Consider the following 54623-nt stretch of genomic DNA (forward strand, 5'->3'; position numbering starts at 1 on the left):
GCCTCGCGTACGGCGGCCAGCTCGTCCTCGGTCGGCGCCACGAACGCCTCGTTCGCGCCGGGGGTGACCAGGATGGCGTTCTCCCCGCCGCCGCCGACCATGACCAGCGCGACGCCGGACGGGCCGTATGCCACCCGGAGGTGGCGGGTGTCGACGCCGGCCGCGGTGATCCGGGCCCGGAGGGTGACGCCGAACCCGTCCGACCCGATCGCGCCGAGGAAGACGCAGGACGCGCCGGCGCGTACCGCGGCGACGGCCTGGTTGGCGCCCTTGCCGCCGGGGAGCATGACGAAGTCGGTGCCGAGCACCGTCTCACCCGGCCGGGGCAGCGCGGGGGCGGTCCCGACCAGGTCCATGTTGGCGCTGCCGACGACGGCGACGCGGGTCTGCGGCACGGTGGGCGTCCCGTCGGCTCAGGCGGCGCGCGCGGTCCACCGGTCGCCGGCGCGCGAGACGAGCAGCGGCAGGCCGAAGGTCTTGGACAGGTTGTCGGCGGTGAGCACGTCGGCGAGCAGGCCCTGCGCCACCACCTGACCCTCGCGCAGCAGCAGGGCGTGGGTGAAGCCGGGCGGGATCTCCTCCACGTGGTGGGTGACCAGCACCATTGCCGGCGCGTCCGGGTCGTACGCCAGCTCGGCGAGCCGGGCGACCAGGTCCTCCCGACCGCCCAGGTCGAGCCCGGCGGCGGGCTCGTCGAGCAGCAGCAGCTCCGGGTCGGTCATCAGGGCACGGGCGATCTGCACCCGTTTGCGTTCGCCCTCGGAGAGCGTGCCGTAGGCGCGGTCGGCGAGGTGGCCGACGCCGAGCTGGCCGAGCAGCGCGGCGGCGCGTGCCTCGTCGGCGCGGTCGTAGCTCTCCCGCCAGCGGCCGACCACCGACCAGGCGGCGGTCACCACCACGTCGGTGACGCGCTCCTCGGCGGGGATCCGCTCGGCGAGGGTGGCGGTGGAGAGGCCGATCCGGGTCCGCAGCTCGTTGACGTCGGTGCGGCCGATGCGCTCGCCGAGCACGTGCGCGACGCCGTGGGTCGGGTGCAGCCGGCCGGCGGCGAGGTTGAGCAGGGTGGTCTTGCCGGCGCCGTTCGGGCCGAGCAGCACCCACCGTTCGTCCAGCTCGACCCGCCAGTCGACGTCGCGCACCAGCGCGGTGCCGGAGCGCTTGACGGCGACCCCGTCGAGGCTGACCACCAGATCCGCGTCCACGGTCGAGGGGGTGAGGGCGCCGGCGGCGCAGGGGGTCAGGTCACCAGTCACCGCCCCATCCAACCACGCACCGGCCGGTCGCCCCCCACGGGCGGCGTCGCAGCCATAGGGTGGGGCGCCGTGTCGTTGGTCACCGCTTCGGAAGGACGACCCCATGCCCGACCGCTGCCGTAAGGCGGGCGGATGAGCGCGGTCATCGAGATCGCCGGTCTCCGCAAGACGTTCCACACCCTGCGTCAGGGGCGCCGCGTCGCCGTCGACGGTTTCGACATGCTGGTCGAGGCGGGTCAGGTGCACGGCTTCCTGGGGCCGAACGGCTCCGGGAAGACGACCACGCTGCGGGCCCTGCTCGGGTTGGTGCGCCCGGACGCCGGCCGGATGAGCGTGCTGGGCGCCAGTTCCCCGGACGGGTTGCCGGCGGTGGCCGGGCGGGTCGGCGCGATCGTGGAGAGCCCGCAGTTCTTCGGCAACTTCACCGCGCACCGGACGCTGCGCCTGCTGGCCCTGGCCGGCGGCGTGCCCACCGGCCGGGTGGACGAGGTGTTGGAGCAGGTCGGTCTGCGCGACCGGGGCGACGAGCGGGTCAAGGGCTACTCGCTGGGCATGAAGCAGCGGCTCGCCGTCGCCTCGGCCCTGCTCAAGCGCCCGGAATTGCTGATCCTCGACGAGCCGGCGAACGGGCTGGACCCGGCCGGCATCCGGGAGATGCGCGACCTCACCAGGTCGCTCGCCGCGGCCGGGGTGACGGTGCTGCTGTCCAGTCACATCCTCGCCGAGATCCAGCTGATCTGCGACCACGTGACGATCGTCAGCCGGGGTCGGCGGGTCGCGTACGGGCCGGTGGGCGAGGTGCTGGCCGGCTTCGACAAGCACCAGTGGCAGGTCCGGGTGGCCGAGCCGGAGCGGGCCGCGCAGTTGCTGGGTCGGGCCGGCCTGTCGGTGACCGGGCACGCCGACCACCTGGTGGTGACCGGTGTGGAGGATTCCGAGGTGATCAGCCGCACGCTGGGCGAGCAGGGGCTGTGGGTGCGTGAGCTGGTCCCGCTGCGACCCGACCTGGAGAGCGTCTTCCTGGAGCTGACCGGCGGTGACGAGCCGGTGACGGTGCCGCGCCAGGTGGACGGCGCGCCGGTGCACGACGGAGTGATCGATCTGGACGTCCGGGACGGTCGGGAGGTGGACGCGTGAACCTGGTCCGTGCCGAGTTGGAGCGGCTGGCCGCCCGGCGTTTCGTGCAGCTCATGGTGGTGTTGCTGGTGGTGGCCTTCGCGGTGACGGTGGTGACCACGCTGGGCGGTTCGCACCGGCCGACCGAGGCCGAGCTGATCCGGGCCCAGTCGCAGGCGGCGCAGGAGGTCCAGCGGTTGGAGCTGGCGCACAACCGCTGCGTGCAGATCAAGGCGGGGACGGTCACCCCGGTCGAGAACGACTACCTGCCACGGGACTGCGCCCAGATCGACCCGGCCCGCTCGGAGCAGTTGCCGACCGCGTCCGACTATCTCAGCGGGGTCTTCGTCTTCGCCAAGGAGGCGGGGCCGCTGCTCTACTTCCTGATCGCGTTCCTGGCGCTGTTCGGTTTCCTGGTGGGCGCCTCCTACATCGGGGCGGACCTGAACTCGGGCGGGGTGGTCAACCTGTTGCTGTGGCGCCCGCGCCGGCCGACCGTGTTCGTCGCGAAGCTCGGCACGCTGCTGGGGGGCGTGCTCGCGCTCTCCGCGCTGGCGTCGGTGGCCTATCTCGGCGCGTTCTGGCTGATCGGTCAGGCGTCCGGGTTGACCGGCCGGTTGAGCGGCGAGTTCTGGGCGTCGCTGGGCGCGGTCTGGGCGCGCGGGCTGGTGCTCGTGCTGTTCGCCGCGGCGCTCGGGTTCGCCGTGGCCACGCTGGGGCGGCACACCTCGGCGGCGCTGGGCACGGTCGCCGCATACCTCGTGGTGTGGGAGCTGGGCGCGCGGCTGGTGTTCCAGATCCTCCAGGTCGCCCGGCCGGACCGGTTCATGCTCTCCAGCTATCTGGGGGCCTGGCTCACCGGTGAGGTGCGGTTCTGGGACGGCACCGCGTGCGGCTCCGGGATCTCCGGTTTCTGCGACGGCTCCTACACGCTCGGCTGGGCGGCAGGCCTGGTGGTGCTGGTCGTGCTGACCGGGGCGCTGGTGGCGGCCGCGTTCGCGGTGTTCCGCCGGCGTGACCTGATCTGACGGCGGCCACGATCCGGCAACTCCTTGCGAACCCTGGCGCAATGATGAAGGATTCCTTCACATGGCGCCAGGGTGCACGCGCTCAGCCGACCGTCGAGCCGAACACCTCGTCACGGACCGCGTCGAGCGCGGTGCGCAGCGCTCCGCGCAGGATCGGCTCCTCGGTCAGCCCGGTGCTCACCACCCGCGGCCGGACCAGCGTGATCGCCGCGACCTCGCGCTGCACCCGCTCGGCCAGGGCGGCCCCGCCCGCCCGGCCGACCGCGCCGGCGAGCACCACCAGCGGCGGGTCGAGCACCACGCAGGTGCTCGCCACGCCGAGCGCCAGCCGGCGGGCCAGCTCGTCCAGCACCGGGGCGCCCGCGTCGCCCGCGGCGATGGCCGCGCCGACCGCCTCGGCCGCCCGGGCCGCCGCGACGCCCTGCTCGGCCGCGTCCGGGGTGGCGAAGCCGTGCTCGGCGGCCACCGCGCGGACCGCGTCGGCGCCGGCGAGCTGCTGGAACGCCGGCTTCGCGCGCCGGGACACGTCGCGCGGGATGGGCACCCCGGGCACCGGCAGGTAGCCGATCTCGCCGGCCGCGCCGCTGCTGCCGTGGTGCAGCCGGCCGCCCAGCACGATCGCCAGGCCGACGCCCGCATCCACCCAGACCAGCACGAAGTCGGCGGTGTCCCGGGCCGCGCCCGACTGCGCCTCGGCCACCGCGGCCAGGTTCACGTCGTTCTCGAAGACGACCGGGGTGTCCAGGTCCTCGCGGAGCGCGGCGAGCAGACCGCTGTGCCAGCGCGGCAGGTTGAACGCGAAGGTGATGTCGCCGGTCTGCGGATCGACCAGGCCGGGCGTGCCCAGCACGACGCGCCGGACCGCGGACAGCTTCGCCCCGGCCCGGCTGGCCGCCTGGACCACGGCGTTGTGCACCACGCCCACCGGGTCGTCGGTGTCGCGGGTGGACTGCTCGACCCGGCCGGCGACGGTCCCGGTGATGTCGGCGCAGGCGGCCACCACCCGCTCCGCGCCGACGTCCACGCCGACCACGTACGCGCTGCCGGGGCGCACCGCGTAGAGCTGGGCGTTCGGGCCCCGCCCGCCGGCCTGCTCGCCGACCCGCGCGACCAGGCCGCGTTCCTCCAACCGCTCGACGAGCTGGGAGGCGGTCACCTTCGACAGCCCGGTCAGCTCGCCGATCCGGGCCCGGGTCAGCGGCCCGCGCTCGAGCAGCAGCTCCAGCGCCGCACGGTCGTTGAGCGCCCGCAGGAGTCGGGGGGTGCCGGGCAGCCGGGTCGCACTCATGCCAAGGTTCCTCGATTTTTCAGTAAGGTTTCTAACCATAAAACGCCTGCCGAAGGGTGCCGTCAGCGTATCGGCCACGCCGATCCGCGTGAGGTCGGACGATCCGGCAGGGAAAGGAGCACAAGTGGGGCTGGATCCAGGACTCCGTCGACTCGCGTTGGGCACGTTGCTGGCCGCGTACGCCGGCCCGGTCCCGCCGGACTGGGCGGTCGACCTGCTCGCCGACGGGCTCGCCGGGCACACCCTGTTCGGCACCAACGTGCACGACCCGGCGCAGCTCGCGGCGTCCACGGCGGCGCTGCGGGCCGGTCGCCCGGACGTGATCCTGGCGATCGACGAGGAGGGCGGGGACGTCACCCGGCTGGCCCACGCCACCGGCAGCCCGTACCCGGGCAACGCCGCGCTGGGCGCGGTGGACGACCCGGACCTCACCCGCCGGGTCTACGCGGCGATCGGCGGCGAGCTGGCCGCGCTCGGCCTCACCCTCGACCTGGCGCCCACCGTCGACGTGAACACCGCCGACGAGAACCCGGTGATCGGGACCCGCTCGTTCGGCGCGGACCCGAAGCGGGTCGCGGTCCACTCGGCCGCCGCGGTCGCCGGCCTCCAGGCGGCCGGCGTGGCCGCCTGCGCCAAGCACTTCCCCGGGCACGGCGCCACGGTCGCCGACTCGCACCACGAACTGCCCACTGTCGACGTGCCACCGGCCGTGCTGCGGGAGCGGGACCTGCCGCCGTTCGCCGCGGTGATCGACGCCGGGGTACGCGCGGTGATGACCGCGCACATCCGGGTGCCGGCGCTGACCGCCGACGATCCGGCCACGTTCAGTCGCGCGGTGCTGCACGACCTGCTGCGCGCCGAGTACGGCTTCACCGGCACGGTGGTCACCGACGCGCTGGAGATGAAGGGCGCCGCGCTGGCCGCCGGCGGGGTGGGTCCGGCCGCGGTCCGGGCACTGGCCGCCGGCGCCGACCTGCTCTGCATCGGCGCCCAGGTCGACGCCGAGCTGGTGGAGCGGGTCGCCGCCGAGATCGTCGCCGCGCTCGGCGACGGCCGGCTGGCGCGCGCCCGGGTGGAGGAGGCCGTCGGCCGGACCGCCGCGCTCGCCGGCTGGGCCGGCCCGGCCGACGCCCCGGCCCCGGCCGACGACGACCTGGGGTACGCCGCCGCGCTGCGGGCGGTGCACGTCGAGGGCGAGCTACCCGGGCCGGCGCCCGCGCTGGTGGTGCAGGTGCACGCCCCCGCCACCGTCGCCGAGGGCCGGGTGCCGTGGGGGCTGGGCCCGCACCTGGCGGCCGGGGTCGACCAGGCCCGCGCGGTGGCCGGGGAGACCGGGCCGGCCGAGCTGCGCCGGCTCGCCGGGGACCGGCCGGTGGTGCTGGTCGGGCGGCACCTGCACCGGCTGCCCGGGGCGCGGGAGCTGATCGAGGCACTGGCCGCCACGCACCCGGTGACCGTTGTCGAGATGGGCTGGCCGGGTGGCTGGCGGCCGAGCGGGGCGCGCGCGTTCGTCGCCACCTACGGGGCCAGCCACGCCAACGGTCGCGCGGCGGCGCGGGTGCTCGGGCTGACCGGCTGACCCGGCCGGCGCGGTCCGCTGACCCGTCCGGGCGCCGGGATACGGTGACCACGATGACCGAGCAGAGCGCGCCGACGACCGCCGCGGGCGGGGCGGGCACCGGGGCGACCGCCCGGGGCGAGCAGACCCGCCGGCTGATCCTGGACACCGCCATGCGCCTGTTCCGCGAGCGGGGTTACGCGCGCACCACGATGCGGGCGGTCGCCGGTGAGGCCGGCGTGTCGGTGGGCAACGCCTACTACTACTTCGCGTCCAAGGAACACCTGATCCAGGAGTTCTACGCGGACGTCCAGCGCGAGCACCGGGCCGCCGCCGCGCCGGTGCTCGCCCGGGAGCGGGGCTTCGCGGCCCGGCTGTCCGGGGTGCTGCACTCGGGCGTGGACGTGCTGAGCCCCTACCACTCGTTCGCCGGGACGTTCTTCCGGACGGCGGCGGAACCGACCTCGCCGTTGAGCCCGTTCTCCGCCGAGTCGTCCGCGGCCCGCGCCGCGTCGGTGTCGCTGTTCCGCGAGGTGCTCACCGGCTCGACCGCCCGATGCGACGACGAGGTGCGGGAGGCGCTGCCGGAGCTGCTCTGGCTCGGCTACCTGGGCGTGGTGCTCTATTGGGTGCACGACCGCTCGCCCGGGCAGGCCCGGACCCGGCAGCTCGTGGACGGCGTGGTGCCGCTCGTCGACCGGCTCGTGGAGCTGTCCCGGCTGCGGGTGCTGCGCCCGGTCACCCGGCAGGCGCTCGCCCTGATCCACACGTTGCGTCACTGACCCACCGTCCGGCCGGGTCGGCGATTGGGCAGGTCAAGTCCATAACCGGACACGGTGGACCGCTTGCCCGCCCAACGTAACTTCACCTAGCGTTATCGGCACCGGGGCCTGGGAGGAGAGGCTGCGGACCGTGGATCCGGCCCGGGGCCCACGGTCCGCGCCCACACCGCCGGTCAGGGCGGGAAGACGCCGAACGAGGTCCAGCCCCGATCCGGGAACCCGGCCGCCTCGGCCACCCGGGCGGAGGCCTGGTTGCCCGGGGCGTGCACGTAGGTGGGGATCGCCCCCTCGGCCAGCACTCGCCGGGCCGCCTGCGCGACCAGCCGCCGGGCCAGGCCGCGGCCCCGGGCCGCCGGGGACGTGCCCACCGCCAGCTCGTGCCCGTACGCGTCGTGCCGCTTGATGCCCACCCCGGCCAGGTATCGGCCGTCGGCGTCCCGGACCACCAGCACGTCGCGGTCGAACAGGCCCAGCCACGGCGGGGCCCCCGGCATCGCCGGCGGCAGCCACTCCCCCACATCGGGCAGCGGCGCCGGGTCGGTGCACCAGCGGAAGACCCCGCGGTTCGTGGTCAGCTCGGGCGCGCCGACCGCCGCCGGCAGCGCGGGCAGCCACTCGTCGAGCGGCCGGCGGAGGACCAGGGCCCGCACCGCCTCGACCCGCCGCGGTGGCACCGAGAGGACCGTGCTGCCGCCCGCCGAGACCGCGACGGCTGGGCGCGGCCGTCCGTCCCAGGCCGGGCGGTCGCGACGCCAGGACCGGACCACGTGCAGCCCGGGACCCGCCGGCCACTGCCCCAACCAGGTCGCCAGGTGCAGGAAGAGCCGCCGGTCGAGCACATGATCATGGTACGCCTCGCGGGCCCGTTCCCGCCGTAAGAACCTGGCAATGGATCACCGGTCCGCCCGTGGCTACGCTGACCTCTCGGTACGCGGGAGGTGCGGGGTGGCGCAACGGGTGCTGGTGGTCGACGACGACCGGACGGTCGCCGACGTGGTCTGCCGCTACCTGGAGCACGCCGGCTACGAGGTCGAGCACGTCGGCGACGGGGCGGCCGCGCTGGACAGCGTGTCCCGGCGACCGCCGCACCTGGTGGTGCTGGACCTGATGCTGCCCGTGCTGGACGGGTTGGAGGTGTGCCGGCGGCTGCGGGAGCGGCCGGACGGCGTACCCGTCGTCATGCTCACCGCGCGCGGCGACGAGGCCGACCGGATCCTCGGCCTGCAACTGGGCGCGGACGACTACTTGAGCAAGCCGTTCTCCCCGCGTGAGCTGGTGCTGCGGGTCCGCTCGGTGCTGCGCCGCGCCGGTGGCGAGCCGCCCGGCGCGCCGCCGGTGCGACTCGCCGACGACGGGCTGGAGGTGGAGACCGGCCCCCGGGTGGCCCGCCTGCACGGCCGGGAGCTGACCCTGACGCTGCGGGAGTTCGACCTGTTGGCGCACCTGATGCGGCACCCGGCGCGGGCGTTGAGCCGGGCCGAGCTGCTGGAGCGGGTGTGGGGCTGGAGCTTCGGCGACCAGTCCACCGTGACCGTGCACGTGCGGCGGCTGCGGGAGAAGGTCGAAGCCGACCCGGCCCGGCCCCGCCGCATCGTCACCGTGTGGGGCGTCGGCTACCGCTACGAGCCGGCCGATGCGTGACCTCGCGCTGATCTTCGGCGTGGCGCTGGCCGCCGCGCTCGCGGTTGGGCTGGCCGGCGCGGTCGTGCTGCGGCTGCTGCGCGGCCGGTCGATCACCGTGCACATCTCGGTGCTGCTGGCGATGACGGTCGCGGCCGTGGCCGCCGGGGTGGCGGGGGTCGCCCAGGCCATGTTCCTCTCCCCGCACGACCTGCAGGTGGTGCTGATCACGGTCTCCGCCGCCGCCGTGGTGAGCCTGGCGGTGGGCTGGCTGTTCGGCCGCCGGCTGGCCGCCGCCGCGGTCTGGGCCGACCAGGCACGGGCCCGGGAGCGGCGGATCGAGAAGGGCCGCCGGGACCTGGTCGCCTGGGTCTCGCACGACCTGCGTACGCCGCTGGCCGGGCTGCGGGCGATGGCCGAGGCGCTGGAGGACGGGGTGGTCGGCGACCCGGTCACGGTGGGTGAGTACCACCGCCGGATCCGGGTGGAGACCGACCGGATGACGCGGCTGGTCGACGACCTGTTCGAGCTGTCCCGGATCAACGCGGGCGCGCTGCGGCTGTCGATGTCCCGGGTGGCGCTCGGCGACGTGGTCTCCGACGCGCTGGCGGGCGCCGCGCCGCTGGCCGCCGCCCGGCGGATCCGGCTGGTCGCGGCCGAGGCGGGCTGGCCGACGGTGACCGCGAGCGAGCGGGAGCTGGCCCGGGTGGTGGGCAACCTGCTGCTGAACGCGATCCGCTACACGCCGGCCGACGGCACGGTGTGGGTGGACGCCGGGCAGGACGTCGACTCCGCCTGGCTGGCCGTCGCGGACACCTGCGGCGGCATCGCGGAGGACGACCTGCCCCGGGTCTTCGACGTGGCGTTCCGCGGCGAACCGGCCCGCACCCCGGCGGCGGTCGAGCCGGGCGGCTCCGGCGGGCTCGGGCTGGCCATCGTGCGCGGGCTGATTGAGGCGCACGGCGGGCGGGTAGAGGTCCAGAACGTCAGCGACGGGTGCCGATTCGTGGTCCGCCTGCCGGCCGCCGGAATCTGACGCGTCCAGGGAACCCGACGCATCGATCCCGCGTCATATTCATTTCCATACATGGACAAGTTTCTCTGGGACGGTAGTGGTCATGCCTCACAACCCGAACGACCGATTCCAGCAGGACCCCGCGCGGAGCTGGCGGGCCGTCGGCCCCACCGCGCGCTTCCCTGCCCAACCGGACTACCGCGAGGCCCGCCGCCGGCGGGTTTCCTGGGCCGAGTTGAACGCGCAACCCGCCGGCACCTCCGCCTGGCGTGGCCTCACCACCAGCTGACGCGGGCGGCGACACACCGGCCGGCGGGCACCGCCACCTTCGTACGCCTGTGCGGTAGCGTCTTGTGGTCCGATTTCCGGCCAACGACAGGAGAAGCTCCGCGCATGGGCAAGAAGACGATCCACGTCTCCGACTTCACCGGCCAGGTGCTGTCCCCCGACGACGAGGTGGTCAGGGTCGTCGTGCTGGAGCACCCGGACCTGGTCGCCGGGCCCGTGCAGTTGGACGCCACCCCGGTCGATGTGGAGGGCATCGACGACGCGGCGCTGGACGTGGCCGTGGTGGAGATCCACGACCGGCACGGCGGCGGCGAGCCGCGCCGGGTGGTGCTGACCGCGAGCGAGTTCGACGCGATGGCCACCGACGTGCCGATGGCGCAGTTGCTGCGCACCGCCGAGCGGGTGAAGCCGCCGAAGGCGCGACGCGCCGCCGAGAAGATCGACTACGGCACCGTCGAGCACGCCGGCCGGCCGCACCGCGGCCGGGTCACCGAGGAGGAGGCCCGGCTGGTGCGGGAGCGCCTGGACGAGGTGAACAAGCGCCTCGCCGACGCCGGCATCCGGCAGATCGATCCCGCCGACCCGGAGCACGCCGCCCGCTACGGTTTCCCGACTGCCGACTGACCATCCCGACGTCGGGCACGCGCCCCCGTGGCGCGTGCCCGACGCGGGTCACGCCCGCTTGCGGGTGAGTTCGGCGAGCGCGCCCTGCACCGCGGCCTCCAGCGACTCCTTGGTGAGGCCGAGTCCGCCGAGCACGCCGTCGCCGCCCTCCTCCTCCAGCAGGGCGAGCAGGATGTGTTCCGTACCGATGTAGTTGTGGCCCATTCGCAGCGCCTCCCGGAACGTCAGCTCCAGCACCTTCTTGGCCCGCGCGTCGTAGGGGATCAGGTCCGGGACCTGGTCGGCCTTCGCCGGCAGCGTCGCGCCGACCGCCTCCCGGAACATCTCCAGGGGTACGCCCCGGGCGATGACCAGCCTGGCCGCCAGCCCGTCCGGCTCGGCGAGCAGCCCGAGCGCGACGTGCCCAGGGGTGATCTCGGCGTGGCCGGCGGCCCGCGCCTCCTCCTGCGAGGCCAGCACCACGTTGCGGGCGCGCGGCGTGAACCGGCCGAACCCCGCGTTCGGGTCGAGCGCGGCGGCGGTTTCCGCCTTGGCGGCGGACCGCTTCTGGGCGGCCTGCTTGCTGACCCCCATGCTGCGGCCGATCTCCGTCCACGAGGCGCCGGAGCGGCGCGCCTGGTCGACGAAGTGGCCGATCAGGTGGTCGGCGACGTCGCCGAGGTGATCGGCGAGGAGGACCGCGTCGGCGAGTTGGTCGAGTGCGTCGGGGCGCGCCTTCTTGATGCCCGCGATCAGATCGTCGAGGCGCACCGGTTGGCTCATCTTGAGCGGCTCTGGCTCGGTCATCCGTCAACCATAGGTTGACGCACCTCCTCCGTCAACCTCAAGTTGACGCTATCTCCGCCCCGGCCTCGTCGATCATGAGGTTGACGGCGATGTCGATCTCTGATCGTGCCGCCAACCTCATGATCGATCGATCGAACGGACGGACGGGTCAGCCACGCACCCACTGCTGGTTGCTGCCTCCGTTGCAGGTCCAGATCTGCACCGCGGTGCCGTTGGCGGTGCCCTGGCCGTTGACGTCGAGGCAGAGCCCCGACCCGACCCCGACGATGGTGCCGTCGGCGTTGATCCGCCACTGCTGGTTGCTGCCGCCGTTGCAGGTCATGATCCGCGCGCGGCTGCCGGACGCGGTGCCCGGCACGTCGAGGCACTTGTTGCCGTAGACGGTGAGCTGGTTGTTCGCGCCGGCCGTCCACTGCTGGTTGATGCCGCCGTTGCAGTCCCAGATCTGCACGATCGCGCCGTCGGCCTGACTGACGCCGTTGACGTCCAGGCAGCGGTTCGAGCCCGCGCCGCGCAACTCTCCGGTCGGGCTGCCGGACCCGTCGCCCGGCGTGATGGAGAGGTTGTCGAACTGGGCGGTGACGCCCTGGCCGGTGCCGTAGCCGATCTGGCCGGCGACCCAGGCGCCGTCCGACGCCGTGCCGACCACGGCGCCGTCGATGGCCGCGGTGAGCGTGCCGCCGTTGAGCTGCAACGAGAGGTTGTGCCAGCGTCCGGTGCCTAACGCCGCGGTGTTGCCGCTGGCCAGGGTGCGCCAGTTGCCGCTGGTGTTGTTGCTGCGGATGGACCAGGCGCCGCCGTCGGTGACCCGGAAGTAGTAGCCGTTCAGGTTCTGCGGACCCTGGTGGTTGTAGGTGTTCCCCCGCCCGATGAGCTGGACGTAGCCGGGCTTCTCCAGCAGCACGTCGGAGGAGACGGTGTAGTTGCGCCAGGTCAGGTCACCGAGCAGGGCGTACGGCTCGGCGTGGCCGGACGTCCAGTAGATCGGCGCCTGCTCGGACATCTGCCGGACGCACTGCCCGGCCCGGCCCGCGCCGCAGCCGGTGACCTCGAACGAGCCCTGCTGGTCCATCAGGTACCGGGCCTGGCGGCCGGTGGCGTAGCCGTCGAAGTTGTCGGCGTACGGCAGCTTCAGGTTGCCCTGCGCGGGGCTGGCCGCCGCACCCTTGCCCTGCCCGCTGGTGGTGGTGATGCTGTAGACGTAACCGGGCTGGACGGTGAGCGAGAAGCGCCCGCCGTTCGGCGTGACGTCGGCGTTGCGCACGAAGTGGTCGGCGGGGTTGTTCGACCTGACGTTCGTCGACCAGACCCGCACGGCGCCGGTGGACAGCCCGCCGGTGACGGTGAAGTCGAGCTGCTGGGCCGAACCGGCGTCCATGGTCTCGATGACGGCGCTGTAGTCGCTGTTGTTGGTGGACTTGAGCGAGACGTAGCTGCCGTTGTTGCGGTTGCCGCCGAGGTAGCCGGTGGAGGCGTCGAGGTAGCGCCAGCCCGGGGCGGCGAACTGGGTGGTGTGCGCCATCACCCAGGTGCTCTTGCCGATCGAGTACGCCCCGGACCACGGCTGCTGGGCCACCGCGACGCCGGTGGTCGCCCACGGGATGTTCGGGGTGATGGCCGCGATCACCGGCCAGTTGATGTAGCCGGTCATCCGACCGTCGATGTAACCGCGGTTGATGCCCCGGGCCAGTGCCGGCGCGCCGGCGTTGTAGTCGTCGGAGCCGTTCTCGCTGGCCCACAGCGGCTTGCCGGTCGAGATCGCATTGGCCGAGCTGGGACAACTGCTCTGGGGTCCGCGGTAGCCGCAGATGTAGTGGCTGCCGAAGACCTGCACGGCGTTGGCGAAGGCCGGGTCGCGCAGCGAGTCGTCGGCGGCGCCCCACCCCCAGTCGTCCGAGGCCACGATCTTCACGTCGCCGTAGCCGCGGGCGTTGAGCGTGGACCGCAGGTTCTTGTACCAGGTGGTGTTCCAGCCCTTCTCGTTCCAGCCGCCCAGGTAGTTGATGGCCAGGCCGTGCGTGCCCGCGCAGTCCAGCCAGGCCACCAGGTAGTCGATCGAGTCGGTGGACCAGAAGTTGCCGTTGCCGATCCAGCCCGGCGTGCCCCACACCAGGCCGATCAGCGCGATGTTGGGGTTGCGCGCCCGGGCCTGCTCCATCAGCCACCACTCGTAGCCGCGGTTGCAGTTGACGCCGCCCCGGGTGTGCTCGTGGCTGGGTTCCGCGCCGGAGGTGGAGTTGGTGTCACCGCCGATCTCGACCTTCAGCAGTTGCATCGCGGCGCCGTAGCCCGGCTTGAACAGGTAGTCGAGGATGTCGCCGCGCTGCGGTTCCGGGTAGTCGATCAGCAGCCTGCTGTTTCCGCCGCCACCGCTGACCGCGCCGACGCCGTCGAGCGCCCGCCCGCCGGATCCGCCGTTGATGGTAATGGCGGTGGCGGCCTGCGCCGGGGAGGCGGATGCGGTCAGTACGGCTGCCGCCGCCAGGACCGATGCCGCCGCGGCGGACCACACCGCCCGCCACGACCGTCGTGGACGACTCACTGTGCTGAACATCCGATCCGCCTCCCGGAGCAGGTTAAATCGACATGCGTCTATGCTAGGACATCACATGTTAACGTTCACACAACGCGGCCGTCAACGACTCCATCGCTGGCCGGCCGCGCCGGTGCAGTCCTGGATCTGGACGCGCGTGCCGTTGCCCGTGCCGCCGCCGAGCACGCCCAGGCAACGACCGGAGCCGACGCCGGTGATCGTGCCGTCGGCGTTGAGCAGCCACCGCTGGTTGGACTGGCCGTGGCAGTCCCAGATGATCACCGAGCTGCCGTTGGCCGTCGCCGCGCCCTCGACGTCGAGGCACTTGCCACCGAAGACGCGCAACTCCTGCGCGGCGGTCGCGGTCCAGGACTGGTTGCTCCGACCGTGGCAGTCCCAGACGATCGCCGTCGCGCCGTTGGCCTGCGAGGCGCCGTTGACGTCCAGGCAGCGGCCGGAGGCGACGTTGCGGATGGCCGACGCGCCACCGGGCGGTGGCGTGGTCGAGCTGGCCGTCGGCGTGGGCGTCGGGCCGGCGCCGTCGAACTGGGTGAAGAACCGCCACACCTCGGTCTTCGTCCAGGTGCGCACGCCGCTGTCCCCGCCGCCGTCCACCGGCCCGGGGGTGTGGCCGCCGTCGAACGCCGCCCAGACCACCGGGTAGCCGGGTCGGCAGCCGGTGTAGGCGGTGGTGATGTGCGTCAGGCTGCCCGCCCTCGGCTCGGCCGGGCTCTGCGGCGCACATCCGTTGTTGCGCACGAAGGTGTCCCGCAGCGACCGTCCGGCGGAGATGCCGAGCACCGGGTCGCCGATGCCGTGGATGCCCAGGTAGGCGATCGGCTGGGTGCCGCCGGCGCAACCGCTGAGCTGGCCGCCGGAATACACCGCGACGGCCCGGAACACGCTCGCGCGGGCACAGGCCAGGGCGTAGCTCATACCGCCGCCGTAGCTGAAGCCGAGCGCGAACCGCTGCGTCGTGTCGACGCACAGGTCCGCCTCGATCAGCCGGATCATGTCGTCGACGAAGGTGACGTCCTGGCCGCCCGGGTTGGCCCAGCCGTTCCCGTTGCCCTGCGGCGCGACGAAGATGGCGCTGTTGTTCGCCTGCTGCCGCAGCCCGTAGTAGGACCACGCCTCCCGGTCCGCTCCGCCGGAGTCGACGTCGCCCGCGGTGCCGCCGTTCCAGTGGAACCCGAAGATCAACCGGTAGCCGTGGTTCCGGTCGTAGTTGTCGGGGATCCGCAGGATGAAGCTGCGGTTCTGGCCGCCACTCTGGATGGTCCGCGCGCCGCTGGTCAGCGTGGGCGCCTTGCCGCACCCCGCGGTCGCCGCGGCGGCCGGCGCGGCGCCACCCGCGGCGCCGACCACTGTGGCCCCGGCCGCCGCCACCACCAGGATCGCGGCGGTCACGAGGGGCCGGAAAAGCTTTCGGTGTCTTGCCATGATGCGCTCCTTCGCCATGTCGGTGTGCACCGATTCGGGATGAGGGGCTGCACCATGCCACCGACCGGCGGTGGGCGACGGGCACGACGGGCGCGCGGCATGGTCGACTCGGCTGCCCGGACTCGAACCGTCCGATGCCGCCCACCGGAACGCCGCGGCGGGGGGATGTCGGATCGATTCCGGCCGACCCTAGGACGAGGCAGTGAAAGATGTCAATGCCGTGCGTCGCCGAGCAGGGCGTCATGCATCCGTCGGGCCAACCATGCCTGGAAGGACTCCTCGCTCCAGCCGCAGCGCAGGACCAGCGCGTGGTAGTGGGCCGGATCGTTGTAGAACCACAGCTCGTCGACCGCCTGCTCGGCGTCGCGGCCCGACGGTGGTGGCCGGTCCAGGGCGTCGAGCCGCTCGACCACCATCCGGGCTCCGGCCCGCCGGTTGCGCAGCAGCGTCTCCCAGATCTCCGCGAGTTCCGCCGTGTCGTCGGCGGCGCGCCGCACGACCTCGAAGATGCGGGCGGCCCGCCGGCCGATCAGGGTGCAGACGGCCGCGTAGGCGGTGAGGACGCCCGCCGCGTCCGGCGCCTGCCACACCGGCCGGAACCAGGGGCGTTGGGCGACCGGCACCGGCTCGTCGTCGCCGGCCAGCGCCTCGTCCAGCACCTGGCGCAGGAGGGCCCCCTTGGAGCCGAACGCGGCGAAGACGGTGGGGCGGGCGACACCGGCCGCCGTGGCCACGTCGGCGAGCGAGGTCGCGCCGTAGCCGCGCGCGACGAACAGGTCGGTCGCGGCGCGGACCACCGCCTGCCGGGTGCGGCGGGCGTTCTCCTCGCGCAGGCGGGAGCGGTACGGGCGGGTCGGCTTCTCGCTCTTGACGTCATCCATGTCTGCGTCATAATAGCCGTACATTCATCAGACCAGCGGCTATCGAATATGACGCAGGAATATCCAACTCCTGCTGGACCTCGATCCCGCACACCATGAGGAGGCGGCATGGCCGTCCACCCGTACCTGCGCCGCCCCGACGAGGGCACGGCGTACTGGTTCCTCGGCAACCTGGTCACGGTCAAGGCCGACGGCGGCACCACCGGCGGCCGGCTGACGGTGGCGGAGTTCGTCAACCCGCCCGGCTTCGCACCACCGCTGCACCGCCATCATGTGGAGGACGAGATGTTCTACGTCATCTCGGGCACCGCGCGGTTCGAGTGCGCCGGGCAGACGCTGCACGCCGGCCCCGGCGACTTCGTCCTGCTGCCGGTCGGCGTGCCGCACACGTTCCTGGTCGGCCCGGACGAACCGTTGCGGGCCCTGCAGATCACCACTCCGTCCGGCTTCGAAGGGTTCGCGGCCGACGCCGGCGAGCCCGCCGGCGAACACCGGCTTCCGGATCCGGCCACGATCGACCCGGTGTCCCTCGGCCACGCCGCCGCGCGGCACGGCATCGAACTGCTCGGCCCGCCGCCGCACGCATGACCCGGCCAACGATCGACACGGGAGGAACCATGACCACCGCATCCGCCGCCGCGACGCCGCCGCGTCGACAGCGTGCCGTCCCACCGGACGGCCGGCTCCGCCGGGCGACCGCGGCACTGCTGCTGGGCCTGTCGCTCACCGCCTGCGCCGACGGCCCCACCGGCACCGACGCCGCGCACCCGCTTGGCGCGAGCGGGTCGTCGACCCGTCCCGGCACCGTCGACGATCCGGTGGACGACTGCGCACTGTTGACCGACGCCGAGGTCACCGCAGTCATCGGCGCACACGGGGGCGGCGTGGCGGGAGCCGACGGGTGCGTCTGGGAGAACCCCGACACCGCCCACTCGATCACTCTCTCCGTGGGGCTGACCGGCACCGCGGCAAGTGGTTCCCTGCCTGCACCGGACCCGGTGCTCGGCACCCCGGAACCGGGGCCGGACGGCATCCGCTTCGTCGTCGGTGCGGCCGAGTTCGTCGCCGGTGACCGCGTCTGCACCCTCCGCGTCGTCACGTCGGTGACGGACGATCGCGACCGGCCGACCATGGTCCGGCTCGCCCGCTCGGTACGCGACCGGCTGACCAGCGGGGTCCGATGACCGCCGGCCCGCGCCCCGCGCCTCCGGCGCCACCGAGGGCGGCTCGATCGGGTTGTGGGAGGCACGGCGTAGCGCGCGTTGGTTGCGGCACGACGGGACGTGTCCGCCGACCGGTCAGCGCAGAAGCAGGGCGACACCGACGATCAGGGTCGCAGCAGGAGCGATGGCGAGAATGATGACGCGGTGGCCGGTGGACGTGACCGCGAGCCAGCCGGCGATCACCCGGTCGACAGCGAACAACGGGCGGCGTGCCAGCGCCCGGTGGTAGCCGGGCTCAGACCATGCCAGCATAATGACGCAAAGCGTTCCAAACAGTGGCGGGACACCCCTGTTGCATGGAGCCGGCACCATTCTCACTGATAACTGACGATGCTGTCGTTGATCCGTCAGAAGAAGTGCGGGCAGGGCGGACTGACCCCATAGTCGGGAATCTACTACAGTCGGCGCCCGCTTCTTCGGGCGTCGGAGCCGCGGATCGTCGCCGACAGTGAGGGGCGGGCGAATGGGAGCATCTCGGGAGCAGAGCGCATCGGGCACGTCCAACACCACGGGTAGAGTGTTCCTCGGCGTCGGAAGCCTCTCTCTCCTGATGGCCGGCATCGGCCATGCGGTCGACCTGTTTACGGCCGCACAACTTGGAACGGACAAAATCCTCACGGCTGCGGGCCTCGGAGTGATGCTACTGGCCCTCGGCCTGCTGGAAAAGAGACTGAGACTACACGGGAGCCGCGCGACTGCATTCGCCGCGATTCTCGCGTTCACCCTTGCCGCTGGCGTTGCTGGCGCGGGTCTACGCGGAGTCTTGCATGCCACGGCAGGCCGTGCTCCTGAACCATCAGCTTGCAGTGACGACAACGAAAACGCGGCCCCCGGCACCTACGCCCTCCCCGCGCCGAATCACACCGAATCAGGGGATCTTTCCTTCTGCCCGGTTGACCTCAACGACGGCCATGCCGTAAAGGGCAGATACACCCTCTCCGGCTCTGCCGTCGGGACGGTTCCGAAGGGCAAAGAGGTTGCGCTGGTCATGCAGCCTGACCCCAGCACGTGCGACACCAACGGAAACCCCGGCACCGGGGACTACTTCCTCATGCGCCGCTTGAAATTCACCAACGGACGATCCTTCTGGCAAATCGACGGAAGACTTCCGTATCCAGAGTCGAGTTCCATTCGAAGGATTTTCCACTACGTCATTGCTCCGCCGGCTGCAGTCGATGCCCTTCAGCGGCACAACGACGACAATTCGAATGACCCCGACTATCCAGGCATGCCAGATCCGCCGAGGAATCTTGACAAGGTTTCTACCTTCGCTTTCACGCCAAGCGGATCGCCGAGGCGCTGCTGAGGCCAAAGCGATACGCTCATCGCGACGATCGGTCATCTCCTCGATCACCCTTCGGTGATCCGCGGGCCGGAGATCAAGATCAACAAACCGGGTGGCCTCGGTGCATTCGTCGTCGTTCACCTGCGACTCCCCGCCGATTTCGTGCCATGGTGGTCGGGCCCACAAACACGCCGCCGAACTCCGGCTGGCGAAAGGACCACACGCCACGAGCCGGTCGACTACCGCCTTGACCGGTACGGGTGGCGGACTGATCACCAGGGTCCATCTGGCCGCGGAGTCACGCCGCCGGCCGATGAGCCTGCTCGTCACCGCTGGGCAAGCCGGCGACGCGCCCCCGGCCGGAAGCAGTCACGAAAGCCATCGCCGTGCCCGCCGAGGACCGGCACGTCCACGGCAACACCATCGTGGGGGACGCAGGCAGTAGCCGCTCCTTGAGCGGGAGGCATGCCCCTTGACGACGTACTTGCATTTTGCAAGCATGGCTCCCATGAGCCTCTTCATCACGTGCCCGGTCGAAAGCGTCGAGCGCGCGACCGCCTTCTACACGGCCCTCGGCTGGGCCCTCAACACCGAGATGTCCGACCACAATGTGTCGTGCTTCGCGATCGCGCCCGAGCAGTACGTCATGCTCGGCAGCCGCGAGATGTACGCGAGCGTCGGCGGCGTCGAAGAGCTGATCGGCGGACCTCAGACGCCCTCGAAGGTCACGGTCTCGTTCAACCTGGGCAGCCGCGAGGCGGTCGACGAGCTCGTTGACCGCGCCGGGGCTGCCGGCGGGCGGATCGGTGACACCGACGACTACCCCTTCATGTACCAGCGCCAGTTCGACGACCCCGACGGCTACCACTCCTCACCGTTCTGGATGAAGACGGACGCCGATCCGACCCGGTGAGCGACCTCGCCGCGGCCCTCGACATTGTCGGAGCACGGTGGGCTCTGCTCATCGTGGAGCGGCTGCTCGACGGACCACAACGCTACGGCGATCTGCAGCGTGAGCTCGGCGTGCCGACGAACATGCTCGCGACCCGCCTGCGCGAGCTCGAAGCGGCTGGGGTGCTGATCCGCCTACCCCTTCGACACAACACCCGAGCCTACGCTCTGACCGACCGTGGGCTCGGCTTACGCGAGGCGATCGTCGCACTCGGCAAATGGGGCAAGAACGACGCTTGAGGTCAGTCGGGCGCACTCTTTCGGCCACGTCCGGACACCACGCCCCCTGCGGCGGGTACCCGGCTGAAGGCGACGGCGAGACTGACGAGGCCGATCTCGCCGCCTGGCGGAGCGCCATCGCCCGATTCCGGCGTACGGGATCCTGGTACGGCCGCTGGGGAACGTGCCAGGTGTGCGGGTGTGTCCTACTGCCGGATACCGCCGGCGACCGGTGTCACGAGCACTCGGCCTCCGGCTGAGCCCCCTCTACGCCAGGAACCGCGCGGATCGCGGCCATGAGCGCGCATCTGATCACAGCACGAGCGGCCGGAAACAGGATGCGAACTCATCCCGATGGCCAGCCGGCCGCTCGGCTCCGGACCAGGGCCCGATCGTGCATCGGACCAAGAGTGCATGACTTTCGCAGCGCACGCTCCGCGGCGCGATGACCTCGTTCGCCTCCGCCATCCACGTGCTCGCCAGACCGACTCGCCCGGCAGAGCGAGCAGACGCCCGCCATCATCTGGATCAAGCCGAGGTAGCAGCGGACCGCCAAACCGTACCCGTAGGCCACCGACTGACTTGGACACGAGCTGCGTTCCCCCGCTTTGATGGAGCGGTTGACCAGGTGAGTTCAGGACGACGTCCGGAGCGCCGGTGCGTACGGAGTCATGACGGTTGCGTGACAACCTCGGAATTGGCCTCCGTGCCGGTTTGCGTCCCTGCCGGTGCGGGGCAGTCATCAATTGAACCCAACCGGCGGTGCAGGGTGGGCTTCACCGACGCCGGCATGGCGATCGTCGCCGGCGCCCGATCTCGCAGCCATAGCCGGGCTCAGCCCTTCGACTGGTGGGAGTTGTTCTTCATGTACGTAATCAAGGAACGCATGTTCGCCCTCGGTGACGACTTCGACATCACCGACGACGACGGCCGGCGGCTGTACCACGTCGACGGCAAGGTCCTCACCCTGCGCGACCGGCTGGTGATCGAGGACCCCTCCGGCACCGAGGTCGCGGCCGTGCACCGACACCTGATTGCGCTGCGGCCCACCTACGAGGTCACCATCGGCGGAGAAAAGGCCGCCGAGGTGCGCCGGCACTTCTTCACTCCGTTCCGGGAGAAATTCACCATCGACATCCCTGGACCGGACGACCTGAAAATCAGCGGCAACCTGCTCGACCACGAGTTCACCGTGGAACGCGACGGCCGGGAGGTCGCCACGGTGTCGAAACGCTGGCTGAGCATCCGCGACACGTACGGTGTGCAGATCACCGACGGCGAGAACCACCTGCTGATCCTGGCGAGCGTGCTCGCCCTCGACCTGGCCATGGCCCGCAAGGGCGAGGACGAGGACGAGGACGACAAGTAGCGTCGATGGGTGTGGCGGTGGGTTCGCCCCCTGCCACCCGACACTCACGGAGTGACCGCTGTTCTGCTGGGCGATCGACTCGGCGCAGGCCTGCGCGACCGCGCCGCTCATCAGGCAGCGGGATCTCCGGTCGGGCAGGTAGCAGTAGGTGCAGTCGAGGTTGCAGAAGCTCGTCGCCTGCACGACCAGGGTGTGGAAGCTGCTGGCGATCGCCGGCTGGCCGGTGGCGTTGATGAGGCCGATGCCGTTCACGACGGGGCCTCTTCGATGCTGAAGTCCGTGGGGGTACTGACGCGGTAGGCGTGGGTGTGGCGGGGCGGCCAGCCGAGGAACCGGTCGAACATGTCGGCGACGCTGCCCGTGACGCTCGGGTTCAGCCGGTGCAAGTCGTCGATCGCGTCGTGCAGGCAGCCGGCCAGGTAGAGGAACAGGCTCACCGGCACGTCCCGATACTCGGCCAGCAGCGCGAGCTTCGCCGCGCCGCAGGGCCACGGCTGCCCGCATCGGCGGCACAACCACAGCGGACGCAACGGCAGATGCTCCACCTCGGCCGCCGCGAGCCGGTTCACCGAAAGACGACGCTGCTGCCCGGTCACCGGCGAACGCCCTCGCGGGCCTGCTGCGCGAACAGCCGACGCCACACGAAGGTGAGCAGCGGCGGATCAGCGGGCCACACCTGCCCCGGCGAGGCCGTCCACCTGGGCTCGGGGCGCCGCGCCTGGCTGGCCATAGCGTTACGCGAGACGTACACCGTCATTCCGCCACCCCCACCAGCGACGACGAGCGGCGGGCCCGCCCGGGGAAGGACGAGCCCGCCGCCGCACCACGGCGGCCGGAAGCAGACCGCCGATCACCCACCCACGCAGCCCTCACGGCGGTACGCAGGCGGGGCTTTGGCCGCACGCGTAAGGGAGCGTCACCCGATGACGCCGGCTTTGGCGTTGGGCAAGACTCTTGCCCAACGGCGGTCACGTCGTTCATCTCGAACTCCCTGGCGTGAGGCTGCAATTGGGTGCCGGCCGCCTACTCAGGAGAGCGATGCACCAGCACGATCAGGTTCGCTCGGTCAACGTGGCGATGGGGATGTCCCGGCGGTGCACTCACGGTGCACCTGCGAGCACGGCGCGTGCAGCTACGATCGTGCGGCTGACAATTGTCTGCAGCGAGAGGACGTGCCATGGCAGCGGTGACGACCTGGACCGGCCGGGAAGCGAACGCCCTGCGTCAATCGTTGCGGATGAGCATTACCGGCTTCGCCGAGCACTTGGGAGCGGCCCGCCGGACGGTGGCCAAGTGGAGCAGCCAGGGCGAGAAGGTCCATCTGCGTGCCGATATGCAGGCGGCCCTGGACACCGTGCTGGCGAGGGCGACCCCCGAAGTTCGTGAACGCTTCGACGCGCTGCTCGGTTCAGGTACCAACGGTGCACTTGCGAATCCCACAGCGCCGACCGATCCGGCTACCTACACCCATACTGGCGAAGGCAGCTTCCACGACCTCGACTCGGACGGCGATGTGCGGCGCAGAGATCTCCTAACAGGTGTGACGATCAGCGGTATGGCCCTGTCGAGGGTTGCAGCGCTGTTGAACGCACTGGTCGCACCGACCCCTTGCAGCACCGAGTCAATCGCCCTACCACTTCGGCAGTTCGCTGGAAACGTCGCCGCCACCAAGATCGACTATCAGGCCTGCCGGTACCAGCAAGTTCTCGCCGGCCTCGTGGCCATGCTGCCCGCCCTGGAGCCAACCCGCGCGGGCACCCAAGGCGAGCAGCGAGCGCAGGCAGAAGCCCTGATTAGCGACCTCTACCACGTCGTCGGCAGCGTGCTACTCAAGGTCGGGGACAAAGGCATGGCCCTGGTCGCCGCCGAACGCAGCAGCCGCGCAGCCCTGCTCAGTCAGGACCCGGTAGCAGTGGCCACGAGCGCCCGGATCATGACCCACGCTCTCATGAGCAACGGCCACAGCAAGCAGGCGCAGCAGCTCGCTGAAGTCGCGGCCGAGAACCTCCGACGCGGCACCGGACTCGCCTCGACAGACGCGGTCGCCGTCTACGGCGCCCTGCTGCTGCGCGGTGCCATCGCCGCCGCCCGCGATGACAACCGCGACATGGCAGAGGCCATGCTCGGCGAGGCCTCCCACGTCGCCGGAAGGCTCGGCTACGACGGCAACGACCGGTGGACCGGATTCGGCGCCACCAACGTCCTGCTGCACCGAGTCAACATCGCGCTGACCCTCGGAGACGCTGGCACCGCCATTACCCTCGCCCGCCAGGTGCCGCTGGACAAGATCGACCTCGCTGAACGCAAGACTGCACTCTTCGTCGACGTGGCCCGTGCCTACACCCAGTGGGGCCGCTACGAGCACGGCCTGAACGCGCTGCGGAGCGCCTATCAGGTGGCACCAGAAGAGATCCGGTGCCGGCCAGCGGTACAGAGCATCGACCGCGACCTCGCACTCCTCACTCGCGGGCACGTTCGTACCGCCGTCATCGACTTCGCCCAGCAAGCCGGAATCCGCGTATGACTCGCGGTCACCTGCAAATCGTCGTCTGCGCTGCCGGGCCCGCCGCAGACGTGACCCGACTGGTCGCCACCGCGATCCAACAGTCGTGGACAACGGCCGTCACCGCTACCCCCAGCGCCGTCGACTTCATCGACGCAGAAGCGATTGAGCGGCTGACCGGGCACCCGGTCCGGTCTACCTACCGGCCGTCTGGTCGGACCCACCGCTCGCTCCCCGTCGTGGACGCGCTCATCATCGCCCCTGCTACCTACAACTCTGTCAACAAGATCGCCCTCGGAATCGCCGACAACTACGCCCTGACGACAATCGCCGAGCTGATCGGCCGGCAGGTGCCGACAGTGGTCGTCCCGTTCGTGAACGCCGCCTTGGCTGCCCGCGCGCCCTTTCAACATGCGGTGGCGGACCTCCGCGACGAGCGCGTGAGGGTCTTCCTCGGGACCGACGACGGGTGGGAGCCTCACCCAGCCGGCAGCGGCAGCAGTCGCCAGAAGGCGTTCCCTTGGACGGCGGCATTAGACGCAGTGACCGGGATGGCCAGCGGCGTGCCTGCCAGCAGTAGCGATCAGGGCTGAGCCCGTTCCCCTTACATTCAGCGCTTCTGGGATCAGCGCAGGCTCCGAGCGCCACGACCTGTCCAGCCCGAGCCTTGGTCGCCGGTCTGGGACGGAAGCGAGTGATGCAGATGAGGGAAGATCCGTCTATCAATAATCCGTCGCGCCCAGCAGATGAAGCAGATCTATAGGTTCCCACCAGGCAGAACGCCCACAGAACGTGGAGGCCCCGAGTCGAGCCGCCCCGACCCAGTCACACATCCATTGGCATCCATCGTTGCCCGACATAGAGTCACTGGCTAGTCACACTGAGCGCAAACGACCGGGCGGCGACTTGCGGATGATGACCAACACCCATAGAGCCAACTGCGCAAACGCCCAGAGACCGGGCTGCACATGCTCCGGCTGCGGAGGCTCACAACACGGCTGGCAAGGATGGGTATCTCTGGCCGCCGACCGGCCAGAGAAGCGCGACGACCGGCGGCGCGAACTCAAGGAGAAGGCAGAAGCGGACCAACGAACCGGACGCCGGAGTTTCAACGCCTACAACCGCCAGATCTACTTCGACCTCGCACGCCTGGACATCGCCGACTACCTGTGGGCCGCCGATGGCCGAACCAGAATCAACGGCCGACTGCCACGCGATGTTGAGCCAACATCGATGTCATCAGACCTTGGCCGGATGGACACCCTTGCCCACCAGGTCATGGAGAACCCGTGGGACGAGATCTCAGCCGGCATAGACAGCCTCGTCCGGAATAAGGCTGACGCCAGGGAGGTCAAGAAGCGCCTGGCTGATCACACATGGTGCAGTCTGCTGGTGGCCCTGATCCAGTTGATCGAAAAGATCAACAAGGCCGTCGAACTGCTGACGGATACCGCCAAGCAGTTCATCACCGACGCGTTGTCGCGGCGGTTCGATTCGGGGCTGCCCCGGCTGGTGACCGACGCCGTCATCCGCCTTGTCGTGGACAAGGTGTGGTCAGCCCTGGCGAGGCTGCTGGAGGCTCACTTTCCCCTCCTCGGAACAGACACCCTGCGCGTCCTGAGGATGCTGGCCATCTTCACCTGCCCCTCGATCGAACACCACCCAGAGGTCTACAAGCACGCCGTCCGGCCGCTCATGGGCGACGGGCACGAGATCATCGCGGACGAGATCAAGACGCACGTGGTCACCCTCTTCAGCGCGTGGTGGCGGCGGCGCGCCCCGGAAGCTCTGGCCTGACGCGCCCCGGACACGCCCGGCCCCATCAAGCCCGGAAAAGAACCGGTGGTGCGCGCCGGACGTACACGAGACCCGCGTTCAGTCCGGGCAACACCGGCCCGGTCCAACGGCTCCCGAGCACCCACCGAGCGACCATCCACAACCGCCGGACACGAAAAAGGCCCCGACCCAGTGAGAACCACCAGGTCAGGGCCTTGCTCGTTGGTGCGCCGCCAGGGACTCGAACCCCGAACCCGCGGATTAAGAGTCCGCTGCTCTGCCAGTTGAGCTAGCGGCGCTCACCGACAACGGGACGGAACGTTAGCAGCCCCCGCATCGCCCCCCGCACGCAGGGGGCCGTGTCACCGCAATGCCACTGTGACCTGCCCGGTCGCGGCTCCCGACGGGTCGACCAGCAGCACCCAGACACCGGTCGTCGGCAGCGTCGTCGTCGCGATCCCGCCCGCGCCGTTGATCACGCAGCCGGTGGTGAGCGTGCTGCCGTCGGGTGCGCGCAGCGCCAGCATGCCGCACTGGTCGGGCAGCGTCGCGGCGGTCGCGGTCACGGTAACGGTCGTGCCGGCGGCGGCGGTGAATCGGTAGCCGGTGACCGCGCCGGGGCGGTCGACGACCGCGACGACCGCCGGCCCGCCGGCCGTGATCGTCGCGTCCCGGTCCCGACCGGTGACCAGGCGCAGCGTGGTCGTGCCGGTGCCGCGTTCCACCGGGTCGACAAGCACGGTGTACGTCCCGTCGGCGGGCAGCAGCGTGCCGTCGATCTCACCGACGCCGTTGATCACGCAGCCGCTGCGCAGCAGTTGTCCCGCCGGATCCCGTAGCTCCAGCGGGGAACACTGGTCGGTCAGCGTGCTCCCGGGTGCCTCGACGTAGATCCGCTCCCCCGCGCGGCCGGTGAACCGGTAGCGCGCCCGGGCGCCGGGCTGCTCGATCGACGCGGTCACCGCCGGGCCGTTCGGTTGCAGCGTGCCGCCGCTGTCGCGGGCCAGGTAGACCCGGACGGCGGCGCGGCCGGTGTCGCCGGGAACGGCGGTGACCCGCAGGGTGTACGGGCCGGTGGCGGTGAGGTCGACGCGGTCGACGCGGCCGTACCCGTCGACGTTGCATCCGCTGGCGATCTCCCGCCCGCCCGGGTCGACGAGCAGGTACGGCGAGCAGCGGTCGGCGATGCCGGGCGCGGTGACGTCGACGAAGACGGCGTTCCCGGCGCGCCCGGGGAAGGTCAGCGGCTCGCCGCCGGGGGTGAGGCTGGCGGCGGCGACCGGCGCGGCGGCGATCGGCGCGACGACCGGCGGGCTGATCCGTTCGGTGGTGGCGCCGGCGACGGCGAACTCGGGCCGCCCGCTCACCGCGACGTCGAAGACGCAGTCGGCGAGCGGGCCGGGGGCGGTGACGCCGGCCCACCGGCACATCCGTTCCGCGGCGGCACGCCGGACCGGGTCGAGTCCGCCGGCGGTCACCTCCCGCTCGGGGAAGCTCCGGTCGGTGAACGTGCCGGTGTCCTCCCCGTCGTCGTAGTGCAGCAGCGAGCGGTCCGGGGTGATCCGCCAACTGTCCGCGTGGGCCGGGTAGAGCGTGGCGAACGGCACGGGCTGGGCGAGGGCCGGGCCGGTGGCGGGCGCGATGTCGTCGGCCGGGTCACCGTCGAAGTCGCCGAGCAGGCCGCGTACCTTGCCGGCCCGGGCCTCGGCGAGCCGGACCAGCACGCGGTAGCCGTAGCGGCCGATCTGGTCCACCGCCGCCGCGGAGCCGTCCGGCCACGTCACGTCGTATCCGTCGGTCTCCGCGGTGTCGGAGGGGCGGCGGGTGAGGGTGCCGCCGCCGGTCAGGTCGGTGCGGTCCGGCGGCGCGGCGAGCGGCTCACCATCGACGTGCACCCTGGTGGCGCCGCCGGTGAGGGTGAGCGCGACGCGGTGGGCGCCGACCCGGAACGCGACGGCCGAGTTGACCGAGGCGGTGCGGGTGCCGGCCATCGGCGCCTGCCGGACCTGCACCTCCAGCGGGTCACCGCCGGTGGCGACGACGAGGGTGAACTCACCGACGGCCTGGAAGTCGTAGGCGGCCCGGTCGAAGGTGACCAGGTGTGGATCGCCGTTGCTGCCGCCGCAGTCGGCGCCGTCCTCGCAGAGCTTCACCGGCCCTTTCGGCGGGGGCGTCTTCTTCGCCGGTTTCTTGCACTCGTCGAGGCTCTTCGGCAGCGGGTTTCCCTTGTACCGGGTGCGTGGCGGCAGGCCCTTGGCCACCCGGTAGCGGTTCTCCGCGAGCGTCGCCCTCACCTCGGCGGTGGGGATCCCGGTGCTTCCGCACTGCCCCGGCGGGACCGCGTCGCGGGAGATGTCGTCGGCGTGGTTCAGCTCGTGGTAGAGCGCTGCGCAGGGGTCGCGGGCCACCCCGTCCTCGTATGCATCGGTGGAGGTCGGGTTCCAGGTGACCGTGGACGAACCCGTGCCGTCGGCGCTCTCCGGCGTCTCGAACGCGCCCGAGCCGCCGGTGGTGGGGATGATCCGCACCTTTGGCGTCTTCTTGTCCTTCAGCCGGGGCAGCAGGCCGGACGGGTCCCCACCCGGCTCGGCGAATCCCCTCAGGCAGCCGTCGACCGCGGCCTGGAAGTCGACGCCGCTGACCGGCACGCCGGAGGTCGGGTCGACGGTGTAGTCCGCCCGGGCCGGCCGCGCACCGCCGCCGAACGGCGCGCCGACCGCCACCAGCAGCAACGCCACGGCGGCGGCCGGTCGGCGGCGGGACCGGAGCAGGATCACGAGCGCGGCCAGGAGCAGCACCAGCAGCAGCGCGCCGGCCGCGGGCCGGAGCCAGCGGCGGCCGGGCGGGCCGGCGTCGCCGACGGTGAACGTGGCGGTCCGCAGCGCCGTCGCGCCCGGGCAGAGGTTCGCCGCGCCGGTGACCGGAAGCGTCACGTAGCCGGCGGTGACCTCGTAGCGTCCGGGGGCGCCGACCGGCCAGAGCGAATCCAGACCGCCGCCGTCCGCGGTGGCGGCCACCGAGCGGAGCACGACGTCGCCGGGGGCCTCGCCGTCGTGCAGCCGGACCCCGGTCAGCGCCACGCGCGCGGTCGCGCCGGGTTCGACAGTGGTCAGGCCGGCGGTGGCGGAGGCGGCGATCCCGTCGTCGTGGAAGCTGCGGGCGAGTGTCGGCGTGAGATCGCGCCCGTCCCGGCGTACCCCGGTGATCTGGACGGTGCCGACGGCGCTGGTGGGCAGCGCGCACGCCGACCCGGTGGAGTTCGTGACGGTGAGGTCCAGGCGGACCTGGTCGCCGGCGCGGTGGTCCGCCTGCCCCGGGCGCAGCGCCAGGCCGAGGCCGTCGTCGGCGGGCGCCGCGGCGGTGCTCGCCGACCCGGCCACCAGGGCCGCCACCAGTACGGCGAGCCCGGTCGTGGATCGCACCGTCCATCTCATGGTGGGGACTGTAGGGGCGTGGGCCCGGGATTCCCGGGCACTGTCGGGGACCGGTCGTTCCGGAGCCCGGGTGGCGTCGGGGTCATGTCGCTGGAGGCCATCGTCGCGTTACGGCAGCCGGTGCGCCGGGCGGTCCACGAATACGTCGCCGCGCAGGCCGGGCCGGTGAGCCGCAACGAGGTGGCCGAGGCGGTCGGGGCGCGAAGCTCGGCGGCGGGGACGCCGCCGGCCGGGTTGCGCGCCTTCGTCTACCGGACCGCGCACCTGGAGCCGATGCGTCGACGGCGGGAGTGGTTCGTCCCGCTCGACGCCGAGCACCTGGTGCCGTGGCGTTCTATTGACGCTCGTAAAAGTCAGTCGGCATAATCTCCTCGGAGCCGGGCTGGCCACAGGCCGATCGACCGTGGCCACCGACAGGACATCGCTGCCAGCGCACCGCTGAGACGATGCGGACCGACTCCGGGCAACCCGATCCGCAGGGCGCCGAGCAGCACACCTCGAACGCCAGCGGGAGAACCTCGATGACACCCTTCCCGGCCGCAGCGACGGCCGCCCCGACCCGACCCTCGCGCCGCCCGATGGTGGTGGCGGCCGTCGCCGCGCTCCTGACCGCGGTGACGTCCGGACTGGCCGTCACCGCCGCGCCCTCGATGGCCGCCGCCTGCACCGGCTACGTGGCGCTGACCTTCGACGACGGACCCACCCCCGGCAACACCACCACGCTGATCAACACCCTCAAGGCCGCCGGCGTACGGGCGACGTTCTTCAACGTCGGCCAGAACGTGCAGGCCAATCCGGCGCTGGCCCGGGCCCAGCGGGACGCCGGCATGTGGGTCGGGAACCACACCTGGACGCACCCGCACATGACCCAGCTCAGCCAGACGCAGATGGCCTCGGAGATCTCCCAGACCCAGCAGGCGATCCAGCAGGCCACCGGCGAGGCCCCCAAGCTGTTCCGACCGCCCTACCTGGAGTCCAACGCCACCCTGCGGGCGGTCGAGGCCCAGTTCGGGCTGACCGAGATCAACGCCGACGTGGACTCCCAGGACTGGAACAACGCCAGCACCGACCAGATCGTGCAGAACGCCGGCCGCCTCCAGGCCGGGCAGTCCATCCTGATGCACGACTGGCCGGCGAACACCATCGCGGCCATCCCCCGGATCGTCAGCAACCTCGCCAGCCGCGGCCTCTGCGCCGGCATGATCTCGCCGGCCACCGGCCGGGCGGTGGCCCCGGACGGCACCCAGCCCACCACGCCGCCGCCCACCACCGCGCCGCCCACCACACCACCACCCACCACCGCGCCCCCCACCACGCCACCACCCACCACCACGCCGCCGGACCCCTCGGGCGCCTGCACCGCGAGCTACCGGCTGGTCGGCAGTTGGACCGGCGGGTTCCAGGGCGAGGTGACCGTGAGCAGCACGAGGGCCATCACCGGCTGGACGGTCCGGATGACAGTGGCCGGTGGGCAGAGCATCAACAACGTGTGGAACGGCGTGGCCACCGGAATCACCGGCACGGTGAGCGTGCGCAACGCGCCCTACAACGGCACCCTGATCGCCGGTGGGTCGACGAGCTTCGGCTTCCTGGCCAACGGCAACAGCTCACCGGCACCGAGCGGGATCACCTGCTCCAGCTCGTAGCGCATCCGTCGAGGAGCGCGTTGCGCTCACGCACCCCCGGCTCCGGGCGGCGGCGGTCTTCACCGCCGCCGCCGCGCCCGCCACGCTCGTCCGGCCCAGCAGGCAGGGCTGACCGATCGGCGGTCTATCGTCGGGCGATGTCCGAACGCTGGTCGTTGACCGTCGACTGCGCCCGCCCACGTGAGCTGGCGGCGTTCTGGTGCCTCGCGCTGGGATACGTCCCGGGCGCTCCACCGGACGGGTTCGCCACCTGGGAGGCGTGGCTGGCCCACTTCCAGGTTCCCGAGGACGAGTGGGACGACAGCGCCTACATCGAGGACCCGGACGGCCTACGGCCCGGCATCTCGTTCCTCAAGGTGCCGGAGCCCAAGGTGGTCAAGAACCGCATGCACATCGACGTCCACGTCGGCGGCGGCCGGCGGGAGCCGCCGGAGGTGCGCTGGCCACGGGTCCGGGCGACGGTCGACAAACTGGTCGCGGCCGGCGGGACGGTGGTCCGGGTGGACGAGGGGGACGGCACGCCGGACCACGTGACGATGGTCGACCCGGACGGCAACGAGTTCGACGTCCTCTAACTGTTCGGTGTCGATGTCACGGGTTCGGCGTCCCCCGGACCCGACCGCCGTCTGTCAGGATCGGCCGATGGCGAACGTCTGGTCCGGTGCCACCCATGGGCAGGAATCCGTCGTCGTGACGGCCGACCCGGAGGGCCACGAGTTCCGCCTCGTGGAATACCCCGGCTGATGGCGGCGGACCGCACCACGCCATCTCCGGCGGCCGAGGAACGGGGCGATGTCCCGGTGGGCCGGGCCTTCGCGGCGCTCACCCTCTGCTACGCGGCCATCTGGTGCCTTCCGGCCGTCCTGGCGGCGCTGGTGAACGCATCGGAGGCCGGCACCACTCCCGGCTTCTTGTACTCGGACGCCACGGGCCGCCTGACGAGCTGCCGCGGCGACCTCGGCTGCCCCACACCGCCGGCGGACATCGTCGGCGTTCTCGGGGACACGGCCCTCATGCTGTCCCCGAGCCTCCTGGTGGCGGTGCCGCTGTGCTGGTATCTCGCTCGCAGTTGGCGGGCACCGGTCCTGGCCGGAATCGTCGCGGCCGTCCTCGGGTGGGCCGCCCTCTGCCTGGGCGGGCTGGCATACCTGGGCCGCTGAGTCACCGTCGGAAAGATCAGCCGCGCCTGATCACGACGAGCGCCGCCACGATCGTTCGGCAACAGCAGGTCCAGCGTCGCTCACCCGTCAGCCGGGGTGGTGACGCGGTAGGCGTGGGTGTGGCGGGGCGGCCAGCCGAGGAACCGGTCGAACATGTCGGCGACGCTGCCCGTGACGCTCGGGTTGAGCCGGTGCAAGTCGTCGATCGCGTCGTGCAGGCAGCCGGCCAGGTAGAGGAACAGGCTCACCGGCACGTCCCGATACTCGGCCAGGAGCGCGAGCTTCGCCGCCCCGCACGGCCACGGCTGCCCGCACCGGCGGCACAACCACAGCGGACGCGACGGCAGATGCTCCACCTCGGCCGCCCCGAGCCGGTTCGCCGCGAGACGGCGCTGCGGCCCGGTCACCGGCAACCGCCCTCGCGGGCCTGCTGCGCGAGCAGCCGACGCCATACCAGCGACGACGAGCGGCGGGCCCGCCGGGGGAAGGACGAACCCGCCGCCACACCACGGCGGCCGGGAGCAGACCGCCGGTCACCCACCCACGCAGCCTCCCGGCGGTACGCAGGCGGGGAGTCACCCGTGCCGTCGACGGAGTGTGCGGCGCGAGCGCTTGCCGCTGTGTCGGGTCGCGTTCCGCCCTGTCGCCGATCGACATGACCATCTGGTTCTCCCTGGCGTGACATTGCCGCTGACGCGCCGACGCCACGGGATCAGGATGGCCCTGGACCCTTCCGCCGACGTGTTCCTGACGTCCACGATCGAGGACGGCACGGGCCCGGGACAGGCCCACCGTGGTGGGCCACGGTGGGCCTGCCGCGGTCGGCCTCAACCGATGCGAGAAGGACAGACGGCACCCGCCCCTACGAGACTCATCTCAGAGGATGTGCCAGCGGCGGAGTTTCACCCCGTCGGCGGCAAGACCCGCGACCCGGTGACGCACCTCGTCGGCGGCGTCCGTACCGGGCCGGGACTTACGGGCGTTGGTGGCGATCATCTGTAGTTCGCGGAGCTGGCACAGCTCCTCGAACCCGGGCCAGCGTGTGGCATCCCAACCGTAGGCGGCGGTGAAGCCAACGAACGCCTCGGGACCGGGCGGATCGAACCGGCGGCAGTGGACCGCGACCGTGGCGATGTCCCATTCGCGGGGTCCGAGGGCAACGCCGTCCCAGTCGGCGAGTACGGGCGTGCCGTCGAGACGCCGGAGCGCGTTGCGGATCTGCGGATCCGCCTGGATCAGGCTGGTACCACGGGAAAAGCGCATCGCCTCCCAGCCTGCGGCCAGCGTCTCCAGTCGATCCAGCAGCAGATGCTGTTCCCGGCCGTTCAGGATCTCGGAGCGGGTCACGGATCGCTTGATGCCGCTGATCGGCCGCAGCAGGGGCAATGGCACCGGCGGAGCAGGCAGGGTATGCAGATCCCGGAGAAGGCTCCCGAGCTCGGCGACGGTGATCGGATCGTCGTGTGCCGGGTCCAGACGCTGCCAGACCGTGACGGCATGCCCGCCCACCTCCAACGGCTGGGACAGCCCCGGGTGAAGGCCGACCGTGGGGAAACCTCGGTTGACCAGCCAGTGCACCACGGACACCATGCCGCGCACCCGGTTCAGGTCATGGCCACTCGGGGCGATCTTGACGACCACGTCTCCGACGGCATAGACGGCGTTGGTGTGGTGCCGCAACAGAGCCGCGTTCGAGTCCGAGTAGCCGAGGAGACGGCATACCTCGGCGAGCACCGGCCGGGTGCGCGCCTCGACGAACATGGGGCTCCTAGGGGCCGAGTGCGGTGGCGGCCCCAAGACTACGGGCGCGCTCGCGGCAGGTCCCTACGTAGTCCGTCAAGGTGGCGACCTCACCGCGCCGGCCCTCTGCGGAGATCGACGTGGCCACGTCGGTCGCGCGGGTCAGGATGATCTCCGTCCGCTGCGCCTCGGGCAGGCCCGCCACCGCGTCACGCGCGGTCGTCGCCGCCTCGGTCGCCCGGCGGTCCCGCGCGAGGCACATCGACCGGTCCAGGGCGATGAGCGCCACGTCGATCGGTACGGCCGGAGCCGTGCCGTAGAGCCGCAATGCCTCGTCCTGGACGCGGTACGCCTCCGCCGTGTCACCGAGCCAGGTGTACGCGCCGGAGAGGTAGAGCAGGAGCCGCTTCGCCGGAAACCTGAACGCCACGTCGGTGTCCTCGTCGCCCGCCTGATCGAGCAACCGGCGTGCCTGGTCGACGGCCGACCTCGCCTGGTCGGTGGCGCCGACTCTGGCCAGGGCGCGCGCCCGGCCCGCAGCCGCCAGGGCAGCCGACGACGACGCGACTGACGTGACCGCCAGAGCCGCATCGGCAAGGGCTACGGTCCGAGCAGGGTCCCCGAAGTAGTACGGCAGTATCGCCGCCTGGGCCCGCACGAGCACCCTGAACCGGGCCTCCCCGCTGTCGTCCGCCGCGTGGATCGCCGTGCCGTACCACCGCCGAGCCTCGGCCACATCCCCGAGCCTCATCAACGCGTCGGCACACATCGTGGCGAGCAGCGCCGCCACTGTGGACAGCCGGGCCTGAACCGCTGCCGGCTGGCGCCGAAGCGACAGCACCTGAACCTCTCGACAGTCGGCGGCCAGCCTCGACAGCATGGTATGCGGCGAAGCCGACGGATAGGCCCGCAGGTGTTCGCCAGCGCTCTGCTCGATCAGCTCAAGCTGCCGAGGAGCGACACTCGACGCCGCCAGAGCCTCGTCCAGTCCCAGCCGGAGTCTGACCAGACCTCCGGCCTCGCTGCTCTCCGTACCGGCCGGCGATCTTCCGGCCGCGGCCTCGACGCTGGCGCCACGCGGCATGGGGCTGCCGTCGTCGCAGCCGAGCCCCATGGCGGGACGCGGAATGTGCAGTCCCACGGCGATCCGCTCCAGCACCTCGTACGCCGTGACCTGCCGGACGCCTTTGGCGATCTCGGTAGCGCGGTGGGGTGAAAGGCCGACGAGAGCGGCGATCCTGCCGTAGGACACGCCCCGGGCGTGCAGGAAGCGGAAGACCGTCGTGATGTCACGTCGTCGCAGGAACTGGGTGATCGGCTGGCCGTTCCACAGCCCCGAACTCCACCACTCGGGATCCACCTGCGCGGCCACGATCACCTCCGACCGGATGACGACCACCTGCCAGCACAGCGCATCCGCGCCGTCACATCAAGTCAGCCCGGGGTTCGAGTCGACAGCCCGTCCAGGATCGACGTTGGGGGTGACAGCCGGAAGACTCACGATGAGCACTCACGGTGTCCCTGCCAAGATCAGCGCAGGCCCACCCGCCCGACCGCTCAGTGGGCGGGGTTCGGCGTGTGCGGCAGCTTGCCGAGTTGACGCCAGTTCGTCTCCGCCACCTCGACGCCGTAGTGTTCGGCGGCGGCGAGGATGTTCCGGAAGGCCAGGTCGCGCTCCTCGTCGGTGACGCCCTGCACCTGGTCGAAGCGGGCGATGGCGTTGCGCACGTGGCTCGCGTCGGTCATCGGCTCCTTGCGCTTGTCGGGGAACGCGAAGACGGTTTCCGGCAGCTCGCGCTTGTCCTTGTCCGTCAGGCCGCCGTGTTCCTCGTGGGGCTTCCAGGTCGACTTCATCGCCTGGAACTACCCACTTGTCGTCAGGTATCACCTTGTCGCGGGTGTGCCGGGAGCTGCCGGGGCCAGGCCGGGTCGGCCTGGCCCCGGGGCCGGTCGGTCAGCTACGCAGCGTCCACTGCTGGTTCGAGCCGCCGTTGCACGACCAGATGATGATCTTCGTGCCGTTGGCGCTGGCGGCACCGTTGGCGTCGAGGCAGAGCCCGGACTGGGCGTTCGTGATGGTGCCGTTGGCGTTGACGTTCCACTGCTGGTTGAGGCCGCCGTGGCAGTCCCAGATGATCACCTGGGTGCCGCTGGTGGTGCCCGCGCCCGAGGCGTCCAGGCACTTGTTGCCGTACACGGTCAGTTGTTTGCCGGCCGTGGCGGTCCACCGCTGGTTGGTGCCGCCGCCGCAGTCCCAGAGCTGCACCTGGGTGCCGTTGCCGGTCGAGGAGTTCGGGACATCGACGCAGCGACCGGACTGGCCGCCCACGAGCTGCCTGCCCTGCTGACTACCGCCGCCGCTCTGCTGCCGGACGATCGAGGTGGACTCGGCCGACCGGTTGCCCTGTGCGTCGACGGCGTAGAGCCGGTACTCGCCCTGGGTCGCCGGCACGGCGATGGACGTGGCGTCACCGGCCGCCCTGGTCATCGTCGCCCCGGCCGTGAAGGTCGTCGTCCCGTACGGGGCCAACCAGACCGACGAGGTGGCGTCGCCGGTGCTCCGGATCGGGATCGTCGCCGTGGTGCTGGTGACGTAGGTGCTGGCCGGGAGCACGTAGTTCGGCGCGGAGAACCTGGTCGGCGGGATGATGTCCCGGTAGGCGTCCTCAAGGCCGGAGTTCGCCGCGATGCCGTACGCCGCCGCGGGCCAGACGTAGTCGGACGAGACGAGGATGTCGGCGACCGTGCTGTTCGGCAGGTTCTTGTTCGACACCTTGTTGATCGGCCCGTAGGTCTGCGTGATGTTCAGGTCGTGCTTCCGACCGAAATCGTCGGAGTTGATCATCCAGGTGACATTTTTGTCGATGCTCAGGACGTTGTCGCGGAACGTGATGTACGCCGAGCCCTCGTCGGGGTGGAGTCCGTACTTGTGACCCGAGGGCACACCCTGGAGGTAGTTGTTGGTGATCGTGGTCCCGGGCTGGCTGCCCAGCGTGTAGATGGGTGCCGTGTCGCTGAGGCGCTGGACCGTGTCGATGATGTGGTTGTAGCTGATGGTGTTGTTCCGCGCGGTCGTGGTCGGCCGGTTGGGCGCGATCGACCCCGACGACCCGTCGAAGTTCCACCAGCCCCAGCCCATCGTGATGCCCGACCAGGGAGCCTTCTCGATCCGGTTGTGCTGGATCGTGAGGGTGTCGACGAAGTACGCCGAGATGGGGCTGTGCCCGTTGAACAGGACCGCGCTGTCGTACAGGTAGTTGTTCCTGATGTCGATGTTCCTCGGCAGTCCCTCGACCTGTGGCGAGTACTTCTCCCGGTTGGTCGACGTGCCGTCGCCGATGTAGACGTGCTGGGGATGACCGACGTCAATGGCGGACCCGGCGATGTCGTTGGTGTGGTTCCCGATCAACTGCGTGCCCTGCACGTCGTTGACCATGCTGATGCCGTCGGCGCCGGTGTGCTGGATCCGGTTGCGTTGCAGGAGGATCCCGTCGGCGTTCTGCACCTGGATGATGCCGGGGGTGACGTCGACGTTGCGGTAGTAGTAGACGTGGAAGTTGCCCTTCGCGTACGCCTGTGCGCCGAGGTTGCCCTGCTGCGCCTGCTTGAAGGACGAGCCGGCCACGTTGAACAGGTTCCAGTCGGAGTGCTGCACGGTCAGGCCGGAGAACGTGATGTTGCGCGCGTGGCTGCTCGTCGAGGTGCCGGCGACCCGCAGCACGGTGGTGACGTTGTTCGGCGCGTAGACCGACGCGGTCGACATGTCCTCCGAGCCGGCCTTGTAGTAGTAGACGGTCCGGCTGCTCTTGTCGAAGTAGAACTCGCCGGGCGCGTCCAGGAACTCGTACGCGTTCATGAGCTTGTGGGTGCCGCCGACCTGGGCGTTGCCGTTGAACGCGCCCTGCGCGATGGCCGCGCCCGGCTGCTGGAACAGGGCGACCCGGCTCGCGCCGTCGGAGCTGGTGGTCACCTGGCGGACGCCCACGATGGCCGTGGTCCAGGTCGTGCCGGTCTCGATCTCCAGATCGTCCTGGTTGCGGGCGATGGCCGGGAAGTCGTTCAGGCTATACTTCGCGCCGTCGCACTGGGAGCCCGACTCCCACGCCCAGGACGCCTGGCCGGCGGTGACGGTGTACGTGCCGTAGCACCCCGCCGAATTGATCGTCTTCGACGCCATCTGCGCCCGCTTGTCGTTGACGTAGAGTGCGCGCAGCTTGGTGCTGCGATCCAGCGGCGCCTTCCAGATGTTGCCGCTGTGCTGGGTCCACCCGGTGACCGGGACGCCACCGTCGAGCACGGGGGTCTCGCCGGGATAGGCGGCGTAGCTGATCCGGTGCCCGTTGGTGCCGGAGTCGCCGGCGCCGAACTCGACTGTGCTGGTGACCGGATATCTACCGCCGCGCAGGTAGACGTTGATGTCGCCGGTCATGTTAGCGTTAACACCACGGACGGTGTCCCGCGCCTTCTGCACCGTCCGGAACGGTGATTGGAGGGTTCCGGGGTTGGCGTCGCTGCCGTCCGGGGCGACGTAGTAGGTCTGCTGGACGGCGGCCGAGGCCGGCGACTGGTCGATCGCCACGGCCGGCAGCGCGGCGGCGACCAGCGCCGCTGCCGCGAGCAGGGCCGTTCGGGTGGTGGGTACGGCTGGTGTCACGTGCTGTCCTCTCACTTGTCGTCGACGTGGTGTCGGGTACGCCCATCGAGCGACAAGCAGGGAACAGCGACGCCACCGGGGATCGGCGGGGGCGGTGCCGCCCGACGGCACTCTTTGCCATCGCTACGAAGACTGCCGGGCGGAGCGTATGTCAAACGTGTTAATAAAAGCAACAGCAGATTGACTATAGTCTATATATAAATGCCGATCAAAGGGCTGGAGAGGCATCGGGCGGTCCGGGTGCGGGTGACCCGGGCGGCCCGCCCGGCCGCAACCCGCCAGCCACACGCGAAAAAGGCCCCGACCCGGTGTGAACCACCAGGCCAGGGCCTTGCTCGTTGGTGCGCCGCCAGGGACTCGAACCCCGAACCCGCGGATTAAGAGTCCGCTGCTCTGCCAGTTGAGCTAGCGGCGCTCGGCTGACAACGGGAAGAACCTTAGCATGCCCGCCGAGGCGGGTTCCAATCCGATGCCGGGCTCCCCCCTTCGGTCGAGCTTAACCGACAAAAGCCTACAAAACACGCAGCCGCCCCGGTGCCGGGGCGGGCCCGGCGGCGTCGATGGGGCACGATGTCCGCCAGGCACGCTACGACAGGGGTGGGCATGGGCAGGTTCGCGCGGACCGGGGCGATGGTGGGCGTCCTGCTCCTCACGGCGTCGCTGGCACTGACTGGATGCGGCGGCGACGAGGAGAAGCCGGCCTTCGTGCCCGGCCAGCAGCAGGTCGGCGGTGTCTCGTCCACCGCGCCCGATCCCAGCGTCCCGCCGAGCGAGGCCGCGCCCGCGTCGCCGCCGCTGGCCGTGACCCCGGCCGACGGCGCGACCGACCGGCCGGCGAGCACCGAGATCAGCGCGCGGATCCCGGGCGGCGGCACGGTGTCGAAGGTGGTGCTCAGCACCGCCGCCGGCACCGCCGTCAGCGGGCGGATGCGACGCGACGGCACCGGCTGGGTGCCGTCGGCCCCGCTGAAGTACGGCACGAAATACACCGCCACGGTCACCGCGACCGGCAAGGACGGCGCCACCCACCAGGGCACCAGCACCTTCACCACGATGGCCAAGCCGAAGTCGATGATCGGCTCCGGGCTCTACCTGTTCAGCGGCAAGACCTACGGCGTGGCCATGCCCGTCGTCGCCGAGTTCTCACCGGGCATCCCGAAGAAGGACCGGGCCGCGGTGCAGAAGCGGATGTTCGTGCAGACCGACCCGCCGCAGCCCGGCGCGTGGCACTGGCTCGACAACGGCACGCAGGCCTACTACCGCGCCCCGGAATACTGGAAGACCGGCACCACACTCACGGTCCGGCTCGCGCTGGCCGGGATCCCGCTGAGCAACGGCCGCTACGGCAACGTCGACCGGAGCGCCACCGCGAAGATCGGCCGGGCGTTCGAGATGACGGTGGACAACGCGACCAAGCGGATGACCGTCTCGGAGAACGGCTCGGTGATCCGCACCCTGCCGGTCAGCCTGGGCAAGAAGAGCACCCCCTCCTCCAGTGGCACCATGGTGGTGATGGAGAAGAAGGAGTCGACGGTCTTCGACACCCGCGACGAGCCGGACCCGGACAACCAGTACGTCACGAAGATCGACTTCGCCCAGCGGATCACCTGGGGCGGCGAGTACATCCACGCGGCGCCCTGGTCCGAGGGGGTGCAGGGGCGCCGCAACGTCTCGCACGGCTGCGTCAACGTGTCGATGGCCGAGGGCCGGTGGCTGTTCGGCAAGACGCTCGTCGGCGACCCGATCACGGTGCAGGGCACCGAGCGGCGGCTGGCGCCGGGCAACGGCTGGACGGCGTGGAGCATGAGCTGGTCGCAGTTCGTCGCCGGCAGCGCCCTGCCGGTGCCCGAGGGCGGGCAGGGCGCACCGTTCTGATCGGCGTAACGTGGTCGGACGCGCTTCTTACCGGCGGTCGCCGGGACTCGTCCCCACCGGGGAGCGCCGGAGGACAACACGATCGTTACATCGTCACCGGGAGTGTTCCGGTTCACTCCCGGCAACGGGTTGCCGGTCCGGTGCGTCTCACCGGAGACGACGAGGACGGGCATCACACATGTGAGGGAATAATGCGAGCTGGCCAGGACGAACCGATCCGGGACGCAAGCGCCCGCCGCGGCGGGCGCCGCGCTCTCGCCGCCGCGGTGCTCGCCGCCGCCATGGCTCTGACGTCCGCCTGCACCGGCGGCGGCGGTGACAAGCCGTCGAGTTGGCAGGGCGGTGGGGACGGCGGCGAGAAGCCCCCGAAGGCGGCGGCCACCATCAGCGAGCCGGCCGCCGATGCCAAGGACGTGCCGGCGACCACCGCCATCACGTTCACCACGACCGAGGCGCAGCAGACCGCCGTCGAGCTGAAGGACGCCACCGGCGAGGCGGTCGAGGGCACGCTCGCCGCCGACGGGAAGAGCTGGCAGCCGGACGACGCCCTGGACTACGGCCAGACCTACACGGCGACCGTGACCGCCACCGGCGACGACGGCAAGCCGGCCACCGCCACCAGCACGTTCACCACCATGGCGAAGCCGGACAAGCAGGTGCGGGTGTCCAGCTTCCTCGGCGACAACCAGGTCGTCGGCGTGGGCATGCCGCTGATCGTGAAGTTCGGCCGGGCCATCGCGCCGGACTACCGCGACGACATCCAGCGGCGGATGACGGTGACCGCCACGCCGGCGCAGGACGGCATCTGGCACTGGATCAGCCCCACCGAGGTGCACTACCGCCCGAAGACGTTCTGGAAGGCCAACAGCACCGTCTCCTATCAGGTGCGCGCGGCCGGGCTGCCGCTCGGCGACGGCTGGTACGGCCGCTCCGACCTGACCGTGGACATCAAGATCGGCCCGTCGTTCGTGATGACCGTGGACAACCGCACCAAGCGGATGACCGCCACCAAGGACGGCAAGAAGGTCAAGACGATCCTGGTGAGCCTCGGCAAGAAGAGCACCCCCTCGTCCAGCGGCACCATGGTGGTCATCGAGAAGCTCCGGCACACCGTCTTCGACACCATGGAGGAGCTGGGCCCGGAGGAGGGCTACCGCACCGAGATCGACTATGCCCAGCGGCTCACCTGGGGTGGCGAGTTCATCCACGCGGCCCCCTGGTCCGAGGGTGTGCAGGGCAAGACGAACGTGTCGCACGGCTGCGTCAACGTCTCGATGAAGGACGGCAACTGGCTGTTCGCCAACACCCGCCTCGGTGACCCGATCACGGTCAAGGGCACCGAGCGCAAGCTCAAGAACGGCAACGGCTGGACCGACTGGAACATGAGCTGGGACGAGTACGTCAAGGGCAGCGCCCTGCCGTACGAGCCGGCGGAGGCGACGCCGAGCGCCGAGCCGACCGCCTGACCGGTCCCGCGTACACGACGAAGCCCCCTCCGGACGGAGGGGGCTTCGTTCGTTGGGGTGACTGATGGGAATTGAACCCACGACAACCGGGACCACAACCCGGTGCTCTGCCAACTGAGCTACAGCCACCATGCTCGCCGCTCCGGTCGCCCGGGCGGTGCGCGGACCAATGATAGCCCCACCCCGGCATGCCCCGTCCACCGGGTTCCCGCCCCGGCGTCAGAGCTGGGCGGCGATCCCCTTCGCGGTCTCCACGTCCGGCCCGGGCAGCGGCACGAACAGGGTCCGCCGGTAGTACTCCAACTCCCGGATGCTCTCCCGGATGTCGGCCAGCGCCCGGTGGGCCAGCCCCTTCTGCGGCTGGCCGAAGTACACCCGCGGGTACCACCGCCGGCACAGCTCCTTGATCGAGGAAACGTCGATCATCCGGTAGTGCAGGTGGGCGTCGAGCCGGGTCATGTCGCGCGCCAGGAAGCCCCGGTCGGTGGCGATCGAGTTGCCGCACAGCGGCGCGGTCCGCGGGTCCTTGACGTGGCTGGTGACGTAGTCGAGCACCATGTCCTCGGCCTCGGCCAGGGTGACCGTGGAGCGGCGTACCTCCTCGGTCAGGCCGGACTTGGCGTGCATGGTGCGCACGATCTCCGGCATGCCGTCCAGCGCCGCGTCGTCGGCGTGGATCACCACGTCCACGCCCTCCCCGAGCACGTTCAGGTCGGGGTCGGTGACGAGCGCGGCGACCTCGATCAGGGCGTCCCGACGCAGGTCCAGCCCCGTCATCTCACAATCGATCCAGACGAGAAGATCAGCCACCGGAACAGACTACGCGCCGTCGACGCGCCCGCGCCTCGGCACGGTCGGGCAGGTGGACCGCTAGGGTTTCCCCGTGCCAGCCGAACCCGTCGCCCCGCCCAGCGTCGCCCAGGACGACGCGGGCGGGCGTACGGCCCGGCGGGTGGTCACGGTGCTGGCGCTGGCCGCCCTGCTGCCGGCGCTCTACCTGTCCGCGCTGCGGCACGACTACTACGACCTGAAGATCTACATGCGGGCGATGGACTGGTGGGCGGCCGGTCACCCGCTCTACGACTACGTCCAGCCCGACCGGGTGCAGGGCGCGCTCTACTTCACCTATCCCCCGTTCGCGGCGTTGCTGCTGCGACCGTTCGCGCTGTTGCCGCTCGGGGTGGCCGTCACCGCCTTCGTGGTGCTGACGCTGGCCGGCGTGGTGGTGACCACCCGCTGGCTGGTGGTGCCGGTGCTGCGACGGCACCACCTGCCCCGCCGGTTCGGGCTGGCGGTCGCCGTGCTGCTGGTGCTGGCGGTGGAGAGCACCCGCGAGACGATCACGCTGGGGCAGATCAACATGCTGTTGGTGGTGCTGATCCTGGCCGACCTGCTGTTCGCCGTACCCCAGGGCCGGCGGTGGGCCGGCGTGGGCGTGGGGTTGGCGGCGGCGCTGAAGCTCTTTCCCGGCATCTTCCTGCTCTATCTGCTGGCCGCCCGGCGGTGGCGGGCGGCGGCGGTGGCGGCGGCGACCGCGGCGGCGGCGACGCTGCTGGCGGCGGCGGTCGCGCCCGAGGACTCGTGGCGGTTCTGGACCCACGAGTTGTGGGCCACCGACCGGGTGGGTCGCACCGACTACACCGGCAACCAGTCGCTGTTCGGCCTGCTCAGCCGGATGACCGCGCCGGCTGAGCCGGGCCGGCTGCCGTGGCTGCTGCTGGCGTTGCTGGTCGCCGGTCTCGGACTGTGGCGGGCGGCGCGCGCGGTGCGGGCCGGGGACGCGCTGGCCGGGCTCACGTTGACCGGCCTGGTCGGTGGCCTGATCTCACCGATCACCTGGACGCACCATCTCTACTGGTTCATTCCGGCGGTGGTGGTGCTGGTGGACGCGGCGCTGGCCGCCGACCGGGCGACAGTGGCCGGCGTCCGGCGGCGCCGCGGCCTGCTCGCGTTGGCCGCGGGCACGGGCGTGGTGATCGTGTACGGGGTGGTGACGTTCCAGGACTGGGGCACCGGCACGGTGCACACCGACGACCCGGTCGACTTCGTGGTCCGTAACGCGTACGTGCTGCTCAGCCTGCTGCTGCTGGCCGTGCTGCCGATCCGCGACCGGTTCGCGGTGGGCGTCAACCGGACAGACCTCGCGAACGGTGCCGTTCGGCGGTAATCTGGTCTCAACTACCTCAGGTTTCTCCCAGGTAGCACCGAATAACCCCCGGTGATGGTGGCCCTCCGCGTCGGCAGCGCGGAGGGCCACCAGCCGTCGGCGTTCACCCGTCGACCGGCGGGACCGGCCGGTTCCCGGCCCCCCGCGGCCACGAGCGGTCCCGACCGGCCGGGTCGGCCAGGCGCCCGCTCGGCGGCGGCGAGATGGCCGCACGGGTCCGCGCGCCGGGCGACGAACCGACGGCGACCAGTTGCCGCTCCGGCCGGGACGTCGGGCCCGGCTGCCGTCCCAGCCCGCTCAGCGAGCTGATCCCGAGGCGCCCGGCCAGCACCGGCACCTGGTCCGGCTCGACCACGAAGACCACCTCGCGCGGCCGGTGCGGGCGCAGCAGCACCACCACGGCGAGCGCCACCAGCAGCATGCCACCGGCCAGCAGCGCCCACGCCGCGCCGGGGAGCCAGCCGGCCCGCGGTTCGCCGCGCAGCGTCACGTCGAGCCCGCCGACGCGGGCGGCGAAGCCGCCAGCCGGATCGGCGTGCCGGGCGGCGAAGAAGAGCCCGGCGCCCGCCAGCAGCGCCGGAGTCCCCACGGCCAAAAACAGCATGCCGGCGATCGCGCGCACGAAACGCATTCAGGTCGTCCCCCTCGGTAGCCAACTACCCGGCCGACCTTACCGACGCCGGGCGGCCGATCGCCGGATATCCGCGGCACCCGGCAGCGCGACGACCACCGGCCCGGCGGATCGTCCGCCGGGCCGGTGAGGTGGATGCGGTCAGGACTTCGCGGTGGGCTCCCGCCGGGTCCGCGCGAACGCCAGCCCGCCCAGCACCAGGCCGGCCAGGCCGGCGACCAGACCGGCCACCCCGAACGCCGTGCCGGCTCCCGAGTCGGCGTCGTCATCGTCGTCGTCGGCCACGGCGGCGGCCGGCGCGCTCGCACCCGGCGACGCCGACGCGGCGGCCAGCGTGAGCACCGGGGCCGGGTTCTCCGGCTCCTCCGCCCCCGGCGTGGGCTCCTCGATCCAGCGGGAGACGTTGCCGTCGGAGTAGGTCTGCAGCACCTTGAACACCATGGTGTCGACCTGCGGCAGCGGGCCCATCGACACCGGGAACTCCTGGAACTCGCCCGGCTTCACCCCGCCGTTCGGGGCCGCGGTGAAGGTGAGCTTGGAGACCGCCTCGGTGAGCTGGCTGCCGTGCACCTCGACCGGCGGGTCGACCTTGCGCTTCTCCACGGCCACCGTCCAGCCCGGCACCGGCATGGTGGAGACGGAGCCGACCGGGGCATCGTCCGGCAGGTTCACCTCGACCTTGACCGTGGACGCCGTGTCGCTCTCGTTCGGCACCCGCAGGGCGAACCGGCCGTAGCCGCCCTGCGTACCCTCCTTCGGGTTGATCGTGACGTGCGCCGAGGCCGGCCCGGCCAGGCCGAGCACGGTCGCGGCGACGGCCGCGAGACCCAGCGCGGCGGCGGTCGCGGGACGCCGGAGACGGATCATCAGATGGGACCTTCCGTTCACTTGATCGGCACGGTGGCGGTCACCGTGGCCTGGTCGATGTCGGACGTGCGGACGGTGAAGCGGAGCTGCCAGTCACCCCGGGCCGGCAGGTTGACCTCACCGGTGGCGTGGTTGTCGCTCAGCGGCAGCAGCGGCACCGTGATCGGTTCGATGCCGGCCGACGGCAGCGCGGCGGTGACCTTCCACTCCTGCACCGGCTGCGGCCGGTTGTCGGTCGTGTAGGCATAGAGGTGCAGCGAGTTGTTGCCGGTCTCGGCCGGGTCCAGCTCGACCTGCAACGAATAGATCGGGCTGTTCAGGGTGGTGGAGAAGTAGTCCGCGGCAGCGCCGGCCACGTCACCGGCGGCGGTACGCGCCGGGGTGGTCTGCACCAGGGTCGCCGACAGGCCCAGCACCACCGCGGTGATCGCCAGCTCGGCCACCACGGCCCGGCGCATCGCCCCCGGCCGCCCGGCGGCGACGCGCCGCCGCACCAGCGCCCGGGAGTACGCGGCCACGCCGATCACCAACGCGAACAACACGATCTTGGCGAGCAGCAGCCGCCCGTACGTGGTGTCGACGAGCGCCGCCGGGCTGGCCACCTCGATCAGACCCTGCACGGTGCCGGCGAGCAGCAGCGCGGCCACCGCCAGCGCGGCCCAGCGGGACCAGATGGGCAGGATCGCGTCCAACTCCCGCTCGTGCGCGCGGGGCAGCAGGAAGGCCGCCAGCATCACCAGACCGCCCAGCCAGACCGCCATGCCACCCAGGTGGACGGCGTCGACCACCACGGAGACCGCCGGTGCCGGCGACGCGGCCGGGTGCCCGGCGAGCGGCCAGGTGAACAGCGTCGCCCCGCCCAGGGCGGCCAGGATGACCCCGTCGGTGCGGCCGATCGGCCCGGCGAGCAGCGGGCGCAGCAGGAACACCGCCGCCGCGAGCAGGCCCAGCCGGACCAGGTGGGTCGTGCCGTAGGCGCTGCCCAGCACGTCACCGAGGCCGGTCCCGGTCACGTCGAACAGCCCGCCGCCGTTGGTGTAGGGCACCTGGATCCACAGCTCGGCGACGGTGGCGGCCACCAGCACGCCCAGCCCGGCCCAGACCAGCCGCCCCGGCCCCCGCCGGGACAGCCGGTGCGGCCAGAGCGCGGCCAGCACCAGGGCCGGGCCGACCAACAGCAGCAGCCCGACGTAGCCGGCGTACTTCGCCACCTTCACGGCGTTCTCCGTCACCGGGTTCGCCCGGTTGTCCGAGCCGGTGTCGGTCGGCGGCTCGGACGGCGCGCCCACCGAGTAGGTGAAGGCGCCGGACACCGGGTGGCTGTCCGCCGAGATCACCCGGTAGCTCACCAGGTAGGTGCCGCGCCCGCCGGACGGGTCGACCGAGATGGTGACCTCCGCGCCCTCGAACGTCGGCTCGCCCCGGTCGGCCCGGGAGCCGTCGGGGGCGATCACCCGCATCTTGCCGGGCACCTCGCGGACGCTTTCGCTGAAGGTGATCACCACTTGGGCGGGCGCCTCGGGCACCACCGCGGACGCGGCGGGGCTGCTGCTCACCAGCACCGCGTGGGCGCTGGCCGGGGTGGCCGGGGCGAGCAGCAGGGAGAGCAGCAGGAGCAGCAGCCCGGCGACGGTCCCGGAGCGGGCGACGAGGGCACCGGGCGGGCGGCGTACGGCAGCAGTCATGACCGTCATGGTTCCCGAACCGCGCCGCGCCCACGGAGCCGGCCTCCGGCGGGCCGGCGGGGGCGCCCGATCGGCGCGGCGGCGCGCGCCACCGGAACCTGGTCGGAGGTCATGGGGGTTTAGTCGGTGGGCGGGTGGAGAAAGTTCCCGGCGTGTCCCGGACCACGGAATGGGCCGAAGGACCCTGCCCCGCTCAGGTTCGCCGCGTAACCTCGTCTGACGTGATCCCCGCCCCGCGCGACACCGCCCCCCACCGCCACCGGGCGGGCCCCGAGGCTGCGCGGGAGGCGGCCACCGGCTGGGCGCTGGCCGCCCGGCACGGCGACCCGGAGGCCCAGGCCGCCTTCGTCCGGGCCACCCAGGCCGAGGTCTGGCGGTTCACCGCCGCCCTGGTCGGCCCGGACAGTGCGGACGATCTGGCGCAGGAGACCTACCTGCGGGCGTTGCGGGCGCTGCCCGGCTTCGAAGGGCGGTCCTCCGCCCGCACCTGGCTGCTCGGCATCGCCCGGCGCACCTGCGCCGACCACCTGCGCACCGTGGTGCGCCGCCGCCGGCTCGACGAGCGGCTCGCCGCCCAGGCGGCCACCGACCGGCCCCACCCCGACCCGGCCGGTCAACTCGGCGCCGCCGACCTGGTCCGGCGGCTGCCCGCCGAACGACGTACCGCCTTCGTGCTCACCCAACTGCTCGGCCTGTCCTACGCCGAGGCCGCCGACGTGGAAGGGGTGCCGGTGGGCACCATCCGCTCCCGGGTCGCCCGTGCCCGCGACGAACTCGTCGACGCCGTCGGCGACGAGTTGGCCGGATAGCGGGAACCATCCATGCCCCCCGGACGACGAATGACTGTGACCCCCTCCACCACCCGGACCGGACGCTGGCCGACGCTGCGCCCCTGGCTCGGCGTCGCGGCCCGCCTCGGACTCGCCGCCGTCTGGCTAATCGCCGGCGGCGCCAAGGTCGGCGACCTGGCCGCCTCCGGCCGGGCCGTCAACGCCTACCAGGTGATGCCGTACGACCTGGCCACGGTGATCGGGGCGGCGCTGCCGTTCGTGGAGCTGGCCCTGGGTCTGCTGCTGCTCGCCGGGCTGGCCACCCGGGTCGGCGCCGGCGTCTCCGCCGCGCTGCTGGTGGTCTTCGTCACCGGCATCGCCTCGGCCTGGGCGCGCGGCCTGGCCATCGACTGCGGGTGCTTCGGCAGCGGCGGTCAACTCGGCGCGGGCGAGACGCCGAGCTACCTCCCGGAGATCCTCCGGGACCTGGGATTCCTGGCGCTGGCCGGGTTCCTGCTGATCTGGCCCCGCACCCCGTTCTCGGTGGACGGCTGGTTGGCGGGCGACACCGTGGAGGACGAGGATGAGTAGTCGCAAGGGGCGCAAGGACGCTGCCCGGGTGGTGCGCGAGCAGATCGCCCGGGAGAAGCGGCGCAAGCGCGCCCTGTGGACCACGGTCGCCGCGGTGCTCGTGCTGGTCCTCGCCGGCGGCATCGGCTGGGCCGTCTACTCCTCGCAGAAGTCGGACGACTTCACCCCGCCGCCCGGCGCCAACGACGCCGGCACCGGCATCGTCGAAGGCAGCGGCCCGGTGACCATCGACCTCTACGAGGACTATCTCTGCCCGATCTGCAAGCAGTTCCAGCAGACCAACGGCGAGACGCTCAACCAGCTCGTCAGCGAGGGCAAGGCGAAGCTGGTCTTCCACCCGGTCGCGTTCCTCAACCGCTACTCCACCACGCAATACTCCACCCGCGCCTCGGCCGCCTCCGGCTGCGCCGCCGAGGGCGGCAAGTTCCGCGAGTTCACCGACCAGCTCTTCGCCCGGCAGCCGGCCGAGGGCAGCGCCGGCCTCAGCAACGACGAGCTGATCGACATCGGCGCGGGCGTCGGGCTGAACCGGGACGACTTCGCCTCCTGCGTGAACGCCGGCACCTACACGTCGTGGACCGAGCACGTGACGGAGGAGGCGAGCAAGTCCGGCGTGACCGGCACCCCGACCGTCAAGGTCAACGGCACCGAACTTGAGGACAAGAGCCCGGACGGGATCAAGGCAGCCGTGGCGGCGGCCGGGAAGTGATCCCCGCACCGCTGCGTCGGGCCGCGCTGGTGGCCGCCGCCGCGACCACCGCCCTGCTGGCGCTCGCCACGCCGGCCGCCGCGCACGGCGCGGACGCGCCCGACGGCACCGACTACCGGGCCACGGTCACCGGCGTCGGCCCGCCACGCCAGGGGCTGACCGCCCGGATGGTGGAGGCCGGCGGGCGGCTGGAGCTGACCAACCGCACCGGCGTCGACGTCACCGTCCTCGGCTACTCCGGCGAGCCGTACCTGCGGATCGGGTCCGGCGGCGTGTACGAGAACCGGCATTCCCCCGCCGCCTGGCTGAACCGCACGATCGCCGGCGAGACCCGGCTGCCGGCCGAGGCCGACCCGGCCGCCGCGCCGGCTTGGCGGCGGATCGCCGACGGGCCTACCTACCGCTGGCACGACCAGCGCACGCTCTGGCGCGGCGACGGCCCGCCCGCCGCCGTGGCCGCCGACCCGGACCGCGAGCAGCGGGTGCGCGACTGGGTGGTGCCGCTGCGCGTCGGCGACACCCCGACCGAGGTACGCGGCACGCTGGACTGGGTGCCGCCGCCCGACCCGTACCCGTGGTGGGTCGCCGCCACCCTCGGCGCGCTGGTGATCGGCGCGGCCGGGCTGGTGCCGGGCGGGACGGCCGCGGGAGTGCGGGCGCTGCGCGCGGTGGGCGCCCTGCTCGCCGCAGGCGGGGCGGCCGGCGTGGCGCTCACCGTCGGCCGGGCCCTCGACACCGGAGCCCCGGGCGCCGGCGGGTTGCTCGGCGAGCTGGTCACCGGTCAGGTGTGGACGCTGCTGACCGCCCTGGGCGCGCTCGCCGCCGGCGGCTACGCGCTGGCCCGCCGCCCCGCCGCCGACTTCACGCTGGCCCTCGCCGGCGCCTGCCTCGCCCTGTTCGCCGGGGTGTCCGACGTCGCCGCGCTGTCCCGCTCGGTCCCGCCGGTGGCCGGCCCCGCCGGGTTGGTGCGCGTGCTGGTCGCCGTGGTGCTGGCCACCGGCGCCGGCGCGGTCGCCGCCGGCCTGCTCCGCCTGCGCACCGCCGCCCGCACCGCCCGCCCATTGCCCGCTGCGCCGGGGACGGCGGGCGGGGTGGGTCAGCGTTGGTGAAGGGGTGGGGCGAAGCCGTAGGGGAGTTCGAGGCGGTGTCGCGCCAGCACGTCGGCGTCGGCCAGCAGTTCCGGGGTGGGGGCGTCGGCGACGATCCGGCCGCCGTCCAGGATCACCGCGCGGGGGCACAGCTCGGCCGCGTACGGCAGGTCGTGGGTGACCATGAGCAGGGTCACCGGCAGGGCGCGCAGGATCTCCGCCAGCTCGCGGCGGGCCGCCGGGTCCAGGTTCGACGACGGCTCGTCCAGCACCAGGATCTCCGGGCGCATCGCCAGCACCGTAGCCACCGCCACCCGGCGTCGCTGCCCGAACGACAGGTGGTGCGGCGCGCGGTCCCGGTGCTCGGCCATGCCCACCGCGGTCAGCGCCTCGTCGACCCGGGCGGCCAACTCCGCCCCGCGCAGGCCCAGGTTGGCCGGGCCGAACGCGACGTCCTCCGCCACCGTGGGCAGGAAGAGCTGGTCGTCCGGGTCCTGAAAGACGATGCCGACGCGGCGGCGCACCTCGGCCAGCGTGTCCCGGTCGCGGGTGACCGCCAGGCCACCCACCTCGACCGTTCCCTCGGTCGGGGTGAGGATGCCGTTGAGGTGCAGCACCAGCGTGGTCTTGCCGGCGCCGTTCGGCCCCAGCAGCGCCACCCGGTCCCCGCGCGGCACGGTCAGGTCCACCCCGTGCAGGGCGACGTGCCCGTCCGGGTAGGCGAACCGGACGCCACGGACGTCGAGCGAGGGCGGCTGCTGCACGTAACCGATCATTGCAGGACGAGCGCGGCGGCGGCGATGGAGGCCGCGATCACCGGCACCGACGCGGCGACCGCCCACTGCCCGGCGGTGGCCGCGCCGGCCCCCTGCCACACCGCCGGCATCCGGCCGGTGTAGCCGCGGGAGACCATCGCCAGGTAGACCCGCTCGCCGCGCTCGAACGCGCGCAGGAACAGCGCGCCGACGCCGGCCGCGAAGCCGCGCAACTGCCAGAGGAAGCGCGGGTCGTCGCCCCGGGACACCCGGGCCACCCGCATCCGCCGGGCCTCGCCGACCAGCACCTCCAGGTAACGCAGCATGAACGTGGCGATCTGGGTGAGGATCTGCGGGCACCGCAGCCGGTCCAGGCCGACGATCAGGTCGCGCGTCGTCGTGGTCGCCGCCAGCAGAAGCGACGCGAGTACGCCGAGCGTGCCCTTGGCCAGGATGTTGAACGCCCCGTGCAGCCCGTCGACGGAGAGACTCAGCCCGGCCACGTCGACCCGTTCCCCCGTGCCGAGGAACGGCAGCGCGAACGCGAACAGCACGAACGGCAGCTCGATCAGCGCCCGGGCGAGCAGCCAGCGCGGGCCCACCCGGGCCAGTGCCGCCACCACGGCGACCAGCAGCGCGTAGCCGCCGAACGCCCAGAACGCCGCCCGCGGCGTGGCGACCACCGCCACGGTGAACAGCACCATGGCGGTGATCTTCACCTCCGGCGGGAGGCGGTGCACCGGCGAGTCGGTCTCGCGGTGGAGCACGTGCCCGTGCCCGGCTCCCATCGTCGTCTCCCCCCGGGCTCAGCGGTCGCCGGTGGACGTCGACCCGCTCGCCCCGGCCGCCGGTCCGGTCGCGGCGGCGTCCAGCGCGCCGGTCCTGCCGGCACCCGCCGGGCCGGGCTCGCTCCCACCCGTGGGGCCGGTGGCGGCACCGGCCGGGCCGGTCCCGGCGGCGCCCGCCGGGTCGCGGCGGCGGGTCAGCCAGAACAGGCCGCCGCCTACCGCGAACGTGAGCAGCACGCCGAGCACCCCGGACAGGCCGGTGGAGAGGAAGTCGTTGCCGATGCCCCGGACGCCGTAGTCGGCAAGCGGGCTGTCCGCCAACTCGTGGTCCCTGGCCTGCTGGGCCGGGCAGCTGCCGCCGGTGATCTCGTCGTCGGCGTTCACCGTGCAGCCCTTGAGCAGCGACGAGTCCAACCCGTCCGGGTGCGACGACGCGTAGTTGCTGACCACGCCGGCCAGCACCAGGGCGACCAGCAGGCCGCCGAGCAGGAACGGCCAGGAACGCTTGCTCATCGGGCACCTCCGGCGACCGGGACGGCGGGGATCGGCGCGGCCGGCTTCCGGGCGCGCAGCGCGTAGACCAGGTCGGGGCGGACCTTGGCGACCGTGACCACAGTGGTCGCGGTGATCAGACCCTCGCCGATGCCGATCAGCAGGTGGGCGAAGGCCATGGTGCCGGCCAGCCCGCCGAGGTTGCCGCCGAGGTCGGTGGTGCCGCCCAGCCAGTATTCGAGGACGAAGCCCTGGGACGCGACCACGACGCTGACCAGCGCGGCGACGAACGCGGTGACCGCCAGCCCGGCCGGGGTGCGGGGCAGCACCCGCAGCAGCAGCGCGATCAGCAGGTAGGCGGCGGCGGTGCCGATGATCGCCATGTTGGTGATGTTCAGGCCGAGCATGGCCACGCCGCCGTCACCGAAGACCAGGGCCTGCACGACGAGCACCACGGCCACGCAGAGCGCACCCACCCAGGGCCCCACCAGCAGCGCGGCGAGCGCGCCGCCGAGCAGGTGTCCGCTGACGCCGGCGGTGAAGATCGGGAAGTTGAGCATCTGCACGGCGAAGATGAACGCGGCCACCAGGCCGGCCATCGGCGCCAGCCGGTCGTCGAGGTCGGCCCGGCCGCGCAGCACGCAGAACGTGAGCGCGGCGAGCGCGAGGGCCGCGAAGATCGCGGCGACGGGACCGTCGATGATCCCGTTGGAAATGTGCATCGCCAGGGTTTCCACACCGGGAGCCTATTTCCAGGACGGCCTTGTTGCCAATCCCTTGCAACAAGGCATGGCGTCGATCACCGCCGGGCCGCGCGTCGTCGCCGGCCACCACCGGCGGCGCGGCGGTATCGTCACCGCCATGACCGACCGCCTGAACCCCGGCGACCCCGCCCCCGACTTCACCCTCCCGACCGACGACGGCGGCACGCTGGCCCTGGCCGACCTGCGTGGCCGCAAGGTCATCCTGTATGCCTACCCGGCCGCCATGACACCCGGCTGCACGAAGCAGGCGTGCGACTTCCGCGACTCGCTCGCCTCGCTCCAGGCCGCCGGCTACCAGGTGGTCGGCATCTCCCCGGACAAGCCCGCCAAGCTGGCCAAGTTCCGCGACCGGGACGCGATCACCTTCCCGCTGGTCGCCGACGAGGACAAGGCGGTGCTGAGCGCGTACGGCGCGTACGGCGAGAAGCAGATGTACGGCCGGACCGTCACCGGCGTGATCCGCTCGACGTTCGTCATCGACCCCGACGGGAAGATCGAGCGGGCGTTCTACAACGTGAAGGCCACCGGGCACGTCGCCAAGCTGCGCCGCGACCTCGGGCTGGACTGAGCCTGTCGGAGGCCGCCGTTACGGTCGGCTCGTGGTTCGTTACAAATACTCGCCCGAGCGGCTGGCGGCAGCGGCGGCGCGGGCGCGCAGCGTGACCGAGGTCATGCGGCTGCTCGGGGTCCGGGTCAGCGGCGGGTCGCACGCGCACATCAGCCGGCAGCTCAAACGCCTCGGCATCGACACCTCGCACTTCACCGGGCAGGCGCACAACAAAGGGCAGCCGAGCCCGCGACGCACCACCTCGTCCCAACTGCTCCTGCGACTTCCAGCCGGCTCACGGCGCACTCCCGGCACCCGGCTGAGGCGGGCGCTGGCTGACATCGGCGTGCCGGTGGAATGCGAGGAGTGCCGCTGCGGTCCGCTCTGGCTCGGCCGGCCGCTGACCCTGCACGTCGATCACATCAACGGCGACTTCCTCGACAACCGGCCGCCCAACCTGCGGATCCTCTGCCCGAACTGCCACAGCCAGACCGACACGTTCGCGGGCCGCAACAGGGGCGACGGCCACACCGGCGCCCTGACGGACCAGACCGCGCACGCTCCCGGCCCGACGCCTTAGACTCAGCGGGCCGGCGGGAGTGGCGGAACGGCAGACGCGCGGGCCTTAGGAGCCCGTGTCCGAGAGGACGTGGGGGTTCGAAACCCCTCTCCCGCACCATTTGCGGCGGTGTCTCGATTCGCCACCGGCGTGACGTCTACCGTTCGTAGGCAGCCGCCGCGGCGGAAGCTGCCGGCGTCAACCGCAGGCGGTGGGTGCGGCGGACGGGGTGATCGGGGCGGCGGCCTCAAGGAGGGTCGGGGTCTCCGCCGGGAGGGCGCGCGACGGCGACGGGCTGGCGCTCGGGCGTGGGCGCGCCGACGGCGAGCGGGACGGCTTCGCCGGGCGGGCGGTGGTCGCCGGGCCGGCGCCGTACATCCGGGTCGTGCTCCGTTGCACCTGGCCAGGGAGCATCCGGATGCCGGTCGCGGTCGCGCGGTGGCCGTACACGTCGGTGACCCGGATCTGGTACGGACCGGGGCCGGCGCCCGAGGCGATCAGCCAGTAGTTGTAGTCCGCCCGCTCCGCCACCCGCCACGCGCCATCTTGCCGCACCTCCACCGCGCGCAGCGGGTTGCCGTGGTCACCGACCAGGACCGCGAACCACCACCGCGACGCGCCCTCCTTGAGGCGGAACGTGAGCGGGCCGGGCAGCGGCGGGTCCACCACCGCCCGGTAGCTGACCTTCACCACC

The 54623-nt window shown here is 71.9% G+C and carries 56 protein-coding genes, 4 tRNA genes and 1 pseudogene (2 of these 61 cut by a window edge); 31 read left to right on the top strand and 30 right to left on the bottom strand.

The window, feature by feature from the left end; translation table 11 throughout:
- A protein-coding gene (locus tag AB0H28_RS07520; RefSeq protein WP_358035621.1) for a ribokinase crosses the window boundary here: on the bottom strand, positions 1-395 show its 5' portion. The gene continues 502 nt to the left of window position 1, outside the view; 395 of the gene's 897 nt are visible here — the first part of the coding sequence; it begins with the start codon at positions 393-395; its stop codon lies beyond the left edge, outside the window.
- 18 nt (positions 396-413) lie between these two features.
- Complete coding sequence (locus AB0H28_RS07525) at positions 414-1358, bottom strand: ABC transporter ATP-binding protein (RefSeq protein ID WP_358035623.1); 945 nt, start codon at positions 1356-1358, stop codon at positions 414-416.
- Between the two features lie 27 nt (positions 1359-1385).
- Between AB0H28_RS07525 and AB0H28_RS07530 the strand changes: the two genes are divergently transcribed.
- Both AB0H28_RS07530 and AB0H28_RS07535 read left to right on the top strand, forming a co-directional pair.
- A complete protein-coding gene (locus AB0H28_RS07530; protein WP_358035625.1) occupies positions 1386-2390 on the top strand; it encodes an ATP-binding cassette domain-containing protein in 1005 nt (334 codons plus the stop codon).
- Entirely contained in the window at positions 2387-3397 is a 1011-nt protein-coding gene (locus AB0H28_RS07535; protein WP_358035627.1) for an ABC transporter permease subunit, read from the top strand. The genes AB0H28_RS07530 and AB0H28_RS07535 overlap by 4 nt, the downstream gene beginning before the upstream one ends.
- A gap of 82 nt (positions 3398-3479) precedes the next feature.
- On the opposite strand, the gene AB0H28_RS07540 is transcribed toward AB0H28_RS07535, so the two are convergent.
- A complete protein-coding gene (locus AB0H28_RS07540) occupies positions 3480-4685 on the bottom strand; it encodes an ROK family transcriptional regulator (RefSeq protein ID WP_358035629.1) in 1206 nt (401 codons plus the stop codon).
- Positions 4686-4809: 124 nt separating this feature from the next.
- Between AB0H28_RS07540 and AB0H28_RS07545 the strand changes: the two genes are divergently transcribed.
- Positions 4810-6264, top strand: a complete 1455-nt coding sequence (locus tag AB0H28_RS07545) for a glycoside hydrolase family 3 N-terminal domain-containing protein (RefSeq protein ID WP_358035631.1) — start codon at positions 4810-4812, stop codon at positions 6262-6264.
- Between the two features lie 53 nt (positions 6265-6317).
- Positions 6318-7025, top strand: a complete 708-nt coding sequence (locus AB0H28_RS07550; protein WP_358035633.1) for a TetR family transcriptional regulator — start codon at positions 6318-6320, stop codon at positions 7023-7025.
- A 173-nt stretch (positions 7026-7198) separates the two neighbouring features.
- Here the strand turns inward: AB0H28_RS07550 and AB0H28_RS07555 are convergent, their stop codons facing one another.
- Positions 7199-7864, bottom strand: coding sequence for a GNAT family N-acetyltransferase (locus tag AB0H28_RS07555; RefSeq protein ID WP_358035635.1), 666 nt, complete (start codon positions 7862-7864; stop codon positions 7199-7201).
- A gap of 106 nt (positions 7865-7970) precedes the next feature.
- Here AB0H28_RS07555 and AB0H28_RS07560 point away from each other — a divergent pair, with 106 nt between their 5' ends.
- From AB0H28_RS07560 to AB0H28_RS07575, 4 genes are all read left to right on the top strand, one after another.
- On the top strand, positions 7971-8666 hold the full coding sequence (locus AB0H28_RS07560; protein ID WP_358035637.1) for a response regulator transcription factor: 696 nt from the start codon (positions 7971-7973) through the stop codon (positions 8664-8666).
- Entirely contained in the window at positions 8659-9681 is a 1023-nt protein-coding gene (locus AB0H28_RS07565) for a HAMP domain-containing sensor histidine kinase (RefSeq protein WP_358035639.1), read from the top strand. Before AB0H28_RS07560 ends, AB0H28_RS07565 begins: the two co-directional genes overlap by 8 nt.
- A gap of 82 nt (positions 9682-9763) precedes the next feature.
- The gene (locus tag AB0H28_RS07570; RefSeq protein ID WP_358035641.1) at positions 9764-9949 is read left to right on the top strand and encodes a DNA repair protein; all 186 of its coding nucleotides are present in this window, start codon (positions 9764-9766) and stop codon (positions 9947-9949) included.
- Between the two features lie 104 nt (positions 9950-10053).
- Complete coding sequence (locus AB0H28_RS07575) at positions 10054-10572, top strand: hypothetical protein (protein ID WP_358035643.1); 519 nt, start codon at positions 10054-10056, stop codon at positions 10570-10572.
- Positions 10573-10620: 48 nt separating this feature from the next.
- On the opposite strand, the gene AB0H28_RS07580 is transcribed toward AB0H28_RS07575, so the two are convergent.
- The 4 genes from AB0H28_RS07580 to AB0H28_RS07595 all read right to left on the bottom strand — a co-directional run bounded on the left by AB0H28_RS07580 (position 10621) and on the right by AB0H28_RS07595 (position 16215).
- Positions 10621-11358 (bottom strand): Clp protease N-terminal domain-containing protein, encoded by a 738-nt coding sequence (locus AB0H28_RS07580; protein WP_358035645.1) that lies wholly within the window; start codon positions 11356-11358, stop codon positions 10621-10623.
- Between the two features lie 148 nt (positions 11359-11506).
- The gene (locus AB0H28_RS07585; RefSeq protein ID WP_358035647.1) at positions 11507-13900 is read right to left on the bottom strand and encodes a ricin-type beta-trefoil lectin domain protein; all 2394 of its coding nucleotides are present in this window, start codon (positions 13898-13900) and stop codon (positions 11507-11509) included.
- A gap of 93 nt (positions 13901-13993) precedes the next feature.
- Positions 13994-15334 carry a ricin-type beta-trefoil lectin domain protein gene (locus tag AB0H28_RS07590; protein ID WP_358035649.1) on the bottom strand — a complete coding sequence of 447 codons (1341 nt, stop codon included), beginning with the start codon at positions 15332-15334 and terminating at the stop codon, positions 13994-13996.
- Between the two features lie 212 nt (positions 15335-15546).
- The gene (locus AB0H28_RS07595; RefSeq protein WP_358035651.1) at positions 15547-16215 is read right to left on the bottom strand and encodes a helix-turn-helix domain-containing protein; all 669 of its coding nucleotides are present in this window, start codon (positions 16213-16215) and stop codon (positions 15547-15549) included.
- Between the two features lie 108 nt (positions 16216-16323).
- On the opposite strand from AB0H28_RS07595, the gene AB0H28_RS07600 reads away from it, so the two are divergent.
- Both AB0H28_RS07600 and AB0H28_RS07605 read left to right on the top strand, forming a co-directional pair.
- On the top strand, positions 16324-16803 hold the full coding sequence (locus AB0H28_RS07600; RefSeq protein WP_358035653.1) for a cupin domain-containing protein: 480 nt from the start codon (positions 16324-16326) through the stop codon (positions 16801-16803).
- Positions 16804-16832: 29 nt separating this feature from the next.
- Positions 16833-17399, top strand: coding sequence for a hypothetical protein (locus AB0H28_RS07605; RefSeq protein ID WP_358035655.1), 567 nt, complete (start codon positions 16833-16835; stop codon positions 17397-17399).
- A gap of 114 nt (positions 17400-17513) precedes the next feature.
- Here the strand turns inward: AB0H28_RS07605 and AB0H28_RS07610 are convergent, their stop codons facing one another.
- Positions 17514-17690 (bottom strand): hypothetical protein, encoded by a 177-nt coding sequence (locus tag AB0H28_RS07610; protein WP_358035657.1) that lies wholly within the window; start codon positions 17688-17690, stop codon positions 17514-17516.
- A 298-nt stretch (positions 17691-17988) separates the two neighbouring features.
- Between AB0H28_RS07610 and AB0H28_RS07615 the strand changes: the two genes are divergently transcribed.
- The 4 genes from AB0H28_RS07615 (at position 17989) to AB0H28_RS07630 (ending at position 21262) form a co-directional block, all read left to right on the top strand.
- A complete protein-coding gene (locus AB0H28_RS07615; RefSeq protein WP_358035659.1) occupies positions 17989-18744 on the top strand; it encodes a hypothetical protein in 756 nt (251 codons plus the stop codon).
- 487 nt (positions 18745-19231) lie between these two features.
- Positions 19232-19636, top strand: a complete 405-nt coding sequence (locus AB0H28_RS07620; RefSeq protein WP_358035661.1) for a VOC family protein — start codon at positions 19232-19234, stop codon at positions 19634-19636.
- Complete coding sequence (locus tag AB0H28_RS07625) at positions 19633-19914, top strand: helix-turn-helix domain-containing protein (protein WP_358035663.1); 282 nt, start codon at positions 19633-19635, stop codon at positions 19912-19914. Before AB0H28_RS07620 ends, AB0H28_RS07625 begins: the two co-directional genes overlap by 4 nt.
- A 769-nt stretch (positions 19915-20683) precedes the next feature.
- Positions 20684-21262: an LURP-one-related family protein gene (locus AB0H28_RS07630; RefSeq protein WP_358035665.1), complete on the top strand. Its 579-nt coding sequence runs from the start codon at positions 20684-20686 to the stop codon at positions 21260-21262.
- A 39-nt stretch (positions 21263-21301) separates the two neighbouring features.
- Here AB0H28_RS07630 and AB0H28_RS07635 read toward each other — a convergent pair.
- From AB0H28_RS07635 to amcA, 3 genes and pseudogenes are all read right to left on the bottom strand, one after another.
- Positions 21302-21514, bottom strand: a pseudogene (locus AB0H28_RS07635) (radical SAM protein); the annotation flags it as partial.
- Positions 21511-21858: a hypothetical protein gene (locus AB0H28_RS07640; protein WP_358035667.1), complete on the bottom strand. Its 348-nt coding sequence runs from the start codon at positions 21856-21858 to the stop codon at positions 21511-21513. The gene AB0H28_RS07640 and the pseudogene AB0H28_RS07635, both read right to left, overlap by 4 nt.
- Positions 21855-22019 carry a multiple cyclophane-containing RiPP AmcA gene (gene amcA, locus AB0H28_RS07645; RefSeq protein ID WP_358035669.1) on the bottom strand — a complete coding sequence of 55 codons (165 nt, stop codon included), beginning with the start codon at positions 22017-22019 and terminating at the stop codon, positions 21855-21857. The genes AB0H28_RS07640 and amcA overlap by 4 nt, the downstream gene beginning before the upstream one ends.
- A 420-nt stretch (positions 22020-22439) precedes the next feature.
- Here amcA and AB0H28_RS07650 point away from each other — a divergent pair, with 420 nt between their 5' ends.
- From AB0H28_RS07650 to AB0H28_RS07660, 3 genes are all read left to right on the top strand, one after another.
- A complete protein-coding gene (locus AB0H28_RS07650) occupies positions 22440-23786 on the top strand; it encodes a hypothetical protein (protein ID WP_358035671.1) in 1347 nt (448 codons plus the stop codon).
- Complete coding sequence (locus AB0H28_RS07655) at positions 23783-24358, top strand: flavoprotein (RefSeq protein ID WP_358035673.1); 576 nt, start codon at positions 23783-23785, stop codon at positions 24356-24358. The genes AB0H28_RS07650 and AB0H28_RS07655 overlap by 4 nt, the downstream gene beginning before the upstream one ends.
- A gap of 319 nt (positions 24359-24677) precedes the next feature.
- A complete protein-coding gene (locus AB0H28_RS07660; protein WP_358035675.1) occupies positions 24678-25562 on the top strand; it encodes a hypothetical protein in 885 nt (294 codons plus the stop codon).
- 202 nt (positions 25563-25764) lie between these two features.
- Here the strand turns inward: AB0H28_RS07660 and AB0H28_RS07665 are convergent.
- Together AB0H28_RS07665 and AB0H28_RS07670 are read right to left on the bottom strand one after the other, a co-directional pair.
- Positions 25765-25840, bottom strand: a tRNA-Lys gene (locus AB0H28_RS07665).
- Positions 25841-25903: 63 nt separating this feature from the next.
- Positions 25904-28975 (bottom strand): VWD domain-containing protein, encoded by a 3072-nt coding sequence (locus tag AB0H28_RS07670; protein ID WP_358035677.1) that lies wholly within the window; start codon positions 28973-28975, stop codon positions 25904-25906.
- A gap of 84 nt (positions 28976-29059) precedes the next feature.
- On the opposite strand from AB0H28_RS07670, the gene AB0H28_RS07675 reads away from it, so the two are divergent.
- From AB0H28_RS07675 to AB0H28_RS07690, 4 genes are all read left to right on the top strand, one after another.
- Positions 29060-29341 (top strand): DUF3291 domain-containing protein, encoded by a 282-nt coding sequence (locus AB0H28_RS07675; protein WP_358035679.1) that lies wholly within the window; start codon positions 29060-29062, stop codon positions 29339-29341.
- 80 nt (positions 29342-29421) lie between these two features.
- Positions 29422-30621 (top strand): polysaccharide deacetylase family protein, encoded by a 1200-nt coding sequence (locus tag AB0H28_RS07680; protein ID WP_358035681.1) that lies wholly within the window; start codon positions 29422-29424, stop codon positions 30619-30621.
- A gap of 137 nt (positions 30622-30758) precedes the next feature.
- Complete coding sequence (locus AB0H28_RS07685) at positions 30759-31196, top strand: VOC family protein (RefSeq protein WP_358035683.1); 438 nt, start codon at positions 30759-30761, stop codon at positions 31194-31196.
- Between the two features lie 168 nt (positions 31197-31364).
- Positions 31365-31781, top strand: a complete 417-nt coding sequence (locus AB0H28_RS07690) for a hypothetical protein (protein WP_358035685.1) — start codon at positions 31365-31367, stop codon at positions 31779-31781.
- A gap of 80 nt (positions 31782-31861) precedes the next feature.
- On the opposite strand, the gene AB0H28_RS07695 is transcribed toward AB0H28_RS07690, so the two are convergent.
- From AB0H28_RS07695 to AB0H28_RS07720, 6 genes are all read right to left on the bottom strand, one after another.
- Complete coding sequence (locus AB0H28_RS07695; protein ID WP_358035687.1) at positions 31862-32188, bottom strand: hypothetical protein; 327 nt, start codon at positions 32186-32188, stop codon at positions 31862-31864.
- A 469-nt stretch (positions 32189-32657) separates the two neighbouring features.
- Entirely contained in the window at positions 32658-33542 is an 885-nt protein-coding gene (locus AB0H28_RS07700) for a phosphotransferase (protein WP_358035689.1), read from the bottom strand.
- A gap of 7 nt (positions 33543-33549) precedes the next feature.
- Positions 33550-34899 (bottom strand): hypothetical protein, encoded by a 1350-nt coding sequence (locus tag AB0H28_RS07705; protein ID WP_358035958.1) that lies wholly within the window; start codon positions 34897-34899, stop codon positions 33550-33552.
- Between the two features lie 179 nt (positions 34900-35078).
- Positions 35079-35375 (bottom strand): DUF6582 domain-containing protein, encoded by a 297-nt coding sequence (locus AB0H28_RS07710; protein WP_358035691.1) that lies wholly within the window; start codon positions 35373-35375, stop codon positions 35079-35081.
- Positions 35376-35475: 100 nt separating this feature from the next.
- Positions 35476-38175 (bottom strand): RICIN domain-containing protein, encoded by a 2700-nt coding sequence (locus AB0H28_RS07715; RefSeq protein WP_358035693.1) that lies wholly within the window; start codon positions 38173-38175, stop codon positions 35476-35478.
- 339 nt (positions 38176-38514) lie between these two features.
- A tRNA-Lys gene (locus AB0H28_RS07720) sits at positions 38515-38590 on the bottom strand.
- Between the two features lie 188 nt (positions 38591-38778).
- Between AB0H28_RS07720 and AB0H28_RS07725 the strand changes: the two genes are divergently transcribed.
- Positions 38779-40050 (top strand): Ig-like domain-containing protein, encoded by a 1272-nt coding sequence (locus tag AB0H28_RS07725; protein ID WP_358035695.1) that lies wholly within the window; start codon positions 38779-38781, stop codon positions 40048-40050.
- 191 nt (positions 40051-40241) lie between these two features.
- A complete protein-coding gene (locus AB0H28_RS07730) occupies positions 40242-41516 on the top strand; it encodes an Ig-like domain-containing protein (protein WP_358035697.1) in 1275 nt (424 codons plus the stop codon).
- 53 nt (positions 41517-41569) lie between these two features.
- Here the strand turns inward: AB0H28_RS07730 and AB0H28_RS07735 are convergent.
- Together AB0H28_RS07735 and orn are read right to left on the bottom strand one after the other, a co-directional pair.
- A tRNA-His gene (locus AB0H28_RS07735) sits at positions 41570-41645 on the bottom strand.
- Between the two features lie 90 nt (positions 41646-41735).
- The gene (orn, locus tag AB0H28_RS07740) at positions 41736-42293 is read right to left on the bottom strand and encodes an oligoribonuclease (RefSeq protein WP_358035960.1); all 558 of its coding nucleotides are present in this window, start codon (positions 42291-42293) and stop codon (positions 41736-41738) included.
- Positions 42294-42399: 106 nt separating this feature from the next.
- On the opposite strand from orn, the gene AB0H28_RS07745 reads away from it, so the two are divergent.
- Positions 42400-43683 (top strand): glycosyltransferase 87 family protein, encoded by a 1284-nt coding sequence (locus tag AB0H28_RS07745; RefSeq protein WP_358035699.1) that lies wholly within the window; start codon positions 42400-42402, stop codon positions 43681-43683.
- Between the two features lie 103 nt (positions 43684-43786).
- Here the strand turns inward: AB0H28_RS07745 and AB0H28_RS07750 are convergent, their stop codons facing one another.
- The 3 genes from AB0H28_RS07750 to AB0H28_RS07760 form a co-directional block, all read right to left on the bottom strand.
- Complete coding sequence (locus tag AB0H28_RS07750) at positions 43787-44314, bottom strand: hypothetical protein (RefSeq protein ID WP_358035701.1); 528 nt, start codon at positions 44312-44314, stop codon at positions 43787-43789.
- 141 nt (positions 44315-44455) lie between these two features.
- Positions 44456-45181, bottom strand: a complete 726-nt coding sequence (locus tag AB0H28_RS07755) for a YcnI family protein (RefSeq protein WP_358035703.1) — start codon at positions 45179-45181, stop codon at positions 44456-44458.
- A gap of 17 nt (positions 45182-45198) precedes the next feature.
- Positions 45199-46875 (bottom strand): copper resistance protein CopC, encoded by a 1677-nt coding sequence (locus AB0H28_RS07760; protein WP_358035705.1) that lies wholly within the window; start codon positions 46873-46875, stop codon positions 45199-45201.
- Between the two features lie 212 nt (positions 46876-47087).
- Here AB0H28_RS07760 and AB0H28_RS07765 point away from each other — a divergent pair, with 212 nt between their 5' ends.
- From AB0H28_RS07765 to AB0H28_RS07780, 4 genes are read left to right on the top strand one after another with little or no spacing between them, the layout of a single operon-like run.
- Positions 47088-47675, top strand: coding sequence for a sigma-70 family RNA polymerase sigma factor (locus AB0H28_RS07765; RefSeq protein WP_358035707.1), 588 nt, complete (start codon positions 47088-47090; stop codon positions 47673-47675).
- Positions 47676-47705: 30 nt separating this feature from the next.
- Positions 47706-48227, top strand: coding sequence for a MauE/DoxX family redox-associated membrane protein (locus tag AB0H28_RS07770; protein ID WP_358035709.1), 522 nt, complete (start codon positions 47706-47708; stop codon positions 48225-48227).
- Positions 48220-48936, top strand: coding sequence for a thioredoxin domain-containing protein (locus AB0H28_RS07775; protein ID WP_358035711.1), 717 nt, complete (start codon positions 48220-48222; stop codon positions 48934-48936). The genes AB0H28_RS07770 and AB0H28_RS07775 overlap by 8 nt, the downstream gene beginning before the upstream one ends.
- The gene (locus AB0H28_RS07780; RefSeq protein WP_358035713.1) at positions 48933-50045 is read left to right on the top strand and encodes a hypothetical protein; all 1113 of its coding nucleotides are present in this window, start codon (positions 48933-48935) and stop codon (positions 50043-50045) included. The genes AB0H28_RS07775 and AB0H28_RS07780 overlap by 4 nt, the downstream gene beginning before the upstream one ends.
- Here the strand turns inward: AB0H28_RS07780 and AB0H28_RS07785 are convergent.
- The 4 genes from AB0H28_RS07785 to AB0H28_RS07800 are packed head-to-tail and all read right to left on the bottom strand — an operon-like array spanning position 50033 to position 52796.
- On the bottom strand, positions 50033-50800 hold the full coding sequence (locus AB0H28_RS07785) for an ABC transporter ATP-binding protein (RefSeq protein WP_358035715.1): 768 nt from the start codon (positions 50798-50800) through the stop codon (positions 50033-50035). The genes AB0H28_RS07780 and AB0H28_RS07785 overlap by 13 nt on opposite strands.
- A complete protein-coding gene (cbiQ, locus tag AB0H28_RS07790; RefSeq protein ID WP_358035717.1) occupies positions 50797-51567 on the bottom strand; it encodes a cobalt ECF transporter T component CbiQ in 771 nt (256 codons plus the stop codon). The genes AB0H28_RS07785 and cbiQ overlap by 4 nt, the downstream gene beginning before the upstream one ends.
- Positions 51568-51585: 18 nt before the next feature.
- Positions 51586-52080 (bottom strand): PDGLE domain-containing protein, encoded by a 495-nt coding sequence (locus AB0H28_RS07795; RefSeq protein WP_358035719.1) that lies wholly within the window; start codon positions 52078-52080, stop codon positions 51586-51588.
- On the bottom strand, positions 52077-52796 hold the full coding sequence (locus tag AB0H28_RS07800) for an energy-coupling factor ABC transporter permease (RefSeq protein WP_358035721.1): 720 nt from the start codon (positions 52794-52796) through the stop codon (positions 52077-52079). Before AB0H28_RS07800 ends, AB0H28_RS07795 begins: the two co-directional genes overlap by 4 nt.
- A 124-nt stretch (positions 52797-52920) precedes the next feature.
- On the opposite strand from AB0H28_RS07800, the gene bcp reads away from it, so the two are divergent.
- The 3 genes from bcp to AB0H28_RS07815 all read left to right on the top strand — a co-directional run bounded on the left by bcp (position 52921) and on the right by AB0H28_RS07815 (position 54049).
- The gene (bcp, locus tag AB0H28_RS07805) at positions 52921-53391 is read left to right on the top strand and encodes a thioredoxin-dependent thiol peroxidase (protein WP_358035723.1); all 471 of its coding nucleotides are present in this window, start codon (positions 52921-52923) and stop codon (positions 53389-53391) included.
- Between the two features lie 31 nt (positions 53392-53422).
- Positions 53423-53950 (top strand): HNH endonuclease signature motif containing protein, encoded by a 528-nt coding sequence (locus tag AB0H28_RS07810; RefSeq protein ID WP_358035725.1) that lies wholly within the window; start codon positions 53423-53425, stop codon positions 53948-53950.
- A 13-nt stretch (positions 53951-53963) separates the two neighbouring features.
- Positions 53964-54049, top strand: a tRNA-Leu gene (locus AB0H28_RS07815).
- 78 nt (positions 54050-54127) lie between these two features.
- On the opposite strand, the gene AB0H28_RS07820 is transcribed toward AB0H28_RS07815, so the two are convergent.
- Positions 54128-54623, bottom strand: partial view of an expansin EXLX1 family cellulose-binding protein gene (locus AB0H28_RS07820; protein ID WP_358035727.1) — the 3' portion only. The gene runs 470 nt beyond the window's last position; only the last 496 of its 966 coding nucleotides appear in the window; its start codon lies beyond the right edge, outside the window — the gene reads right to left on this strand; the stop codon is at positions 54128-54130.

The sequence above is a fragment of the Micromonospora sp. NPDC050980 genome, assembly GCF_040653835.1.
Taxonomy (GTDB): Bacteria; Actinomycetota; Actinomycetes; order Mycobacteriales; family Micromonosporaceae; genus Micromonospora.

Coding starts and splice junctions, on each gene's coding strand:
- AB0H28_RS07525 (WP_358035623.1), bottom strand. CDS start 1,358: ATGGGGTCGTCCTTCCGAAGCGGTGACCAACGACACGGCGCCCCACCC.
- AB0H28_RS07530 (WP_358035625.1), top strand. CDS start 1,386: ATGAGCGCGGTCATCGAGATCGCCGGTCTCCGCAAGACGTTCCACACC.
- AB0H28_RS07540 (WP_358035629.1), bottom strand. CDS start 4,685: ATGAGTGCGACCCGGCTGCCCGGCACCCCCCGACTCCTGCGGGCGCTC.
- AB0H28_RS07550 (WP_358035633.1), top strand. CDS start 6,318: ATGACCGAGCAGAGCGCGCCGACGACCGCCGCGGGCGGGGCGGGCACC.
- AB0H28_RS07565 (WP_358035639.1), top strand. CDS start 8,659: ATGCGTGACCTCGCGCTGATCTTCGGCGTGGCGCTGGCCGCCGCGCTC.
- AB0H28_RS07570 (WP_358035641.1), top strand. CDS start 9,764: ATGCCTCACAACCCGAACGACCGATTCCAGCAGGACCCCGCGCGGAGC.
- AB0H28_RS07575 (WP_358035643.1), top strand. CDS start 10,054: ATGGGCAAGAAGACGATCCACGTCTCCGACTTCACCGGCCAGGTGCTG.
- AB0H28_RS07580 (WP_358035645.1), bottom strand. CDS start 11,358: ATGACCGAGCCAGAGCCGCTCAAGATGAGCCAACCGGTGCGCCTCGAC.
- AB0H28_RS07590 (WP_358035649.1), bottom strand. CDS start 15,334: ATGGCAAGACACCGAAAGCTTTTCCGGCCCCTCGTGACCGCCGCGATC.
- AB0H28_RS07595 (WP_358035651.1), bottom strand. CDS start 16,215: ATGGATGACGTCAAGAGCGAGAAGCCGACCCGCCCGTACCGCTCCCGC.
- AB0H28_RS07600 (WP_358035653.1), top strand. CDS start 16,324: ATGGCCGTCCACCCGTACCTGCGCCGCCCCGACGAGGGCACGGCGTAC.
- AB0H28_RS07605 (WP_358035655.1), top strand. CDS start 16,833: ATGACCACCGCATCCGCCGCCGCGACGCCGCCGCGTCGACAGCGTGCC.
- AB0H28_RS07610 (WP_358035657.1), bottom strand. CDS start 17,690: ATGCTGGCATGGTCTGAGCCCGGCTACCACCGGGCGCTGGCACGCCGC.
- AB0H28_RS07615 (WP_358035659.1), top strand. CDS start 17,989: ATGGCCGGCATCGGCCATGCGGTCGACCTGTTTACGGCCGCACAACTT.
- AB0H28_RS07620 (WP_358035661.1), top strand. CDS start 19,232: ATGAGCCTCTTCATCACGTGCCCGGTCGAAAGCGTCGAGCGCGCGACC.
- AB0H28_RS07630 (WP_358035665.1), top strand. CDS start 20,684: ATGGCGATCGTCGCCGGCGCCCGATCTCGCAGCCATAGCCGGGCTCAG.
- amcA (WP_358035669.1), bottom strand. CDS start 22,019: ATGACGGTGTACGTCTCGCGTAACGCTATGGCCAGCCAGGCGCGGCGC.
- AB0H28_RS07650 (WP_358035671.1), top strand. CDS start 22,440: ATGGCAGCGGTGACGACCTGGACCGGCCGGGAAGCGAACGCCCTGCGT.
- AB0H28_RS07655 (WP_358035673.1), top strand. CDS start 23,783: ATGACTCGCGGTCACCTGCAAATCGTCGTCTGCGCTGCCGGGCCCGCC.
- AB0H28_RS07660 (WP_358035675.1), top strand. CDS start 24,678: ATGATGACCAACACCCATAGAGCCAACTGCGCAAACGCCCAGAGACCG.
- AB0H28_RS07670 (WP_358035677.1), bottom strand. CDS start 28,975: ATGAGATGGACGGTGCGATCCACGACCGGGCTCGCCGTACTGGTGGCG.
- AB0H28_RS07675 (WP_358035679.1), top strand. CDS start 29,060: ATGTCGCTGGAGGCCATCGTCGCGTTACGGCAGCCGGTGCGCCGGGCG.
- AB0H28_RS07680 (WP_358035681.1), top strand. CDS start 29,422: ATGCGGACCGACTCCGGGCAACCCGATCCGCAGGGCGCCGAGCAGCAC.
- AB0H28_RS07685 (WP_358035683.1), top strand. CDS start 30,759: ATGTCCGAACGCTGGTCGTTGACCGTCGACTGCGCCCGCCCACGTGAG.
- AB0H28_RS07690 (WP_358035685.1), top strand. CDS start 31,365: ATGGCGGCGGACCGCACCACGCCATCTCCGGCGGCCGAGGAACGGGGC.
- AB0H28_RS07700 (WP_358035689.1), bottom strand. CDS start 33,542: ATGTTCGTCGAGGCGCGCACCCGGCCGGTGCTCGCCGAGGTATGCCGT.
- AB0H28_RS07710 (WP_358035691.1), bottom strand. CDS start 35,375: ATGAAGTCGACCTGGAAGCCCCACGAGGAACACGGCGGCCTGACGGAC.
- AB0H28_RS07725 (WP_358035695.1), top strand. CDS start 38,779: ATGGGCAGGTTCGCGCGGACCGGGGCGATGGTGGGCGTCCTGCTCCTC.
- AB0H28_RS07730 (WP_358035697.1), top strand. CDS start 40,242: ATGCGAGCTGGCCAGGACGAACCGATCCGGGACGCAAGCGCCCGCCGC.
- orn (WP_358035960.1), bottom strand. CDS start 42,293: ATGACGGGGCTGGACCTGCGTCGGGACGCCCTGATCGAGGTCGCCGCG.
- AB0H28_RS07750 (WP_358035701.1), bottom strand. CDS start 44,314: ATGCGTTTCGTGCGCGCGATCGCCGGCATGCTGTTTTTGGCCGTGGGG.
- AB0H28_RS07755 (WP_358035703.1), bottom strand. CDS start 45,181: ATGATCCGTCTCCGGCGTCCCGCGACCGCCGCCGCGCTGGGTCTCGCG.
- AB0H28_RS07760 (WP_358035705.1), bottom strand. CDS start 46,875: ATGACGGTCATGACTGCTGCCGTACGCCGCCCGCCCGGTGCCCTCGTC.
- AB0H28_RS07770 (WP_358035709.1), top strand. CDS start 47,706: ATGACTGTGACCCCCTCCACCACCCGGACCGGACGCTGGCCGACGCTG.
- AB0H28_RS07775 (WP_358035711.1), top strand. CDS start 48,220: ATGAGTAGTCGCAAGGGGCGCAAGGACGCTGCCCGGGTGGTGCGCGAG.
- AB0H28_RS07785 (WP_358035715.1), bottom strand. CDS start 50,800: ATGATCGGTTACGTGCAGCAGCCGCCCTCGCTCGACGTCCGTGGCGTC.
- cbiQ (WP_358035717.1), bottom strand. CDS start 51,567: ATGGGAGCCGGGCACGGGCACGTGCTCCACCGCGAGACCGACTCGCCG.
- AB0H28_RS07795 (WP_358035719.1), bottom strand. CDS start 52,080: ATGAGCAAGCGTTCCTGGCCGTTCCTGCTCGGCGGCCTGCTGGTCGCC.
- bcp (WP_358035723.1), top strand. CDS start 52,921: ATGACCGACCGCCTGAACCCCGGCGACCCCGCCCCCGACTTCACCCTC.